At 35.5% G+C, this 57,671-nt stretch carries 51 protein-coding genes and 1 tRNA gene (2 of these 52 cut by a window edge); 39 read left to right on the forward strand and 13 right to left on the reverse strand.

Annotated features, from left to right (window positions below; all coding sequences use genetic code 11):
* From uvrC to ACFSRZ_RS07190, 3 genes are all read left to right on the forward strand, one after another.
* Nucleotides 1–293: the 3' portion of an excinuclease ABC subunit UvrC gene (gene uvrC, locus ACFSRZ_RS07180; protein WP_379665861.1), read on the forward strand. 1,504 nt of this gene lie to the left of the window's left edge; 293 of the gene's 1,797 nt are visible here — the last part of the coding sequence; the start codon falls outside the window, past its left edge; the stop codon is at nucleotides 291–293.
* Nucleotides 294–323: 30 nt separating this feature from the next.
* Nucleotides 324–2,504, forward strand: a complete 2,181-nt coding sequence (locus ACFSRZ_RS07185) for a patatin-like phospholipase family protein (RefSeq protein ID WP_379665862.1) — start codon at nucleotides 324–326, stop codon at nucleotides 2,502–2,504.
* Nucleotides 2,505–2,603: 99 nt separating this feature from the next.
* The gene (locus ACFSRZ_RS07190) at nucleotides 2,604–2,954 is read left to right on the forward strand and encodes a toxin-antitoxin system YwqK family antitoxin (RefSeq protein ID WP_379665863.1); all 351 of its coding nucleotides are present in this window, start codon (nucleotides 2,604–2,606) and stop codon (nucleotides 2,952–2,954) included.
* A gap of 79 nt (nucleotides 2,955–3,033) precedes the next feature.
* Here the strand turns inward: ACFSRZ_RS07190 and ACFSRZ_RS07195 are convergent, their stop codons facing one another.
* Together ACFSRZ_RS07195 and ACFSRZ_RS07200 are read right to left on the reverse strand one after the other, a co-directional pair.
* A complete protein-coding gene (locus ACFSRZ_RS07195; RefSeq protein WP_379665864.1) occupies nucleotides 3,034–4,560 on the reverse strand; it encodes an Rne/Rng family ribonuclease in 1,527 nt (508 codons plus the stop codon).
* 299 nt (nucleotides 4,561–4,859) lie between these two features.
* Nucleotides 4,860–5,150, reverse strand: coding sequence for an HU family DNA-binding protein (locus tag ACFSRZ_RS07200; protein WP_379665865.1), 291 nt, complete (start codon nucleotides 5,148–5,150; stop codon nucleotides 4,860–4,862).
* 133 nt (nucleotides 5,151–5,283) lie between these two features.
* Here ACFSRZ_RS07200 and mutY point away from each other — a divergent pair, with 133 nt between their 5' ends.
* From mutY to ACFSRZ_RS07225, 5 genes are all read left to right on the forward strand, one after another.
* On the forward strand, nucleotides 5,284–6,339 hold the full coding sequence (gene mutY, locus ACFSRZ_RS07205; RefSeq protein ID WP_379665866.1) for an A/G-specific adenine glycosylase: 1,056 nt from the start codon (nucleotides 5,284–5,286) through the stop codon (nucleotides 6,337–6,339).
* A gap of 30 nt (nucleotides 6,340–6,369) precedes the next feature.
* Complete coding sequence (locus tag ACFSRZ_RS07210) at nucleotides 6,370–6,804, forward strand: single-stranded DNA-binding protein (RefSeq protein WP_379665867.1); 435 nt, start codon at nucleotides 6,370–6,372, stop codon at nucleotides 6,802–6,804.
* A gap of 20 nt (nucleotides 6,805–6,824) precedes the next feature.
* Complete coding sequence (gene gldE / locus ACFSRZ_RS07215; RefSeq protein WP_379665868.1) at nucleotides 6,825–8,129, forward strand: gliding motility-associated protein GldE; 1,305 nt, start codon at nucleotides 6,825–6,827, stop codon at nucleotides 8,127–8,129.
* Nucleotides 8,122–8,676 carry a gliding motility lipoprotein GldD gene (gldD, locus tag ACFSRZ_RS07220; RefSeq protein ID WP_379665869.1) on the forward strand — a complete coding sequence of 185 codons (555 nt, stop codon included), beginning with the start codon at nucleotides 8,122–8,124 and terminating at the stop codon, nucleotides 8,674–8,676. The genes gldE and gldD overlap by 8 nt, the downstream gene beginning before the upstream one ends.
* Before the next feature lie 96 nt (nucleotides 8,677–8,772).
* A complete protein-coding gene (locus tag ACFSRZ_RS07225) occupies nucleotides 8,773–10,341 on the forward strand; it encodes a hypothetical protein (RefSeq protein ID WP_379665870.1) in 1,569 nt (522 codons plus the stop codon).
* A gap of 32 nt (nucleotides 10,342–10,373) precedes the next feature.
* Here the strand turns inward: ACFSRZ_RS07225 and ACFSRZ_RS07230 are convergent, their stop codons facing one another.
* Together ACFSRZ_RS07230 and ACFSRZ_RS07235 are read right to left on the reverse strand one after the other, a co-directional pair.
* Complete coding sequence (locus ACFSRZ_RS07230) at nucleotides 10,374–11,408, reverse strand: COX15/CtaA family protein (protein ID WP_379665871.1); 1,035 nt, start codon at nucleotides 11,406–11,408, stop codon at nucleotides 10,374–10,376.
* A gap of 89 nt (nucleotides 11,409–11,497) precedes the next feature.
* Nucleotides 11,498–11,818, reverse strand: coding sequence for a cation transporter (locus ACFSRZ_RS07235; RefSeq protein WP_379665872.1), 321 nt, complete (start codon nucleotides 11,816–11,818; stop codon nucleotides 11,498–11,500).
* A 145-nt stretch (nucleotides 11,819–11,963) separates the two neighbouring features.
* Here ACFSRZ_RS07235 and ACFSRZ_RS07240 point away from each other — a divergent pair, with 145 nt between their 5' ends.
* Complete coding sequence (locus ACFSRZ_RS07240) at nucleotides 11,964–12,836, forward strand: DMT family transporter (protein ID WP_379665873.1); 873 nt, start codon at nucleotides 11,964–11,966, stop codon at nucleotides 12,834–12,836.
* 52 nt (nucleotides 12,837–12,888) lie between these two features.
* Here ACFSRZ_RS07240 and ACFSRZ_RS07245 read toward each other — a convergent pair whose 3' ends face one another.
* Together ACFSRZ_RS07245 and ACFSRZ_RS07250 are read right to left on the reverse strand one after the other, a co-directional pair.
* Nucleotides 12,889–14,937, reverse strand: coding sequence for a M16 family metallopeptidase (locus ACFSRZ_RS07245; protein ID WP_379665874.1), 2,049 nt, complete (start codon nucleotides 14,935–14,937; stop codon nucleotides 12,889–12,891).
* A gap of 19 nt (nucleotides 14,938–14,956) precedes the next feature.
* A complete protein-coding gene (locus tag ACFSRZ_RS07250) occupies nucleotides 14,957–16,270 on the reverse strand; it encodes a M16 family metallopeptidase (RefSeq protein WP_379665875.1) in 1,314 nt (437 codons plus the stop codon).
* 268 nt (nucleotides 16,271–16,538) lie between these two features.
* On the opposite strand from ACFSRZ_RS07250, the gene rplU reads away from it, so the two are divergent.
* The 14 genes from rplU (at nucleotide 16,539) to ACFSRZ_RS07320 (ending at nucleotide 27,694) form a co-directional block, all read left to right on the forward strand.
* Complete coding sequence (gene rplU / locus ACFSRZ_RS07255) at nucleotides 16,539–17,060, forward strand: 50S ribosomal protein L21 (RefSeq protein ID WP_379665876.1); 522 nt, start codon at nucleotides 16,539–16,541, stop codon at nucleotides 17,058–17,060.
* A 26-nt stretch (nucleotides 17,061–17,086) separates the two neighbouring features.
* Nucleotides 17,087–17,347 (forward strand): 50S ribosomal protein L27, encoded by a 261-nt coding sequence (rpmA, locus tag ACFSRZ_RS07260; protein WP_379665877.1) that lies wholly within the window; start codon nucleotides 17,087–17,089, stop codon nucleotides 17,345–17,347.
* 78 nt (nucleotides 17,348–17,425) lie between these two features.
* The gene (locus ACFSRZ_RS07265) at nucleotides 17,426–18,664 is read left to right on the forward strand and encodes a 3-deoxy-D-manno-octulosonic acid transferase (protein WP_379665878.1); all 1,239 of its coding nucleotides are present in this window, start codon (nucleotides 17,426–17,428) and stop codon (nucleotides 18,662–18,664) included.
* Nucleotides 18,664–19,221 carry a YeeE/YedE family protein gene (locus tag ACFSRZ_RS07270; RefSeq protein WP_379665879.1) on the forward strand — a complete coding sequence of 186 codons (558 nt, stop codon included), beginning with the start codon at nucleotides 18,664–18,666 and terminating at the stop codon, nucleotides 19,219–19,221. Before ACFSRZ_RS07265 ends, ACFSRZ_RS07270 begins: the two co-directional genes overlap by 1 nt.
* 3 nt (nucleotides 19,222–19,224) lie before the next feature.
* Nucleotides 19,225–19,638 carry a YeeE/YedE family protein gene (locus tag ACFSRZ_RS07275; RefSeq protein WP_379665880.1) on the forward strand — a complete coding sequence of 138 codons (414 nt, stop codon included), beginning with the start codon at nucleotides 19,225–19,227 and terminating at the stop codon, nucleotides 19,636–19,638.
* Nucleotide 19,639: 1 nt separating this feature from the next.
* A complete protein-coding gene (locus tag ACFSRZ_RS07280; protein WP_379665881.1) occupies nucleotides 19,640–20,074 on the forward strand; it encodes a hypothetical protein in 435 nt (144 codons plus the stop codon).
* Nucleotides 20,052–21,047 (forward strand): GTP 3',8-cyclase MoaA, encoded by a 996-nt coding sequence (moaA, locus tag ACFSRZ_RS07285; RefSeq protein WP_379665882.1) that lies wholly within the window; start codon nucleotides 20,052–20,054, stop codon nucleotides 21,045–21,047. The genes ACFSRZ_RS07280 and moaA overlap by 23 nt, the downstream gene beginning before the upstream one ends.
* Nucleotides 21,047–22,237 (forward strand): molybdopterin molybdotransferase MoeA, encoded by a 1,191-nt coding sequence (locus tag ACFSRZ_RS07290; RefSeq protein ID WP_379665883.1) that lies wholly within the window; start codon nucleotides 21,047–21,049, stop codon nucleotides 22,235–22,237. Before moaA ends, ACFSRZ_RS07290 begins: the two co-directional genes overlap by 1 nt.
* A gap of 46 nt (nucleotides 22,238–22,283) precedes the next feature.
* Nucleotides 22,284–22,727, forward strand: coding sequence for a hypothetical protein (locus ACFSRZ_RS07295; protein WP_379665884.1), 444 nt, complete (start codon nucleotides 22,284–22,286; stop codon nucleotides 22,725–22,727).
* A gap of 8 nt (nucleotides 22,728–22,735) precedes the next feature.
* Complete coding sequence (gene moaC / locus ACFSRZ_RS07300) at nucleotides 22,736–23,212, forward strand: cyclic pyranopterin monophosphate synthase MoaC (RefSeq protein ID WP_379665885.1); 477 nt, start codon at nucleotides 22,736–22,738, stop codon at nucleotides 23,210–23,212.
* A gap of 30 nt (nucleotides 23,213–23,242) precedes the next feature.
* Nucleotides 23,243–24,367 carry a molybdenum cofactor guanylyltransferase gene (locus ACFSRZ_RS07305; protein WP_379665886.1) on the forward strand — a complete coding sequence of 375 codons (1,125 nt, stop codon included), beginning with the start codon at nucleotides 23,243–23,245 and terminating at the stop codon, nucleotides 24,365–24,367.
* Nucleotides 24,368–24,381: 14 nt separating this feature from the next.
* A complete protein-coding gene (locus ACFSRZ_RS07310) occupies nucleotides 24,382–25,455 on the forward strand; it encodes a ThiF family adenylyltransferase (protein WP_379665887.1) in 1,074 nt (357 codons plus the stop codon).
* Between the two features lie 2 nt (nucleotides 25,456–25,457).
* Nucleotides 25,458–27,221, forward strand: coding sequence for a MutS-related protein (locus ACFSRZ_RS07315; RefSeq protein WP_379665888.1), 1,764 nt, complete (start codon nucleotides 25,458–25,460; stop codon nucleotides 27,219–27,221).
* Between the two features lie 26 nt (nucleotides 27,222–27,247).
* Nucleotides 27,248–27,694, forward strand: a complete 447-nt coding sequence (locus ACFSRZ_RS07320) for a hypothetical protein (RefSeq protein WP_379665889.1) — start codon at nucleotides 27,248–27,250, stop codon at nucleotides 27,692–27,694.
* 39 nt (nucleotides 27,695–27,733) lie between these two features.
* Here ACFSRZ_RS07320 and ACFSRZ_RS07325 read toward each other — a convergent pair whose 3' ends face one another.
* On the reverse strand, nucleotides 27,734–28,156 hold the full coding sequence (locus ACFSRZ_RS07325; RefSeq protein WP_379665890.1) for a molybdenum cofactor biosynthesis protein MoaE: 423 nt from the start codon (nucleotides 28,154–28,156) through the stop codon (nucleotides 27,734–27,736).
* Nucleotides 28,157–28,274: 118 nt separating this feature from the next.
* On the opposite strand from ACFSRZ_RS07325, the gene ACFSRZ_RS07330 reads away from it, so the two are divergent.
* On the forward strand, nucleotides 28,275–28,550 hold the full coding sequence (locus ACFSRZ_RS07330) for a DUF3817 domain-containing protein (RefSeq protein ID WP_379665891.1): 276 nt from the start codon (nucleotides 28,275–28,277) through the stop codon (nucleotides 28,548–28,550).
* Here the strand turns inward: ACFSRZ_RS07330 and ACFSRZ_RS07335 are convergent.
* The 3 genes from ACFSRZ_RS07335 to ACFSRZ_RS07345 all read right to left on the reverse strand — a co-directional run bounded on the left by ACFSRZ_RS07335 (nucleotide 28,547) and on the right by ACFSRZ_RS07345 (nucleotide 31,984).
* Complete coding sequence (locus ACFSRZ_RS07335; protein WP_379665892.1) at nucleotides 28,547–28,789, reverse strand: MoaD/ThiS family protein; 243 nt, start codon at nucleotides 28,787–28,789, stop codon at nucleotides 28,547–28,549. The two genes, ACFSRZ_RS07330 and ACFSRZ_RS07335, sit on opposite strands and share 4 nt — an antisense overlap.
* A gap of 26 nt (nucleotides 28,790–28,815) precedes the next feature.
* Nucleotides 28,816–31,284, reverse strand: coding sequence for a DUF5686 and carboxypeptidase regulatory-like domain-containing protein (locus ACFSRZ_RS07340; RefSeq protein WP_379665893.1), 2,469 nt, complete (start codon nucleotides 31,282–31,284; stop codon nucleotides 28,816–28,818).
* 172 nt (nucleotides 31,285–31,456) lie between these two features.
* Nucleotides 31,457–31,984, reverse strand: coding sequence for a hypothetical protein (locus tag ACFSRZ_RS07345; RefSeq protein ID WP_379665894.1), 528 nt, complete (start codon nucleotides 31,982–31,984; stop codon nucleotides 31,457–31,459).
* Nucleotides 31,985–32,274: 290 nt separating this feature from the next.
* Between ACFSRZ_RS07345 and ACFSRZ_RS07350 the strand changes: the two genes are divergently transcribed.
* From ACFSRZ_RS07350 to ACFSRZ_RS07405, 12 genes are all read left to right on the forward strand, one after another.
* Nucleotides 32,275–33,168, forward strand: coding sequence for a LysR family transcriptional regulator (locus tag ACFSRZ_RS07350; protein ID WP_379665895.1), 894 nt, complete (start codon nucleotides 32,275–32,277; stop codon nucleotides 33,166–33,168).
* Between the two features lie 74 nt (nucleotides 33,169–33,242).
* A complete protein-coding gene (gene queG / locus ACFSRZ_RS07355; RefSeq protein ID WP_379665896.1) occupies nucleotides 33,243–34,169 on the forward strand; it encodes a tRNA epoxyqueuosine(34) reductase QueG in 927 nt (308 codons plus the stop codon).
* A gap of 63 nt (nucleotides 34,170–34,232) precedes the next feature.
* Nucleotides 34,233–36,509: an NADP-dependent malic enzyme gene (locus ACFSRZ_RS07360; protein WP_379665897.1), complete on the forward strand. Its 2,277-nt coding sequence runs from the start codon at nucleotides 34,233–34,235 to the stop codon at nucleotides 36,507–36,509.
* A gap of 30 nt (nucleotides 36,510–36,539) precedes the next feature.
* Nucleotides 36,540–37,121 carry a Holliday junction branch migration protein RuvA gene (gene ruvA, locus ACFSRZ_RS07365; RefSeq protein ID WP_379665898.1) on the forward strand — a complete coding sequence of 194 codons (582 nt, stop codon included), beginning with the start codon at nucleotides 36,540–36,542 and terminating at the stop codon, nucleotides 37,119–37,121.
* A 4-nt stretch (nucleotides 37,122–37,125) separates the two neighbouring features.
* Complete coding sequence (sov, locus tag ACFSRZ_RS07370) at nucleotides 37,126–44,232, forward strand: T9SS outer membrane translocon Sov/SprA (protein ID WP_379665899.1); 7,107 nt, start codon at nucleotides 37,126–37,128, stop codon at nucleotides 44,230–44,232.
* A gap of 21 nt (nucleotides 44,233–44,253) precedes the next feature.
* Nucleotides 44,254–44,637 carry a glycine cleavage system protein GcvH gene (gene gcvH / locus ACFSRZ_RS07375; protein ID WP_379665900.1) on the forward strand — a complete coding sequence of 128 codons (384 nt, stop codon included), beginning with the start codon at nucleotides 44,254–44,256 and terminating at the stop codon, nucleotides 44,635–44,637.
* Nucleotides 44,603–44,989, forward strand: a complete 387-nt coding sequence (locus ACFSRZ_RS07380; RefSeq protein ID WP_379665901.1) for a VanZ family protein — start codon at nucleotides 44,603–44,605, stop codon at nucleotides 44,987–44,989. The genes gcvH and ACFSRZ_RS07380 overlap by 35 nt, the downstream gene beginning before the upstream one ends.
* A 64-nt stretch (nucleotides 44,990–45,053) precedes the next feature.
* The gene (locus ACFSRZ_RS07385; RefSeq protein ID WP_379665902.1) at nucleotides 45,054–45,773 is read left to right on the forward strand and encodes an energy transducer TonB; all 720 of its coding nucleotides are present in this window, start codon (nucleotides 45,054–45,056) and stop codon (nucleotides 45,771–45,773) included.
* Nucleotides 45,774–45,874: 101 nt separating this feature from the next.
* Nucleotides 45,875–46,591 carry an energy transducer TonB gene (locus ACFSRZ_RS07390; RefSeq protein ID WP_379665903.1) on the forward strand — a complete coding sequence of 239 codons (717 nt, stop codon included), beginning with the start codon at nucleotides 45,875–45,877 and terminating at the stop codon, nucleotides 46,589–46,591.
* A 98-nt stretch (nucleotides 46,592–46,689) separates the two neighbouring features.
* Nucleotides 46,690–47,433: an energy transducer TonB gene (locus tag ACFSRZ_RS07395; protein WP_379665904.1), complete on the forward strand. Its 744-nt coding sequence runs from the start codon at nucleotides 46,690–46,692 to the stop codon at nucleotides 47,431–47,433.
* 114 nt (nucleotides 47,434–47,547) lie between these two features.
* On the forward strand, nucleotides 47,548–48,126 hold the full coding sequence (locus ACFSRZ_RS07400) for an acyltransferase (RefSeq protein WP_379665905.1): 579 nt from the start codon (nucleotides 47,548–47,550) through the stop codon (nucleotides 48,124–48,126).
* 2 nt (nucleotides 48,127–48,128) lie between these two features.
* Nucleotides 48,129–50,183: a gliding motility protein RemB gene (locus tag ACFSRZ_RS07405; protein WP_379665906.1), complete on the forward strand. Its 2,055-nt coding sequence runs from the start codon at nucleotides 48,129–48,131 to the stop codon at nucleotides 50,181–50,183.
* 230 nt (nucleotides 50,184–50,413) lie between these two features.
* On the opposite strand, the gene ACFSRZ_RS07410 is transcribed toward ACFSRZ_RS07405, so the two are convergent.
* A complete protein-coding gene (locus ACFSRZ_RS07410) occupies nucleotides 50,414–52,030 on the reverse strand; it encodes a tetratricopeptide repeat protein (RefSeq protein WP_379665907.1) in 1,617 nt (538 codons plus the stop codon).
* A 517-nt stretch (nucleotides 52,031–52,547) separates the two neighbouring features.
* On the opposite strand from ACFSRZ_RS07410, the gene ACFSRZ_RS07415 reads away from it, so the two are divergent.
* The gene (locus ACFSRZ_RS07415; protein ID WP_379665908.1) at nucleotides 52,548–53,576 is read left to right on the forward strand and encodes a M57 family metalloprotease; all 1,029 of its coding nucleotides are present in this window, start codon (nucleotides 52,548–52,550) and stop codon (nucleotides 53,574–53,576) included.
* A 549-nt stretch (nucleotides 53,577–54,125) separates the two neighbouring features.
* Nucleotides 54,126–54,320: a hypothetical protein gene (locus ACFSRZ_RS07420; RefSeq protein ID WP_379665909.1), complete on the forward strand. Its 195-nt coding sequence runs from the start codon at nucleotides 54,126–54,128 to the stop codon at nucleotides 54,318–54,320.
* 216 nt (nucleotides 54,321–54,536) lie between these two features.
* Here the strand turns inward: ACFSRZ_RS07420 and ACFSRZ_RS07425 are convergent, their stop codons facing one another.
* A complete protein-coding gene (locus ACFSRZ_RS07425; RefSeq protein WP_379665910.1) occupies nucleotides 54,537–54,839 on the reverse strand; it encodes a GIY-YIG nuclease family protein in 303 nt (100 codons plus the stop codon).
* 27 nt (nucleotides 54,840–54,866) lie between these two features.
* Nucleotides 54,867–54,940 (reverse strand) — tRNA-Asn (locus ACFSRZ_RS07430).
* Between the two features lie 184 nt (nucleotides 54,941–55,124).
* Here ACFSRZ_RS07430 and ACFSRZ_RS07435 point away from each other — a divergent pair.
* Nucleotides 55,125–57,671: the 5' portion of a 2-oxoglutarate dehydrogenase E1 component gene (locus ACFSRZ_RS07435; protein ID WP_379665911.1), read on the forward strand. The gene runs 183 nt beyond the window's last position; the window shows 2,547 of its 2,730 coding nt (coding positions 1–2,547); it begins with the start codon at nucleotides 55,125–55,127; the stop codon falls past the right edge of the window.

The raw sequence follows: 57,671 nt of genomic DNA on the forward strand, positions 1-57,671 counted from the left end.
CTATTCCGATGTATTTAGATAAGAAATCGGAGACCCTAAAGATCATTCAGCATTTACGAAATGAAGCGCATCGTTTTGGAATCACGTTTCACCGCAACAAGAGAAGTAAGAGTGCTATACAATCTGAGTTAGAGCAAATTCCGGATGTAGGCAAACAAACCATAACGTCTTTGTTACGTAAATTTAAATCAGCCAAGCGTGTGAAAAGCGCTACCTTTGAAGAACTGAAAGAAGTGGTTGGCGAATCGAGAGCCCAAAAGATATTTCAGTATTATAACACTGCTAAAAAGTAATCCTGCCTTGCAGGATGAATGAAAAAAGAAATGAAGAAAATATTTTTGATCATCCTGTTTATACCCTTGCTAAGCTTAGCGCAAAAGAAGCAGCCTAAAGTAGGTTTGGTTCTAAGTGGCGGTGGAGCAAAGGGATTGGCACACGTTGGTGTTTTAAAAGAGATTGATAAGGCAGGTTTACAGATCGATTATATTGGAGGAACCAGTATGGGAGCAATCATAGGAGGTTTGTACTCGGCAGGATATTCAGGAGTACAAATAGAAAGGATTGTAGACTCCATCAATCTAGAAAATGTATTGCAAGATGTGCTTCCCAGAAGCGCTAAGCCCTTTTTTGATAAAGAATTTGGAGAAAAACATGCCATTACTCTACCATTTACCAAAAAGGGAATAGGATTGCCCAGAGCCGTTTCTAAAGGGCAAAATGTATTGGATCTATTCAACTATGTATTATCACATGTAGATACGATCACTGATTTTAAAAAATTACCCATTCCTTTCTTTTGTGTTGCCACTGATGCAGAAACCGGACAAATGGTAATGCTGGAAAAAGGATCTTTACCTTTAGCATTACGTGCCAGTGGATCATTCCCAACCTTATTGAATCCGGTTGATATGGATGGACATTTGTTGTTGGATGGAGGAATTGCCAATAACTTTCCTTCAGATATCATGAAAGAGAAAGGGCTGGATATTATCATCGGAGTTGATGTGCAAAGTGAGTTGATCAAAAGAGATGAATTAAACTCTGTGGTGAAGATTTTGAATCAGATCGTGAGCTATGACATTTACGAACAGAGTAAAAAAGGAGAAGAAGATTGTGATGTATATATCAAACCGGATATTTCTGAATTTACTGTAGTAGATTTTAATAAGAGTGCCGGTATTATGTCTGAAGGAGACAAAGCAGGAAAAAAATATCGAAAGGTTTTCGATAGTATTGCTAAGCTACAGAAGCAAAAGAAAGATAGGTCTTTGATAAAAATGGTAGACGAACCTTTTGTAATCAAAGAAATAAAAGTTTTTGGTGCAGAGAATTACACACCTGCTTTTGTAAGAGGTAAACTAAAGATTAGGGTTGGAGATAAGATCAACAGAAAAGAGTTAACCCGACGTATTAACTTTTTAGCAACTACAGATAATTATGATAGAATCAATTACGAGATCAAGGGTGGAAAGTTGCATTTCTATGTGATAGAAAAGAAACAAAAGACCAGTATAAGTTTGGGAGCTCATTACGATGAATTATATCAATCGGCTTTACTGGCAACCTTTATCCATAAACGATTGTTAATCAAGAACGATGAGCTTTCTGTTGATATGATCTTAGGAGATCGAATCCGATACAACCTCAATTACTTTGTAGACAATGGTTTTTATACCAGTTACGGACTAAAGTCTAGATACAACCATTTTAAAACCAATACGAGATTCAATACAGAAGACAATCCTACAATCAATAAAATAGAACTGAATTACACAGATTTTACCAATGAGGTATTTATTCAAACAACCTTTAGTAGGAAGTTTGCTTTAGGGTTTGGAGCAGAGATCAAGAATTTACAGATCACAACCGAAACCCTCACAGGACAAAATGATAGTCAGGTGGTCTTTGATAATAGCAATTACGTAAACTTTTCTACCTATTTGAAGTTAGATACCTATGATAAGAAATCGTTCCCTACAAAAGGATTCTATGCTGATGTAGGAGGAAAATGGTATGCCTGGTCTTCTGACCATTTAGATAATTTTAAATCATTTATGCAATTAGGAGGACGTGTAGGCTTTGCAACTACCTTCTTTGATAAACTTACCTTCCAATATACCAATGATGCCGGATTTACTTTTGAAAACCCGGAATCCACAGTGTTTGATTATTATTTAGGAGGATACAATCAAAATTACATCAACACCTTCCGACCTTTTTATGGATATGAATTTGCACAGATATCCGGAAAATCATTCTTGCGTTCTGAGTTCTCGTTCAGGTATCGAGTGGGGCAAAACCATTATGCTACTTTTTTAGCTAATTACGGTAGAGTTGATGAGAATGTGTTTAGTGATGGTCGTGATCTTTTTGAAGATGTACTCTCCGGATATGCTATAGGGTATAGTCTAGACACCCGTTTAGGACCAATAGAGTTAAAATACAGTTGGTCTCCCGAAAACAAAGAGAAATATTGGCTTTTCAATTTAGGCTTCTGGTTCTAATGTTAACTTAATGTTAAGTGAATGTTAATCGAAAGTTTGTTTAACGTAAATTTTTGGTTATATTTGTAATATAATTGTTAACTAAAACCCGAATAAGACATGAAAAAGTTATTAGCTATTGCTTGTTTATTAGCAGTTTCGTTAGTGCAAGCACAAGACAAAGAGCCAACATATGAAGCAGTGGGAGACTTAGTGAAAGCAACTTACTACTATGAAGATGGTACGGTTCATAAACAAGGGTTTTTCAAAGATCTTAAGTTAACAGGACAATGGACAGAGTTTGATAAGCAAGGAAATAAGATTGCTGTAGGTTATTATAAAGGCGGAAAGAAAGTTGGAACTTGGTTTCAGTGGAAGAAGAATATCTTACGTCAGATTAACTATGAAAACAATGTAATTGCTTCCGTTAGTACCTGGAAAGAAGACACCAAGGTAGCTGTTAACAAATGATATAGCAAAACACAAACGTTTAAAAAAGAAAAACCCGCATTGGAAACAATGCGGGTTTTATTTTTGATATACAAATGCCTTACTTACGTACTTTAAACTTGTACTGTAAATATCTGTAAGCATCTCTAGGTATAACTTGAATCCACTTTTTGTGTTTTAGGTACCATCTAAAACGAATTGATGATATTCCTTTGGTAAGATAGGAAGCAACAAAAGGATGCACGTTCAATTCAACCTTTTTATTCTTTGGATTAGAAACTAATCGCTCTAATTCTGCTTCAATCTTATCTACAATGACAATAGGAGCTTCTACTTCTCCATTGGCATTAGGATTTGGTTCTGTTGTTTTTATACTTAATTCAGGTCTGACTCTTTGACGGGTAATTTGTACCAACCCAAATTTACTAGGCGGTAGTATTTTATGTTTGGTTCTGTCAAAGGCCATTTGTTCTTTCAAATGCTGATACAATTTGTTCCTGTTTTCAGGACTGTGCATGTCTATAAAGTCAACAACAATAATTCCTCCCATATCTCTTAATTGCAACTGTCTGGCAATTTCTGTGGCAGCAATTAGGTTAACTTCTAATGCAGTTTCTTCTTGTGATCCGGCTTTGTTAGAACGGTTACCACTATTTACATCAATAACGTGTAAGGCTTCTGTGTGTTCAATTACCAAATAAGCTCCTTTACTCATGGAAACTGTTTTTCCGAAGGATGTCTTTATTTGACGTTCTATTCCATATTTCTCGAAAATAGGAACTTTAGATCTGTGAAGTCTTACAATGTTTTCCTTTTCAGGATAGATCTCTTGTAAATACTCTTTAATTTCTAGTTTAAGAGTTTCATCGTTGGTAACAATATTTGTAAAAGAATCGTTCATCACATCTCTCAAAATAGAAGATGCTCTGTTTAATTCACTTAAGATCTTTGTTGGAGTGTTAGTGTTTGCTATATGTTTACATAGGCTTTTCCATCGTCCTAGTGAATTTTGTAAATCTTTGTCAAGTTCTGCTACTTTTTTTCCTTCTGCAACAGTTCTTAAAATAACACCAAAACCTTTGGGTTTGATGCTTTTAGCTAATCTTTTTAATCGATCCTTTTCCTTTGGGTCTGCAATCTTTTGCGATACAGAAATTCGATCAGAAAAAGGAACCAGTACCAAATACCTCCCTGCTATTGAAAGTTCTGAGCTTAATCTGGGGCCTTTGGTGGAAATGGGCTCTTTTACAATTTGTACTAATAAATTTTGACCTGATTTTAGTACATCATTAATACTTCCGTCTTTATTGATGTCTTTTTCAAAACGAAAGTTTTTTAAAGTAAATTCTTTGTACCTACCTGTGCTTACTTTCTTAATAAACTTGTTTAGAGATTGAACTTGTGCACCTAGATCGTGATAATGTAAAAATCCGTCTTTCGGATATCCAACATTCACAAAGGCTGCATTTAAGCCCGGCAACACTTTTCCTATTTTGGCTAAAAATATATCGCCAACAGAAAATTTGTTGTCACTTGTCTCTTTGTTGAGTTCTATAAGTTTTCCATCTTTTAGTAAGGCAAAATCAATATCAGATGAATTCGAACGAATAATTAATTCTGTTTTCATACTGAAATGGTTTTATACCATACAGCTACGTTGCTGTACGATGGATTAAATTGTACAGGTATTTTTAATACCATGCGAGGCTTCTGCTTTCTGCAGAATAAACACCTCTATTTCAATGAACGTTTTTTGGCTAGTCGCTAAAAAGAAAAAGTAAGGGTCAGACCTTACTTTTTCTTATGTCTGTTAGCTCTAGCTCTTTTCTTGCGTTTGTGTGTAGAGATTTTCGATCTCTTTCTTTTTTTACCACTTGGCATAACTGTCTAATGTTTTTTAAATCTTACGATTTAGGTTCGTATTAATTACTTTACAACCACTTTGTTTTTTACTCCTTCAGTAAAAGTCTTAGCTGGTTTAAAAGCTGGAATATTGTGAGCTGGGATCTTAATAGTAGTGTTTTTAGAAATATTTCTTCCTGTTTTCTCCGCTCTAGTTTTGATGATAAAACTACCAAAACCTCTTAAATATACGTTATCGCCATTTTCTAAAGCATCTTTAACCTCTGACATAAATGCCTCAACGGTTGCTAATACATCTGCTTTTTCAATTCCTGATTTGTCCGAGATTTTCGATACAATATCTGCTTTCGTCATGTTACTATATTTTAAGTTATTATTTTCTAAAAAATGCGGTGGCAAATATATGATAATTAATCGATTCCGTAAAAGGAATCGAATAAATTTATGTCAATTTTAAGACGTAAGTTTGCTTTTGTAAAAAATTTCAATGAATTTTTCTAACACATTAATTTACTGGTACTTACAAAACAATCGAGAGCTCCCTTGGCGTAAAACCAAAGACCCTTATTTGGTTTGGCTTTCAGAAATTATGTTGCAGCAAACCCGAATTGCTCAAGGATTGAGTTATTATCTCAAGTTTTCAGAGGCATTTCCTAAGGTAGAAAACTTGGCAAACGCAGAAGAATCTACCGTTCTTAAAATGTGGCAAGGATTGGGGTATTATTCAAGAGCTAGAAACCTCCATTTTACCGCAAAATATATAACACAAGATCTTCAAGGAGTTTTTCCGTCAACATATAAAGAATTACTCAAATTAAAAGGAGTAGGAGATTATACAGCATCGGCAATTGCATCTATTTGTTTTGATGAACCTACAGCTGTTGTAGATGGAAATGTATATAGAGTTCTGGCACGATACTTTGGAATACATACACCTATTAATAGTACTAAAGGGATAAAAGAGTTCAAAGCCTTAGCACAATCTATGATTGATGTAGAACAACCGGGAACATTTAATCAAGCGATTATGGATTTTGGATCCTTACAATGCAAACCCCAAAACCCCAATTGTGAAGAATGTCCAATAAACAATAGTTGTGTCGCCAATGAAAAAGGACTTACAAAGATCTTACCTATTAAGGAGAAGAAAATAAAGATCAAAAATAGATTCTTTAATTATTTAGTTTTTGTAACGGAAGACGGAACAACAGAACTGGAAGAACGTAAAGGGAAAGGAATTTGGCAAGGAATGTATCAGTTTCCATTGATAGAAACAGCAAAGGAAGTAGCAGAAAGCACATTAATTACAATGGAGGCTTTTCAACAAAAAGTTCCTTCAAAAAGTAAAATCCAACTATATAATAAGGATGCTATTGTTCACAAACTTTCGCATCAACATTTGCACACACGTTTTTGGATCATCAAACTAAAAGAAAATACAAAGGCTACTATTCATTGGTACGACATAGAGAAATATCCGGTTCCGGTTTTGATCTCAAATTTTATAGAAGACTTTAATAAAAAATCACACAATTTTTTTTAGTACATTTGATATGATAATCAATTCCAAGCTATGTCAGGAACAATCAATAAAGTTATTTTAATCGGCCATTTAGGTGATGAGGTAAAGATGAATTATTTCGAAGGAGGAAATTCTATCGGAAGATTTCCTATTGCTACCAATGAAACCTATACAAATAGACAAACGGGAGAAAGAGTTAGTACCACAGAATGGCACAATATTGTTGTGAGAAACAAGCTTGCTGAAACATGTGAAAAATACCTTTCTAAAGGAGATAAGGTATATTGTGAAGGGCGTATCAAAACCCGTCAGTGGGAGCAAGACGGACAAAAACGTTACACGACAGAAATACATGTAACAAATATGACCTTTTTATCTTCCAAAAATGAAGCAGGAGCTCCAACTCCTTCTAATACAACACATCAATCTCAAGCGACAGAAGGATCTAAATCTGTTATTGAAGAAGATGATGATTTACCATTTTAAGTCGAACCAAACTCTAGAAATTGGACCCTGATCCTGAACCTTTATTTATTCTTTTAGCAATTCCTGAAACAATGGAAATCATAGAAATGGTTGTTCTGTTGTTGTTATTGATTACTTCCGCTCTCATCTCAGGAACTGAAGTTGCCTTTTTCTCACTGTCTCAAACAGATTTGGATAAACTATCGGAAGAATCCAAAGGAGAAAGTTTGATCGTAAAACTGTTAGAGAAGCCAAAAAAGTTACTGGCAACCATTCTTATCACAAATAACTTTATCAATATTCTTATTGTATTGCTGTTTGCAGATCTAGATTTTTTCGGTCATATAGAAAATACAACCTTAAGGTTCTTTATAGAAGTAGTTATGGTTACTTCTCTCATCTTGCTATTTGGAGAAGTATTGCCCAAAGTGTATGCCTCTAGAAGATCATTACGATTTTCCGGATTTATGTCGAGACCGATAAAAGTGTTGAACGTATTGTTTACACCTTTAAGTTATTTGTTAACCAATTTAACTGGAGTTATCGAGAAGCGTTTGGGTAATGGCAATTCAAACTTTTCAGTAGAAACCCTATCGCAAGCATTAGAGCTTACTTCTGACGATGCTACAACCAAAGACGAGCAAAAGATACTAGAAGGTATTGTGAGCTTTGGAAGCACAGAAACAGTGCAGATTATGAAGCCTAGAATAGATATTTTTGCACTCTCTGATGATGAACCTTATGAAGAGGTTCTGAAAAAGATTTTAAAGAATGGATATTCTAGAAACCCCGTCTATCACGACTCTATAGATAATATCATAGGAGTGTTGTATGCAAAAGATCTGCTTGCGCATTTAAATAAGAAAAGTTTTAAGTGGCAAAAGCTATTAAGAGAGCCGTTCTTTGTTCCTGAAAACAAAAAGCTAGACGATTTATTGGATGATTTCAGAGAAAAGAAGAATCACCTTGCTATTGTGGTAGATGAATATGGAGGAACTAGTGGAATTGTAACACTGGAAGATGTAATAGAAGAAATTGTTGGGGATATCAATGATGAATTTGATGATGATGATCTTGCTTATTCTAAGATTGATGCAAACAATTACATTTTTGACGGAAAAATTACCATCAAAGATTTTTGTAAAATCCTGGATGATGAAGATGAAGAAAAGTTTGAAGAAGAAAAAGGAGAGTCTGAAACTATTGCAGGTTTCATTTTAGAAGTATCAGGAAAATTTCCTAAGATAGGTGAGAAAATAAAGTTTGATAATTATACGTTTACCATTGAAGCTTTAGATAGAAAACGAATCAAACAATTAAAAGTGACAAGGCACAGCAATGCGTAATATTGGTATTATTATTTTATTCTTTTTATTCGCTTCATGCGATAATGAAACACTTCCAAAACCTAAAGGGTTTCTTAGCTTAAAGTATCAAAAAGCAAGCTACGAACCATTAAAACTTAAGCGACCATTTTCCTTCGAAGTACCTCAAAATTCTATTGTAAAGGATGAGCCAAAAAACTGGTTAAAAATCCAATATCCAAATCTAAAAGCATCTCTAGATGTTACCTATAGAACCATAGATGGAAATCTGAGAGAGCTGCTGGTAGAATCAGAAAGGTTAGTTTTTAAACATGCCGTCAAAGCAGAACAGATTTCTTCAAACGATTATACCGATGCTAAAAAAAGGGTTTTTGGAACCCTTTATGAAATTACAGGAAATGCAGCTTCTCAAATACAGTTTCATATAACAGATAGCACAAAACACTTTATCAAAGGAGCATTGTACTTCAGAACAAAACCCAATTACGACTCTGTACTTCCTGCTGTTGCCCATATTAAAAAAGACGTTCTCAAGCTTATGGAAACGTTGCAGTGGAAAGAAGAATAGCTCTGTGTTCTAAAAATCAGGTATTTATACGCTCTATTATCTCTTCTTATTGATGTAAGTTAGTCTGTTGTATTGTCAACTATTAAACTAACCATCATGAAAAACTATATCTTAAAATTAGGAGTTCTCTTTCTGGGAATTTCTTTGGTCTACTCCTGTGAACCGGGAATAGCCATAAACGACAACAGTACCTCAGATTTTGGATACACACTCTATGTAGATTCTTTGGCTAATAAGAATGCACCATCACTACAATCTTTTGTTCATGCTGTAAATGGTGAAGAGTGGTTACTCTTTGCAGGAAGAACCAATCAGTCTGAAGACAATGGAGGATTGCATGACATGACAGGAAATTATACAGATACTTCTTTTCCTCCACCATCCTATAACGATAGCATTTTTGTGTACAATGTAAGTACAGACACAAGAACAGCAATCTCTTTGGATGATATGAAGGCAACATTAAAAAGTAAGTATCCTAATAACTACAAAGCAATACAGGGGTTTGAAAGTGTTTTTAGAAATTCAAATCCACTGGTAAGGCAAGATGGAGATTATTTGTATGTAGTGGGAGGTTATGGACCTCAAAACTTTCAAAAGACTGCTGCAAAAGGGTACAACTTTATCAGTTACGACCACGTAGGAAAGATACACGTGCCATCATTAGTAAACCTTGTAAAAGGAGATTATGCAAATGTTGATGCATCAAAACTATTTTCATTTGGAAGAAACAAGCAACTGGCAGTTACCGGGGCAGAGCTTTTAAAAGTAGGAATTAACTTTTATGCAGTTACCGGGCATTGTTTTGGAAACAACTGTTCTGGTTTCCAAAAGTACCAAGATGCAGCCTATCCTTTTACCATTTCAAAAGACACCTTACATCAATTAACCATTAGTCTTGGAAATCCTATTACGGATGTGATTGACCCAACTGCTACCATTGCAGATGATCTTTCAAACTTCAGAAGAAGAGACCAGCCTATAGTTCCTGCGATATACAAGAGTCCGGCAAACCAAAAAATTCAAGAAGGAATAGCCATTTATGCCGGGGTTTTTAAAGCTGGAAACGACAATAACTTGCAAGCTTGGAACGATGCTATCTACATTCATCCAAGTTGGGCAAATAACGAAGGAAGATTGTTTACACAAGACAAAGCGTACAATCAGAATAATTACAATGTATATGCATGTCCGTCATTTGTATTGTATGATTCTGCATCCGACATATCTCATACGTACTTGTTGGGAGGTATTGGAGATGGAAAATTCTCAGAGAACGGATTCTTGTCCGGGTTTACTAACACGGCTGTTCGTATAGAAACCAACATAGGACAATATCCTATAAGCAGTAGCCATGAGTTGATTCAACCCGATAATTTATTCAACAAGAGTAGTCAAAACAAAGCACCGTTTTATGGAGCGGAGGCCATACTTTTTGCCAACAGCTCATTACCTCTTACAAAAGCTTGGTATACCGACGCCAATGGAAAGTGGCAACAAGAAGAAACAGAGATCATTGATTTAGCAAATGCCGGTGACGGAGATATTGTTATAGGACATGTGTACGGAGGAATTGAAGCATTTCATGCCAATCCTGCAACTTTTGGACCTAGAAAATCAAGAGCGTCCAATGTGATTTTTAAAGTAATATTGAAAAAGAATTAAGCTTATATTCCCTTGTGGTAGAGTATGAATTCTTAGGAGTTCTGCTCTGCCACTTTTATTTTCCTACTCTGTAACCACAGATAGAACTGTACCCCAAATAACAATGCTCCTGATAATAAATGAACAGCTTGAGTTCCAATAGGGAAGTCTGCATAGTACATTAAGATTCCGGTAATGGTTTCTATGAACAATAGTGCTAGAATCCAGTTTACCAATTTGTACCCTAAGTTTTTCACCTGATTTAAATAGAACATTCCTAAGTTTACAAGTACAATGGCAATGGTAAAGGAACGATGGAAGTAAAATTTAAAACTAGGATTCATCAAACTATACTCTTTGTTTTCAAAACCAAATAACTTCACCTGCTCATCAATAAACTGGCGAACTTGTGTTCCCATTACAATTTGAATCAAAGAAAATACCACAGAAATGATCAATAGTCTGTTAAAGGCGGTGTTGTAATTATATGTTTTGTCCTTTTCGGTAAGAATGAATCGTAATTGTAATAACAATGCAATGATAACCAGTCCAACCGCCATGTGTATTGTAATAATTATAGGTGTTAGATTAGTATCAACAACAGTTTTTCCTAGCCAAGCTTCAAAGGCAAATAAAAGAAAGACTCCAATGGAGAGGAGTGTAATAGCCTTCTTTTCTTTCCAGAAAGAAAAAGAACCAATGAGCATTAATAGCAATGGAATTCCTGCAAGAACAGATGTTAAACGATTGATATATTCTGTCCAAGTGTGAAACTTGTTGAACTTCGCATAGTCGTGTTTGGTATATTTTTCCCAGTTGTCATTATTGAACTCAGAAGTAGTTGTCACAGCTTTTTCAGCAACATACAATGCTTCATCTTTGATAATGATCATTCCTTTCTCAAAAGAAGTATTCGGTTTCCAGGTAATCTGATCTTCTGATGTTGGAGGGATATAATAACCAAAACATTTAGGCCAATCCGGGCATCCCATTCCAGACCCTGTCATTCGAACAACAGACCCGGCCAAGAAGATAAGATAGATAGCTATTAAAGTGATTTTAACGAAAAGAGGAAACCGTTTTTTCATCTCTGGAAAATTTATGCAAAGATAACTCAAAAACAACGAAAAAAGGCTCCTGAAAACAGAAGCCTTTACTTTATAATGGGTTTAAATAATTACTTTTTAGAAGCGGCCTCTGTTGCTTCAGAAGCAGTATACAAATCTCCTCCGGCAATTCCTCCGATAAAAGAGATCAAATCTTCTTTCGAAGTTCTGTTTTTGTCAAATTCAATTGTAGCTAAGCTATCTGTAAATACAACTTTTGCAGAAGCTACACCTTCTTTTTTAGAAAGCTTTGATTGAATTGTTTTAGCACAACCAATCTCACAGGTCATTCCTGAAATATTCAAAGAAACAGTTTGCAGGTCAGCAGCAAGCACTTCTGTTTTCTCATTTGTTACTTCCTTTTTTTCAGCTTCTTTTTTGCAAGAGCTCATTGTAAAAGTTACAACCAGCATTGCGATTATAATATGGCGAATTTTCATAATTGCTTTTTGTTATACTTTGATCGTACAAATTTATGTAATAAATGATTGATTTTAGAAGAATTATCGGACTTTTGCATTGATTTTAACATCAACTATGAGTAACCAACAGAGAAAGTGGCTCTATCTGATTATACTAGCAATAGTTTGGGGTAGTTCGTTTATCTTAATTAAGAAATCCCTTATAGGTTTAACTCCCATTCAGCTGGGATCGTTAAGAATGATTATCACAGCGGTATTTTTGCTGTTAATAGGGTTTAACAGTTTAAAGTTGATTCAGAAAAAACACTGGATATATATATTTTACACTGCTGTTTTGGGAACTTTCTTTCCTTCTTTTCTGTTTGCTTTTGCCATTACAAAGATCGATAGTTCTATTTCTGCGATCTTAAACTCTTTGACGCCTTTTAATACATTCATTGTTGGAGCCATTGTCTTTGGTTTTGCTTTCAAGAAAAAGCAATTGGTCGGGATTTTGATCGGATTGGTTGGAACAACCATCCTTATTTTAAAAGGAGCACATTTAAACCCGGATCAAAATTACTGGTATGCTTCATTGGTGGTAATTTCATCTGTAGGATATGCCTTCAATGTGAATATTGTTAAAAAGCACTTACACGATCTCAATGCTTTGGCTATTACAACCGGGAATTTCTTGTTGCTTATTATTCCTGCGTTGTTAGTGTTGTATTTTACAGATTTCCATGTAGATTTTGAATGGAATGATGAGTCTATGTCAGCTTTAGGATATATTACAATTCTGTCTGTTGTAGGAACCGGAATTGCCAAAGTGATGTTTAATAAGTTGGTGCAGATCTCTTCACCGGTTTTTTCGGCTTCTGTTACCTATTTGATTCCAATTGTAGCGGTAATGTGGGGAATTATAGATGGAGAACAACTGAGCTTTCTACAATTGCTAGGAGGTGCCATTATTATGTTTGGAGTATACTTGGTAAACAAAGCCAAATAAAAAAGCTGCTCACAAATGTGAACAGCTTTCATATATACTTAAAAGTAAGATCTTATTCGAAATCTTTATCAGAAACTCCTTCGTTGATCTTTACTTCTTTTAACTCAAAGTTCAATGTGAATCTTCCCATTCCTTGTTCAAACTTATGAGGAATTAGAATTCCGTTCACAGCTTTGTAATCAGAATAGTTTGATGGAACTTGAACATCTCCTTGAGGACCTTTTACAGTTCTCATAGATTTTATCTTCAATCCTGTTTTTACATCATAGAAGATCTCAGCATCCTTGAATTTGATGATGTACATATTGTTTCCATCAATAGACTCGATTCTGTCTAACTTACCGGCTTTATAAGCAATATCTTCAAAAGGTAATGCTTTAGCCTTTGCAGTTTCTAACTCTTCACCAGATAATTCTTGTCTTCTTCCTTGTTGAACTGAATATCCTTTTTCTCCGTTAAATACTTGTTTTTGGAATACTTGTCCACCAAAAGTGATCACGTTAGACTCTTTGTTTGGTCCTGCGATCTTTCTAGTTAACTCCAATTCATTTCCTTGAATAGTGGCTTTGTAAACAAACATCATTGTTTTAACAGCGTCTACTTTTTCAGCACCACCAATAGCAGCAACATACTTGTCAACTACTTTTGCAGCAGTTAACCCTGCAGGAATTGGTAAGCTTAATTCAGGCTTTTCAGTTGGGTTTCCGTATTTGTCAAAGTACTTGATCTTATAAACCGGATTTTTCTCCAAGTTCTTTAAAACATCAATTGCTTTTCCTGTGATAACAATTCTTGCTTTATCTCCTCTAAAATATTTGATAGCAGCGTCCTGAACATCATCCAAAGTAACAGAGTTGATCTTAGCTAAATACGTTTCGTAGAAATCATCCGGAAGATCATACAACTCTTTGTTTAAAGCAAAAGAGGCTGCCGTAGATGGATTTTGAGCATTGATCACAAAACTTCCGATATATTGCTCTTTCGCATTTTTTAATTCTTCTTCAGATACTTTTTGGTAACGAATTTTGTTGATTTCTTTCATCAACTCAACAACAGAACTGTCAGTAACCATGTTACGAACACTTGCAGTAGCCGAAAAACGACCTTTGTATCTGCTTTGAGAAACACTAGAGTAAGAACCATAAGTATACCCTTTGTCTTCACGTAAATTTTGGAACAATCTTGCAGTTCCTCCACCACCAAGAATTTGGTTGGCTAACAAAGCAGCAAAATAATCGTCATCACCTAAAGTAAGATCAATCGTGTTGATTACAGCAATCTCAGACTGCACAGCATTAGGCATGTTGATGAAGTCGATCTCAGTAGTTTCTACATTTTTAACTTCCGGTAATGTATATGAAGGAATTGTTCCTGGGTTCCAATCGCTAAATAATTTCTTTACCAGCTTCTTGATTTCTTTTGGCTTAATATCTCCAATAACAACTAAATAAGCATTGTTAGGTCTGTAATAAGTATTGTACTCTTTCTTAACATCATCAAGAGTAATGTTGTTGATAGTTTCTTTGGTAACAAACTCTCCGTTTGGATGGTTCTTTCCGTAAGTAAGTACGCTCTCAACTCTTCTGGCAGCACCTGTAACACTTTTTTCTCCAGATTTGATATTGTCTAAAGTAACTTTAACCTCTTTGTCAAACTCTTCTTGAGTGAATTGAGAGTTCTTTACACCATCAGCCATCAAACCTAATACTTCCGGAAAATATCTCTTTAATGAAGAAGCAGATGCTCCGTCACTAGAAAAAGAAACATTAGCTCCTAAGAAATCTACACGCTCGTTAAAATCATCTTTAGAGATGTTAGAAGTACCTCTTCCTAACAAGCTTCCCATCATTGAGTTTACACCCGTTTTGTTTCCTTCTAAATGAGGATAATTGTCAATAGATAAGCTGGCAGCAGCTCTAGGTAATTTGTGGTTTTCAACCATAATTACCGTCAATCCATTCTTCAATTTAAATTTTTGAGCCTTCCCAAGTTTTACCTGTGGAGCAGGTCCCGGCTTTGGCATTTTTGATCGATCAATTTGAGCATTTACAGCAAAAGACACTGCTAAAATCGCTACGATTGATAATATTTTTGTTTTCATAATTCTCATGTCTTTCGTGTTATTTCTTTTCCGGTAAATATTCTAAAACTAATCTTTGATTTGGATTCAGATACTTTTTCGCTACTTCTCTGATATCTTCTCTTGTAATGGATCTGTAGATGTTGATCTCTGTATTGATCAGATTAGTATCTCCATATAACACATTGTAACGAGCTAATGAATTTGCAATTCCTTGAACGCTAGAATTGGAACTAACAAATCTATTCTCGAACTGGTTTTGTAATTTTTGATAATCTTTTTCAGAGATCAAATCCGTTTGAAGTTTTTTAACCTCTACATCCATCTCTTTTAAAAGGTCATGAATTTTATTATCACCTTGTGGTAAAGCAAATAGTGCATATACCCCGTAATCTTCTTGACTCAAGTTTACTGCTTGAACAGCCAATGCTTTCTTTTGCTGATCAACTAATTTCTTGAACAATACAGAACTTCTACCTCCACTTAAATACGTAGAGATCATATCTAAAACTCTAGAATCTCTTGTTTTCATAGAAGGAGTTCTGTAAGCAGCTACGATAGCAGGAATCTGAATGTTAGGATCTGTAGCCTTTGCAGAAATGGTTTTAGTAATTGGATCTTCCTTTGGGAAGTTTCTGGCAATATCTTTTCCTTTAGGAATTGGCCCAAAATAATCTTGGATCATTTTCTTAACAGACTTCTTGTCGATATCTCCGGCAACCACCAATGTTGCATTGTTTGGCACATAGAATTTCTTGTTAAAAGCTAAGAACTCATCTAATGTAGCAGCATCTAAGTGCTCCATTTTACCAATGGTAGTTCCTTTGTAAGGGTGCTTTTTAAACATGTGGATTTTTATGTTCTCTAACAAACGAGAATAAGGTTGGTTATCAACACGAAGTCTTTTCTCTTCTTTTACAACTTCGTTTTGGGTGTCAACACCATCTTGACCAATAATAGGGTGTAATAATCTTTCAGACTCCAACCATAAACCTAACTCTACTTTGTTTGAAGGGAAAACTTCGTAGTAGTAAGTTCTGTCGTCTGTTGTATTGGCATTGTTATTTCCTCCGTTTGAAGAAACTATTTTGAACCATGCTCCTTTTTCAATGTTCTTTGTTCCTTCAAATAAAAGATGCTCAAAAAAGTGAGCCATTCCTGTTCTGTTAGGTTGTTCGTCTTTGGCTCCCACGTGATACATCACAGAAGTAACCACAACTGGTGCAGAGTTGTCTTGATGCAAGATCACGTGCATCCCGTTGTCTAAATCATATTCTTCAAACTCTACTTGTTGAGCGTTAGAAGAAAATGCTAATAAAAACACTGAGGCCAGTGTTAAAATACGTTTTTTCATTGATTATAGTTTAGTTTAAAAAAAGTGATAGTTTGACGCAATGACCTCTGTTTTGTTACAGAGGTTATAGAGGTGCAAAAAACTATTTCTCAAAAATAATAACTATTGCGGATATGTTTCAAGAAAGCTGATGTTTTTCTTAAGACTATAAAACCTTGTTTTTTTGGGGAGTATGTGTTGTTTTCTTTTAAAAAAAGAGTATATTTGCACCCGCATTTTCGGGATCGAAGATGCAAGTTTTAACAAAAAGCTAATATAAACATAGACTATGTACGCAATTGTAGAGATAGCAGGGCAGCAGTTTAAAGTAGCAAAAGACCAAAAGGTTTACGTACACCGTTTACAAGAAAAAGAAGGTTCTAAAGTAACTTTCGATAAAGTAATGCTTGTAGAAGATGGTGGTAATGTAACTATTGGCGCCCCAGCTATAGAAGGAGCCGCAGTAACGGCTAAGATCCTAGGTCACTTAAAAGGTGAGAAAGTAATCGTTTTCAAAAAGAAAAGAAGAAAAGGTTACAAAAAGAAAAATGGACACCGTCAGTATTTAAGCGAAATTCAAATTGAGAGTATCGCCGCATCAGGTGCCAAGAAAGCAACAGCTAAAAAAGCAGCTGCTCCTAAAAAGGAAGAAAAAGCAGTAGAAGCTCCAAAAGCTGAGGTAAAAGAAACAGCATCTAACGATTTAAGTTCAATGACTGTTGCTGAATTAAAAGCTTTAGCTAAAGAACAAGGTATCAAAGGATACACTTCTTTAAAGAAAGCAGAATTAATTGAAGCATTAAGTAAATAAGAATTCATTTTTAAAACCATAACGCCATGGCACATAAAAAAGGAGTTGGTAGTTCGAAGAACGGTAGAGAATCAGAATCGAAACGACTTGGAGTAAAGATTTTTGGAGGACAAGCTGCAATTGCAGGTAATATTATTGTTCGTCAAAGAGGAACACAACATAACCCAGGAGAAAACGTATATATGGGAAAAGATCATACTTTACACGCTAAAGTTGATGGAGTTGTTGAGTTCAAAAAGAAAAAAGACAACAAATCTTATGTTTCTATAGTTCCTTTTGAAGCTTAAGAAACAAAGAATGATATAGAAAACGCCCAAACATTGTTTGGGCGTTTTTTTATGCGCTATTTTGTACTTTTACACGATATGAATCCACTGTATAATCTTACTGCTCATATTACCTTTTATCTTCTTAAGATTTATGGGCTTTTCAATCCTAAGATGAAATTGTTTATCAAAGGAAGAAAAGAAACGTTCCGTAAACTTTCTGTATTGAAAAAAGAAGATAGAGTGGTGTGGTTTCACGCAGCTTCATTAGGTGAGTTTGAACAAGCAAGACCCATTATTGAGGAAGTAAAAGAGAAATACCCTAAACACAAGATTGTAGTTACTTTTTTCTCTCCTTCAGGGTACGAGATCCGTAAAGAGTATCCGTTGGCAGATGTCATCTGTTATTTGCCTTTTGATACCAGAGGACGCGTTAAAAGATTCATCAATTTAACTCACCCTGAATTGGCTATCATTATCAAATATGAGTTTTGGCCTAACTTGTTACATCAATTGAAACAGCAATCAATACCAACTATTTTGGTTTCGGGAATCTTTAGAAAAGACCAAAACTTTTTCAAATCTTCCGGAGGATGGATGCGAAAAGCATTGCATACTTTCAATCACTTCTTTGTTCAAGATGTATCGTCTAAAGAACTATTAGAATCTATCGAGTTAGAAAATGTAACAGTTAGTGGAGATACGCGTTTTGACCGAGTGGTAAAGATCTTAGAACAAGACAACCAATTGGATTTTATTGAAGAGTTCAAGAATAACCGCTATACTTTAGTGGCAGGAAGTACTTGGCCAGAAGGAGAAGAGTTCTTGGTAAACTATATCAATGATTCGAGCGACGAAAAATTTATCATTGCTCCGCATAATATGAATGCCAAAGCAATTGAAAAACTGCAAGCTTCAATTCAAAAGACAACAGTTTTATTTTCTGAAAAAGAACAAAAGAACCTTGCAGATTTCGACGTTTTTATCATAGATACCATCGGCTTATTAACCAAAATATATTCTTATGCGGATGCCGTATACGTTGGAGGAGCTTTTAAAACAGGACTTCACAATATTTTAGAACCTGCCACATTTGGAGTTCCGGTAGTTATTGGAACGGAATACGGTAAGTTTAAAGAAGCGAAGGATTTGGTAGCGTTAAAAGGATGCATTTCTGTGACAAACCAACAAGAGTTTTCGAGTATCTTTAAACAGTTGAAAGAAGATCAAGCTTTCCGACAAGGCACAGGAGAGATCAATCAACAATACATTCAAGAAAATAAAGGAGCTACTAAAAAGATTATGAATTATATCAACGAGCAAATAAACAACAACTAATGGAAATTATAACACAACCTTGGCCTTGGTACGTTGCAGGACCTGCAATTGCCTTTGTGCTGTTTTTACTGTTCTATTTTGGAAGAAGCTTTGGCGTTTCAACCAATTTAGAAACTTTCTGTACCATAGGAGGAGCAGGAAGATTTGTAGATTATTTTAAAACTGATTGGAAAGCCAGAACATGGAGTTTGGTTTTTGTTGTAGGAATTGTGATCGGAGGGTTTATCTCTCACGAATTTTTAATGCCTAGCGAAGCAATCGACCTAAACCCGGAAACCGTTAAAGAATTGGCTGAACTCGGATTTGCCAATGCAGGAAATCAATACCTGCCGCCTGAGATCTTTAGTACAGAGAATCTATTGTCTTTGAAAGGAATCGGAATTTTGATCGTAGCCGGGATTTTTATCGGCTTCGGAACTCGTTATGCAGGAGGATGTACATCCGGACATGCAATTACCGGATTGAGTAGCTTGCAATTACCATCATTGGTGGCAACCATTGGTTTTTTTGCAGGAGGATTGTTAATGGTTTGGTTTTTATTCCCTTTAATTTTTTAAGCTATGAAGAATATCAAATTTTTAATTATCGGGATCGTATTCGGAATCATATTAAGCAAATCAGAAGTGGTTTCTTGGTATCGAATTTATGAGATGTTTAAGTTTCAATCATTCCATATGTACGGAGTTATTGGATCAGCAGTAATTATTGGGATTATCTTGGTGCAATTGTTCAAAAAAGAGGCCATTAAAGATTTTCAAGGAAACCCAATTAAAGTAAAAGAGAAGAAGAAAGGACATATAAGAACCTTGGTAGGAGGAAGTATATTTGGTTTAGGTTGGGCGCTGGTTGGTGCTTGCCCGGGACCTATTTTTGTATTGATCGGTCATGGAGCCATAACAATACTAATTGTACTTTTAGGAGCAGTTCTAGGAGCATTTATCTACGGAGTTCTCAGTAAAAAACTACCAAGCTAAATTGGAAAAACACTATCGATATTCAGACGAAGCCTATGAGCAGAAATTTGAAGAAGGGAAATTCCCTCCACTCTATTTCTCGCACGAAGCTCACTTAAGATTGGCTTATATCCATCTAAAAAAATATGGATTAGATCGTTCTATCGAGAATATGTGTAAGCAGATCTATGATTTTGCGATCAAATACGGAGCAACAATGAAGTTTAACGCAACTGTAACATATGCTTCGTTGCAGATCATGTATTATTATATGAAAGAAGGGAAGAGTGATGACTTTCCGGGTTTGATGGAAGAATATCCTAACCTGTTGAAAGATTTTAAAGGAGAGATTCAAAAATACTATAGTTGGGATGTGTTTCGTTCGCCGGAAGCCAAGGCGAAAATTCACGAACCCGACTTGAAACCATTTGCATATGCAGCAGCAATTGATCGATAATTTTGGAAGGCAGATCAGCTATGTCCGTTTGGCGGTTACAGACCGTTGTAATTTACGTTGTCAATATTGTATGCCGGCACACGGAATCGAAATAGCACCAAGAGAAGGGTTGCTTACTTTCAAAGAAATGTATCGAATCATACGAGTACTCACAGAATTAGGAGTTACCAAAGTTCGATTGACAGGAGGAGAACCTTTTGTTAGAAAAGACTTTATCAAGTTTTTAGAAATGCTATCGTTTAACGACCTGTTGGAAACCATCAATATTACAACCAACGGCGCGATGATCGCCAAGCATATCAAAACATTAGAGCGAATGGAAAAAGTGCAAAACATCAATTTGAGTATTGATAGTTTGCAAAAAGAGAAGTTCCATCAAATCACAAGAAGAGATGTGTTCCCTGAAGTGTACGAGACTTTTGAAGCTTTAGAAAAAAGTAGCTTGAATTTGAAGTTGAATGTAGTGGTGCAAGCTGGATTCAATACCGATGAGATCGTAGATTTTGTAGCCTTAACAAAAGACAAAGATGTTGCTGTTCGCTTTATAGAAGAAATGCCTTTTAATGGAAAAGGACAAAGAGATATTCAAGAGAACTGGAACTACAACAAGATCTTAGAAGAGATCAAAACAAAGTTTGATGTACAATTACTGAATTCAGAAAAGTCATCAACCTCAAAGAACTTTAGCATAGAAGGGCACAAAGGAAGTGTAGGGATAATACCTGCATTTACGAGAACTATTTGTGGCGATTGCAATCGAATTAGAATCACACCAACAGGAACCTTTAAAAACTGCCTGTTTGATGATGGAGTTTTTAATCTTAGAGACTTTATAAGAAACGGAGCCGGTAATCAGGATTTAAAAGAGCTGTTCTTATCATTGGTAAAAGACAAGCCGGAAAACGGATTTGTAGCAGAAGCCAATCGCTCGAAAGGAAATGTATCAGAAAGTATGTCAACAATTGGAGGATAATGATCACAGTAGAAAAAGCTTTACAAACGATTTTAGAGAATGCGAGAGGTTTTGAAGTGGAAGAAGTTCCTTTTTTAGAATCTGTAGGTCGTGTGTTGAAAGAAGATATTGTTGCCGATCGAGATTTCCCGCCTTTCAATCGTGTTGCGATGGATGGAATTGCCATCAATCATCGTTTTTTCGAATATGGAGTGCGCGATTTTAAGATCGAAGGAGTTCAACCAGCCGGTAGCCCACAAGAAAAGATGGAGAATGCTGCTCATTGTTATGAAGTGATGACAGGAGCTGTTTTACCGGAAAACACAGATACAGTGATTCGTTATGAAGATCTAGAGATCGATACTTTGATGGCCAAAGTAGTATTGGATGAAGTAGAACAAGGAAAGAATATTCATAAGCAAGGGAGCGACAGACAACAAGGAGCTGTTTTAATACCAAAGAACAGAATCATCACAGCTGCAGAGATTGGCGTATTGGCTACTGTTGGAAAATCGATGGTAACCGTTTCCAAGGTGCCAAAAGTGATGATTGTTTCTACCGGAGATGAATTGGTAGAGGTCGATCAGATACCAGAGGCACATCAAATACGTAGAAGCAATGCTTTTACCCTGGTTTCTTTGCTAGAGAAATTACAGATCAAAGCCGAGACTTCTCATATTACAGACGATAAAGAACAGTTAAAGGAGAAAATAGGAGAGTATTTAAAAAAGTATGATGCTTTGTTGTTTAGCGGAGCTGTGAGCAAAGGAAAATTCGATTTTCTTCCTGAAGTTTTAGAAGAATTAGGAGTTGAAAAACTATTTCATCGAGTTGCACAGCGTCCCGGGAAACCTTTTTGGTACGGAATTGCAGAAGGAAAATCTGTCTTTGCATTTCCAGGAAATCCGGTTTCTACTTATGTAAACTGTTTGGCGTATTTTTATCCTTGGTTTGCAAAGTCAGCTGGATTTGAGCTCAAAGAAGAAACAGTGATTTTGGGAGAAGATGTTGCATTTAAACCCAATTTAACCTATTTCTTACAAGTGAAAATTGAGATTAGGTATGGGCATTTGGTAGCAACTCCAATCAGAGGGAACGGATCCGGAGATTTAGCAAGCTTAACACAGGCAGACGGATTTATTCAATTGCCACAAGGTCAAACTGAATTTAAAAAAGGAGAAACACACTCGTTTATAAGATATCGATACTAATTGTTAGTTCGAGTGTGGTTGTATCGAAAACCAATATATAACTGCTATGAATAATGAAGAGATAAAGAGAATAATTGATCAGATAGATTCTGAAAGTAAAGATGCTTACATAGGAATTTTTTATGAGGATAATCTAGACCCAAGTTATATTAAAGGAAATAGAAGTGGATTTATAAAATTGGCTGCAGAATGTTTAAAAATAGCTCATAATTTTGGGGTATTTATGACTAATAAAAATGAATTGGGAGCATCTGAATTTAAAAAAGACGATTGGTTTGACCAAAGTTCTCATATAAACCTTGAATGGGTTAAACCGACATATAAATTCAGAGAAGAGATATTAGAAGAGAAAGAAGAAAATGAGGAAAATAGTAGTGCGTTAAGAGAGAAGATAAATAATTTTATAGCAATCTCTATACTTTTTCTGATTCTAATATCTATTCCTGCAGGATTATATCAATTGATAAAGTGGTTAATACAACTTTTTTGAATTAAAAAATGAATAAATTTTCACACATCAACAATAAGAACCAACCCAAAATGGTAGATGTTTCTGAAAAGAACATTACCAAACGTGTTGCCATTGCTAAGGCAAGTATGTTTTTAGGGAGAGAAGTGATTTCTCACTTTCAGAATGAAGAACTGGTAACCAAAAAAGGACCTGTATTCCAAACAGCAATTGTTGCCGGAATTCAAGCAGTAAAAAAAACATCAGAAATCATTCCCATGTGTCACCCTTTGCTAATCAATGGTGTTGATGTAAATATCGACATCATAGATGATGAGCATATTGAAGTTTTATGTAAGGTTACTATCGAAGGAAAGACCGGAGTAGAAATGGAAGCCTTAACAGGGGCCTCGGCTACTTGCTTGACCATCTATGATATGTGTAAATCCATTTCGCAACAGATGGTGATCAAAGAAGTAAAATTAGTAGAAAAAACAGGAGGTAAGTCGGATATTAAAAACCAATGATTCACCTCTGAACCTTTGCAACTTTGTATTATGAAAAAACACCAAAAACATACAAACCTAAGTAGAAGAAACAATGGAATCTACGCTCCAAATGAATTATCTATTTTAGGAGCAAAATGCAGTATCATTTCAGATATTGTTCATCAGGTTTCTGAAAGCTTATCACAATATAAATTAGCCTATTTTGATGCATCACATGCTAAAGATGTAGAAGAAAATATACTGTCTGATTTTACCTTTCATCACGAAGGAAATTTGAGTATCACAACTTCAGGCCCAATTAATAAATATGTACAGCGAATTCAATTTTCGCAATTCGATTATGTTTTCATCAACGGGAATCATTATGCCGGAGAAAAGCAAGTGATCTTGTTAGATCCGGAAAAAGAAGCTTCCATCAACAAACGAATCGATCAGATCACAGATGTTCAGTTCTTTGTGAAATTAACAGATGATATAGAACCTTTCTCATCCTTAAAAGAGAAGTTTCCAAATTGGGAAGAAATTCCACAATACGGAATCAATGACATAATAAAGATCACAGAACATATTTCAAAACTGGTCTCAGAAATCATTCCTTCTATCAAAGGATTGGTATTAACCGGAGGAAAAAGTACCCGAATGGGACAAGATAAATCTCAACTCGAATATCACGGGAAACCGCAAAAAGAGTTTGTGCGAGACTTATTAATGAGCAAAGAGATGGAAGCCTTTTACTCTGTAAGAGATTTCTCGACTCCGCTCGAAATGACATCAGGAAACTCAGAAGAGATCCCAGATGCGTTTTTCAATTTAGGCCCTTTTGGAGGAATCTGCTCTGCTTTTCAAAAAGACCCAAACTCAGCATGGTTTGTCTTGGCAACAGATCTACCTTTTGTAAACGATGAACTTATAGAGTTACTGTTGAATAAAAGAAATCCGGCCAAGGTTGCAACAGCCGTTATAGGAAAAGGAAAGCAATTTCCGGAGCCGTTAATTACTATATACGAACCAAAGGCCTATCCTGTGTTACTACAATATTTAGCACAAGGGTATTCATGTCCAAGAAAGATGTTGATCAATTCTGATGTAGAACTGGTAGAAGTTGAGAACGACTTCATCAGAAATATCAATACTCCTGAAGAATATGATGCAGCTAAAGAAGAACTAGCATAAATAAGTTACTATTGATGTCAGATATCGGCAAACAAGACCTGTTCAAACGCCAAACCACCTTGCCTGAAATAGGTGAAGAAGGTCAGCAAAAACTACAAGAAGCAAAAATCTTAGTTGTAGGCTGTGGAGGTTTGGGAAGTCCTATTGCTGTGTACTTGGCCTCAAGCGGAATTGGAAAATTACACTTGATCGATTTTGATCAGGTAGATATAACCAACCTACACCGTCAGGTATTTTATACGTTGGAAGATGTAGGTGCGTACAAATCGGAAGCATTGGCAAAGTTCATTCAGCAAAGAGCTCCGTTTACCCAAGTAACATTTTCAAGACAAGCTTTAACTAAGACCAATGTATTGGATGTTATTTCCGAATACGATATCATTGTAGACGGAACGGATAGTTTACCTACAAAATACTTGCTAAACGACGCTTGTGTTCTCAAAGGGAAACCTTTGGTGTATGGTTCGCTATATAAGTTTGATGGCTATGTAAGTGTGTTCAATCTGGAAGCTTCATCGGCTCATTTACGAGATGCCTTTCCTACAATGAACACAGATGTGCCTAATTGTGAAGAAGCAGGGACATTGAACGCTATTGTGGGGATAATTGCTACAGCTCAGGTGAATGAAGTGTTGAAGATCGTTACAGGAACAGGAGAACCTTTGAACAACGAATTGTTGATCTACAACGCTTTGCAAAACTCGCAGTTAAAAATGAAATTACAATCTAGGATTTCAAAAGAAGAGGTAACAAAGATCTTTGATAAAGAAACCTATTATGATGCTTCTTGTGACGTACAAAACCCAGATTGGTTGATCTCTCCTGAAGAACTGAAAGAAACCTTGTCGGACACTGAGCAAAGTCGAAGTGTCAAGTTAATTGCAGTTTTACCAAATCTAGCACTTCCGTTTGAAGTTCATCAAACCGTTTCGCTTACAGAAATAGAAACTTTCGAAATTGACTCTGATACAACCTATGTGATGATCTGTCAACGAGGAATGACCAGCTATAAAGCAACAAAACAATTAAGAGAAAAATACCCTGAAGCTGATGTTTTGAGCTTGACAGGAGGAATTAGCAATTTTTAAGAATGAATCCTGTAGAATTTTACACACAAGCAAAAGCTACTTTTGAGACTGAATTGGTTCAATTAAAGAAAAGACTAGCACTGTTTTCAACAATTCGGTTAGCTGTTTTTCTATTAACTGGCTTAGGCATTTACCTTACCATGGCTACCCCTTTAAATTCGGCTATAGTTTTTATAGTAGGCGCTGTTGTTTTTGGTTTTTTGATTGTCAAGCATTCAGATTTGGTAAAAAAAAGAGATGTCATTCTTCAAAAAATTGAGATCAACAGAATAGAACTAACAGTATTTGAAGGAAAATTTATTTCTCGTGAAGTAGGGTTTGATTTTATAGATTCCAACCACGCATTTAGTCACGATATAGATCTTTTCGGAGAGCGATCTTTTTTCAATTATATCAATAGAACCGTTACAGAAAGTGGAAAACAAGAACTGGCTAATACCCTTAGCTCAAATGAAATCGATTCTATAGAAAAGAAGCAAGAAGCTATAACTGAGTTAGCCAAAAAAGTAGAATGGAGGCAACACTTTTCGGCACTTGCAGGGTTGGTTCGTGTTGGTCAATCATCTAAGTTGATAGCTGATTATATTCTTAACTACAAAACAGTTTTTTCAAAGAACCTAAGTAAACTTCCTTTGTTGTTTTCAATACTTTCTACTTTGATCATAGGGCTGGTAGCATTTCAAGTGATTGCCTTCAATATCTTAGTTCTTTGGTTTTTTATAGGTTTAGGAATTGCAATTTTCTTTTTAAAGAAAACACAAAAGATCTATACAGATTCAAACAAAGCCAAAGATACTTTTGATCAGTATTATCAGCTCTTACAAGAGATAGAGAAGGTTGAATTTTCTTCGGAAGTATTACAAGAAAAACGACAAAAGATTCAAACAGAAAAACAAAAAGCTTCTGAGATTTTTGAGCGTTTTGCTAAAATATTAAACAGGTACGATCATCGAAACAACATTTTTGTAGCACTTTTAGGAAATGCCCTCTTTTTATGGGATTTGAAAAATGCCTGTGATGTAGAGAAATGGATTGGCGACTATAAAAATGTAGTACAAGAATGGTTTGAAGTTGTAGCTTTCTTTGATGCACAAAACTCACTGGCTAACTATTGCTTTAACCACCCTGAGTATAACTTTCCAAAGATCAGTCAAGATATAATCATCAAAGCCACTTCATTAGGACATCCTTTATTGAAGCCGGAAAGCAGAGTTGATAATGATTTTGAGATCGATCAAGAGAAATTTTATATTATCACTGGGGCTAATATGGCGGGGAAAAGTACTTTCTTAAGAACAATAGGAATATCCATTGTGATGGCAAATGTTGGGTTGCCAGTTTGTGCCGAATCTTTTGAGTACAAACCCATCAAATTGATCACCAGTATGAGAACAACGGATTCTCTGGCGGACAATGAATCGTATTTTTATTCAGAATTAAAACGATTGAAATTCATTGTCGATCTGATGAAAGACGATGAATATTTTATCATTTTGGATGAAATCCTAAAAGGAACAAACAGCAAGGACAAAGCTTCTGGATCTAAAAAGTTTGTAGAGAAATTAGTTAGCTTTAGTTCTACAGGAATCATAGCCACTCATGATGTAAGCTTGTGTGAGTTAGAAAAAGAATATTCTCAAATAGAGAATTACTTTTTTGAAGCAGAAATCAAAGAAGACGAGTTGTTTTTCGATTATATTTTAAAGCAAGGAATCTGCAAGAATATGAACGCGTCTTTCCTATTGAAAAAAATGGAAATTATTTAATTATAATTAGGAGAAAATATGGTGTTTTGAAAAAGCAAAAGAAGGATAAGAAGAAAAAAATTAACAGATATCTATTGATAGGGACTTTGGGTTTTTTTGTTTTAATTTTCATTTTTATATACTATAATGGTAAAGCAAGAGAGCAGAAATTAAAAGATAAAGGTTTTGATAGCGTTGCAATAGTAGAAAAACTAAAACTCAATGCGTCTAAAGGGACAACAGGTACAGAGGATATAGTGTATTTTTACTTTGTTAAAGGCGATACCGTATTTCATAAGATTTCAAGTCTTCATTCAGGAACTATCAAACGACTGAAGATTAAATTAAATGATGCTTTCTTACTTCGAATAGTAAAAGATGATTATAGTATTAAGAAAGTGAATTACAAAGTTAGAATTGATACGTTTATTGATAAAAGGAAATATCATATTCATAGATATAATACATTAATCCATAAGAATAAAATAGAGTAATTGAAATATTAACTCATTGTCAAATTTTCACATTGAATTTTACGGGTGGGCATTTACCCAAACCTCACCATCAGAAAAATGCTCTTTTTTCCAAATAGGAACTGTTTCTTTTAAAGTATCTATCGCAAACTGACAGGCTGCAAAAGCCGCTTTTCTATGTGGAGCAGATGCTGTAATGATTACAGGAACATCTCCAATTTGTAATAATCCTTCTGCGTGATGAATGGCAATTTTCTTGATCTCAAATTGTTCTAAGGCTTGATCTGCAATTTTCTGCATTTCTTTAATCGCCATCGGTTTGTATGTGGAAAAATCAAGTTGTGTTACCTCTTTGTTTTGAGTGCTATTGCGCACTGTTCCTACAAAGGCAGCGATGCCTCCACAAGAGTCGTCGGTAACAAAATCATAACACTCGTTTAAGTTTAATTTTTCTGCCGTAATTTTTATAGAAGTATTGCTCATTTGAGTACAAAAATAGTGATTTGAGCCGTATCTTTGTAGACGAATTTATGTCACCTCGAGCAGAGTCGAGAAGTCTTAGGTCTCGACTCTGCTCGACTAGACAATTTTAAAAACTTTTATGAAAAACTTTTTCAGAATTATCAGCTTTTTAGAAGGAACCTCTTACCTACTTTTATTATTTGTTGCCACTCCCATTAAATACTTATTAGACGATCCTCAATATGTGAAAATGTTGGGTATGCCACACGGGTTGTTATTTGTAGCTTACATTGTAATTGCCTACTTGATCAAAGACCAAATGCAATGGAACGGAAAAACTTTTGGAGTTGTTCTTTTAGCATCAATTCTTCCTTTCGGAACTTTTTATGTAGATAAAAAGTATTTGAGAGATTAACCTCCGCTTACCGGTGGGATAACAGCTACAGTATCATTTTCATGTAACTGCGTATCATCATTTGCATAACTTTCGTTTACGGCAATAGCGTATGAATTCAGTTGTGTGAGTTTTGGATATTGACGTTGCAATGTATCCTTAAAATCAGCTACAGAAGCATTTTTATTAAGCTCAAGATCTAATGTGTTTTCTCCGGTGAGATCTGTAGAAATACCAAAAAGAAGTACCTTCAATTTCATACCATCAAAGATACTTCTTTTCTAGTTTAGTCAAACAATGTAATTCCAAATAAGAACCCGTCGTTTTTAATTCCGTTAAAGTTAGAGCGTACATAATCTACACGTAAGAAACGCCATTTTCCAAATCCGATATTGTCTATTCCAACAGAATATTCAGAATAAGGTTTTCTTCCTCCGGTAAATAACCCTTTGGCTCCAGCTACTAAGTGGAAATTCAATTTGTTGATCAATGGAATCTTTCCAAGTAAGAAACCTTTGAAGTTATGCTGAATATGTGCCTCGGCATACTTATCATTTGTACTTAAGGTATAATAGTCTAACAATCCAAAGCTATTGGTATAGCTGCTTGGCGCTAAATTCAATTGATGTCCGTTTGCATGTAAATAATCCATAAAAGGAATGTCTTTTTGTTTTAAGAAAATTCCGGAACGCACATTGTATTGAAAGTCTCCCACGTTTCCTAAAGAAACAAACTGTCTCAATCGAGCTAAGAATAGATCAGAATTGTACTCAGAATTATCTGATCCAAACGTCTTACGATATGCCAAAGATAAAGTTGGATAATTAGGGTTTCCAACACCAAACTTACTATTTGGGTACATCAAGTATTTTTGACCAAAAACAAAAGAAGCTCCCAAGTTAAAAGTCCAAATACGATGCTGATTAAAAGGAGCAGTAAAATCTGTTGGATCTATTGGGTTGTTTGATTGAAAAGCTACATCATCTCTACCAAACAATACATAATTTGTTGTGTTAAACAAAGGCTTTCTGTCTGCATACTCAATAGATGAACTCATGTAAATACCATTACCAACTTCTTGAGAATATCCGATTCTTCCATAGGTTTTTTCATAGATCTTAAGATAGTTCTGTTCTCTCAATAATGAATAAACGGTATTGTTGATCTTGGAGATTGGATTTCTTCCGTTGAATTGAGGAGTTGCAATACCTCCGGAAACGCTTACTCTCTGTCTTTCAAAATTGTTCCACTTTTTATTGAAATAGAAAATAGGTCTGATCTCTTTATCTGAGAGCCCGTAATTAATATTCACTCCGGCATTCCACCATTTTCCTTTATCGTTTTGCCTTTTAAAATAGCTCAAACGAGTAGATAAATTCCAACCTTGTACCGTGTTGTATGATATGTCATCCAAAAAACCACTGTAGCTGAAAGACCATTTTTCATGAGAGTTCCTATATGAATACCCTGTAATAGGAGATGTAATTGTAAACTTGTTGTTTACACCATCAATAGAATCTAAATATTTTTCTGACTTACGGTAAGCTTTAATGCTGTCTTTTAAAGTATAGTCTTTTACTTCTTCAACAGTTAAGGGTACCGGACGTAAAGTGCTCCAATAAGCTGTGTCTTTTTCGGTAGCATCCTTTTCAAAAGAAAGGATCACATTGGTAAATGTACTATCGTCAAAACCAGGGTTGAAATCATAATTAGAATAAGCGGAAGAAAATCGTCCATCAACATTAAAACCAAAGAATCCAAATTGAAAATCGATAGTTTGAGAGATCAATACCCAAGCCTTATTTGACTCAGCATAATTGTAATCTTGTTTAAACCTCAAATCACCGATCATAGGAATTCCAATTTGTTTCCCGGAAGTAATCAGGTCTACACCATAAATAGCCCATTCATCTTCTACAATATAGATATGGCCTTTAAAAATACGATCGCCATCACGTTTTGGTGTCACCGAAATCTTGTTGATCAATGTTCCGTTCTTATCATAAAAAGTACCAACGAGTTTGTATCTGTAATACCCAAAAGCACCGTTTGAAATTGGAGAAACCAATTTATTTTCAGCAACATTTACAGCATTGTCATAAAAGTTGATGGTGGCATCTTCAGCTCTGTTAAAACTGATTCCGTTATCAGACCCACTTACTTTAGAAGCAATGATCTTTTCCTTAAAGTTTCGAGGCCTTTTTTGAAAAGCGATCTCAGAGATAGTTTCCGATAAATAAATGATTCCACTCCTTGTAGAATCCAATCCACCTCCCATATCTCCAAGTTTTTGCCCTAAGATTTTTTCAGGAGCATTCTTTACTCGGAATAATCCTCTCGAATAGAACTTAGCGGTATACTCTGCTAACTTGTCTGTGTTTTTGTCTTTTGCCGCAATAGCGCTTCTAATAATAGCATTTGCAGGGTTTTCAGAAGTAGAAATTTTCACTTCATCCAACTCAACTTGTTCTTCTTCTAAGCTGGCATTTAATGTATAAGGAAAACTTTGAATGTTGGCTGTTTTTCGAATGGTTTTGTAACCTAAAAATTGGAAAACAACAACGTATTTCCCGGGTCTTTTTATGTCTAATTCATAATCTCCATTGTCGTTAGATGTTGTTCCGGTAATGGTTTTATCCAAATAGATACTTACAAAGGAAAGTGGCTTTCCGTCTGTGTCTGTAACTTTACCTTTGATCTGTGCAAAACTTCCAATGGTAATCGTAAAAATAACTAGAGTAATAATTCTTTTCATATAATAGTTTATTAGTTGAGTCGACAAACATAGAGTTTGTATTTAGACGACCTTCTTTAAGTTTTGTTAAACAAGTTACAATAAAGTCTTAAAAATGTAATGACGCCATTTTATAACAAAAGGTTGTTTTTCAGTATAAAAAAACCTCGCTATCAGCGAGGTTTTGTATTTGTTAAAAATCGTAGACCGGAAAGTTGGGGTCGGCTTTGAAGCAATCAATATCTGTAGGATAAAACATATATAAGTAATAGGTTCCATTTGATTCACAGCAGAATGGTACAGCTTCACAATGCTCATTTGCCAAAGCTTGAAGATAGGCTGCCATTTGTGGAGTCAAACAAAGAGGATCGGCCGGTGGAAATGGAGGAGGAACAGGAATATCACGAATAGTATTGATTCCTGCTATTCGCAATGCTTCTTCACTGTAATTAGCTCCGTCAACAGCAGAGTAAACACTAAGCCCTCTAAATGTTGCTGTTTTGATCATATTGTATTCTTCATCAGAAAGATAAGTAGCTCTTGTTCCAGAGATCTTACCGTTTTCATCCAGATATGCAGGGTACACCAAGTGGGTGCTACCTTGTTCTGTTTGCCTGTTAAACTGTGATTGATCTATCGAAGCAGGTTCGCTTAAGATAGACTCTTCTGTACTACAGCTAAAGATTAGAAGCGCAAAAAGCGCAAAAATTAATTTTCTCATTTTAGTTTGGTTTAAGTTATTTTCGATTTGGTTGACGTATCGAAAAATGACGTCTTAGTTGCATATGAACTTTATCTCGATGGCCGTTCTTTCGGGGTAAAAAAACTTAGCGATCATTGTTTTTTTTGTGTAGAAATAATAAAGACATACAGGAGGTTTTTTTCATGATGTGATATTGTTTGGACTGTAAAAATCAACCATAAAATTTTATATCTTTCTATGGAATTATTTCTTTATAGGTATGAGTTGATACCTATTTTGAAACCTTCTAACCCTCTAAAAATAAAACTATGGATATACGACAACTAGAGTACTTTCTTGTGGTTGCCGAAGAGCTGAATTTCAGGAAGGCCTCAGAACGACTCTATATTTCTCAGCCGCCTTTAACCAGATGTGTAAAACGACTTGAAGAAGAATTAGGAGTAGAGCTGTTTGTTCGTGAAAAAAAGAGAATCAAATTGTCAAAATCAGGAGCCTTATTCTATCAAAAGTGTAAGAATATCCTAATCAATATGGAAAAAGCAAAAGAGTCAATAAGGCAGGTTGAAGAAGGATATACAGGCTTGTTGAGAATTGGGTTTACTATTTTTGGGATGTCGAAACTGGCAGTTGATTGTATTCGAGAATTCGCACAGAAATATCCAAAAGTGAAACTCGTCTTGGATGAAATTCCGGGAACCTACAATGCCAAGGAAAGTCTGATTGAAGGAGAAAACGATATTATTTTCACCTATGGGTTAAAAAATGACATTCGTTTGGTTTCTAAGATTATTGAGAGAGATGAGATCGTATATGCGATACCCAACAACAACCCTATTTCATCTTCTGAATCTCTATCTATTAAAGAGATGAAAGATGAAGATTTTATAATTTTCCCAAGACATGTAGATTCGCTGTGGTATGATGTTTTTTTAGAAAAATGCTTTGATGAAGGCTTTACACCTAGAATTGTTCAGCATATAGAATCTATGTGGAGAAGGATCAACTTGGTGTCTATGGGATTGGGAATCGCCTTTACAGGGAATAACTTTGTTGATATTGGAGTTGAAAATGTGAGTTATGTTCCCTCGTGTGAAAAAGAAAAAATAGAACTCCCTATTACATTGTCTTATAAAAAGGAAGATGAAAATATGTTGATAAAGAAGTTTTTAGACGTAATGAAGCGTTTTGATACCCACTCTTGAGCTTAATGAAGTGTTGGGAATTATGAGAATAGCGATTTGTTTTTTCTGTATTTTTGAATCCATAATTCTATCCATTGAACAAGCAAACTCAATATTCACAATTCATCAAAAAGGAAGCTAGTCGTTTAGGCTTTCTGGATTGCGGTATTGCCAAAGCAGAGTTTTTAGAGAAAGAAGCTCCTAGGTTAGAATCTTGGTTGCAGAATGATTACCATGGAAAAATGTACTACATGGAAAATCATTTTGACAAAAGATTAGATCCAAGACTCTTGGTTGAAGGAGCCAAATCTGTGATCTCTTTAAGTTATAATTATTATCCTGAAGAAGAACAAAGAAAAGATTCATATCAGATATCAAAATATGCCTACGGTGAAGACTATCACCATGTGATCAAAGGAAAGCTAAGAGAATTGCTGTATTCAATTCAGCAAGAAATAGGAGAAATAAGCGGAAGAGCTTTTGTAGACTCGGCACCGGTGTTGGAAAGAGCTTGGGCAGAAAAAGCAGGTTTGGGCTGGAATGGGAAACATACACTTTTGATTCAAAAGCAACAAGGATCCTTTTTCTTCTTAGCAGAATTGATCATTGACTTGGAATTAGAATATGATCATCCTTTTCCTACCGATCACTGTGGTGAGTGTACTCGTTGTATAGATGCCTGTCCAACACAAGCGATTTTACCCAATTCAACCATTGATGGAAGTAAGTGCATTTCCTATTTTACCATAGAATTGAAAGACAATTTGCCAACCGAGTTTAAAGATTCCTTTGAAGATTGGATGTTTGGGTGCGATGTATGCCAAGATGTATGTCCGTGGAATCGTTTTTCAAAACCCCATTCAGAACCTTTGTTTCAACCTAAAAAAGAACTCTTGGATATGACAAAAAAAGAATGGGAGGAGATCACAGAAGAAACCTTTAGAAAGGTCTTTAAAAAGTCGGCAGTAAAGCGAACAAAATTTGCCGGATTTACAAGAAACATCCAGTTTTTAAAAGATTGAAACTAAGCCTTTATCTTTTATCGAAAAGCCTATATTTGTAAGTCACAAACAAATGACTAAATCATGAGTGATTCGAGGAAGAGAAGAGAAGCACTATTATACCACGCAAAGCCAAAACCAGGTAAAATTGCAGTTGTTCCAACTAAGAAATATGCAACACAGCACGACCTTTCTTTGGCGTATTCTCCGGGAGTTGCGGAGCCTTGTTTAGAGATAGCAAAAGACAAAAAAAACGTTTATAAATACACAGCAAAAAGTAACCTTGTTGCTGTAATCTCCAACGGAACAGCCGTTTTAGGATTAGGAGACATCGGACCTGAAGCTTCTAAACCTGTTATGGAAGGGAAAGGATTACTGTTCAAGATCTTTGCAGACATCGATGTATTTGACATCGAAGTAGATGCTACAGATGTAGACAAATTTGTAGAAACAGTAAAGGCAATTTCTCCAACTTTTGGAGGAATCAACTTAGAAGATATTAAAGCACCGGAAGCTTTTGAGATCGAAAGAAGATTAAAAGAGGAATTGGATATTCCTGTAATGCATGACGATCAGCACGGAACAGCAATTATTTCTGCCGCAGCATTAAAAAATGCGATGGAGATCACAGAAAAAGACATTGCTAAGTGTCAATTTGTTGTCAACGGAGCCGGAGCAGCTGCTATTTCTTGTACTCGTTTGTATCTAAGATTAGGAGCAAAGAAAGAAAATATTGTGATGTGCGACAGTAAAGGTGTGATTCGAAAAGATAGAGACAACCTTACTGAAGAAAAAGCAGAATTTGCAACAGACAAAGACCTGAACACTTTAGAAGAAGCTATGCAAAATGCAGATGTATTCATTGGCTTGTCTAAAGGAAATGTGGTAACACCGGAAATGCTATTGTCTATGGCAAAGAACCCTATTGTATTTGCTATGGCAAACCCTGAGCCGGAGATCGCTTATGATCTTGCTTGCGCAACAAGAGATGATATTGTGATGGCTACCGGAAGATCAGACCATCCTAATCAGGTGAATAACGTATTAGGGTTCCCATTCATTTTCCGTGGAGCGTTGGATGTAAGAGCCACCAAGATTAACGAAGAAATGAAGATGGCAGCAGTACATGCTTTAGCTGATCTAGCTAAGAAATCTGTGCCGGAACAAGTAAATATTGTATACGATGAGGTAAGTCTTTCGTTTGGAAAAGACTATATCATTCCTAAGCCTTTTGACCCAAGATTGATCTATGAAATTCCACCGGCAATTGCAAAAGCAGCTATCGAATCAGGAGTTGCATCAGAGCCAATTGAAGATTGGGATCGCTATCGTGAAGAGTTGATGGATCGCTCTGGAAGTGGTAGTAAAGAGATTAGATTGCTTCACAACAGAGCCAAAAGAAACCCAAAGAGTGTTGTATTTGCAGAAGCAGACCAATTGGATGTGTTGAAAGCAGCTCAGAGAGTTCATGAAGAGAGAATTGGAAAACCAATCTTGTTAGGAAGAAAAGAGGTAATTCTAGAGATGAAAGAAGAGCTAGGATTTACGGCAGATGTTCCAATCATCGATCCAAAAACAGACGAAGAAAAAGAAAGAAGAAATCGTTTTGCAGATAAGTACTGGGAAACAAGACAGCGCAAAGGGATTACTATATTACAAGCCAGAAAGTTGATGCGTGAACGCAATTACTTTGCGGCGATGATGGTAAACGAAGGAGAAGCAGATGCTTTGATTACCGGATATGCAAGACCTTATCCTACAGTTGTAAAACCAATGATAGAACTAATAGGAAAAGACAGAGGCGTAACCAGAATTGCAGCAACCAACTTGATGTTGACCAAAAGAGGACCGATGTTCTTGGCAGATACTACCATTAATATCAACCCATCAGCAAAAGATTTGGCTAAGATCTCTCAAATGACCTATAAGATTGCCAAAATGTTTGGAATGAAACCAAATATTGCAATGCTGTCATTCTCAAACTTTGGGTCTTCTAATGCAGAGAGTTCTAGAAAGATACAGGATGCGGTTTCCTATATCCACAGACATTTCCCACATGTAAATGTTGATGGTGAATTGCAAGCAGATTTTGCGTTGAATCCAAGTATGCTGGCAAAAGAATTTCCTTTTTCTAAGTTAAACGGAAAAAAAGTAAACATACTGATCTTCCCAAATCTGGAATCAGCTAACATTACCTATAAATTGTTGAAACAAATTGACGGATCAGAATCTATAGGACCAATCATCTTAGGATTCAAAAAACCGGTACACGTTTTACAGTTAGGAGCTAGTGTAGATGAAATGGTAAATATGGCGGCTGTAGCAGTAGTGGATGCTCAACAAAAACAAAGACAAAAATAATTTCTTACATTAGGAATCTGATTCAATAAGATGATTACACAAATTAGGGGGAGGCTAGTAGAGAAAAATCCAACATTCGTTGTGGTTGATTGCTCTGGAGTTGGTTATTTATTGCACATATCATTACAAACCTATTCTTCATTATCCGATGAAGAAGCAATTCATTTATATACACATCTTTCTATAAGAGAAGATGCTCATACCCTATATGGTTTTCTTACGAAAACTGAACGTGAAGTTTTCCGATTATTGATCTCTGTTTCCGGTGTAGGACCTAGTATTGCAAGAACCATGTTGTCATCTATGTCGTCTGAAGAAATTCAGAATGCCATTGCTTCAGAAAATGTAGCATTGATCCAATCTGTAAAAGGAATTGGAGCAAAGACTGCACAGCGTGTTATTGTAGACTTGAGAGATAAGATCTTAAAAACATTTGATATCGATGAAGTTTCTGTTAAAACAAACAATACCAATAAAGAAGAAGCGTTATCTGCATTAGAAGTTTTAGGGTTCAACAGAAAACAATCTGAAAAAGTCGTTTCATCTATTTTGAAAGATTCCCCCGACGAAAGCGTTGAATTGCTAATTAAAAAAGCGTTAAAGAGTTTATAGTCAATTGATTAAGTTATATAAATACATCTTGTGTTTTTTGTTTGTTGTGGGAGCAATACATCTTACTGCTGCACAGAACAATACGCAAAAGAAAGATTCTGTTCCTTCCAAGAAGGATACATTGAATCTAAGATATAATTTCAAACACGGTCAAACGGGGAATTTATTGCTAAAATATCCTTCAAAATTTGAAGTCATTTACGACAAAAGCCTCGATCGATATGTGATAGTTGAAAAGGTAGGAGATTACTACATCAAGACACCAATTTTTATGACTCGAGATGAGTACAAAAAATATCGCTTGCAAAGAGATATGTTAGAGTACTTTAAGAGTAAGATCAGTGCTAGAAACAGTAAGAATGCCGCAGCAAAAAAAGACCTGCTTCCTACGTATTATGTGAACTCTAAATTCTTTGAATCGATATTTGGAGGAAATCAAATTAAGATCACACCAACAGGAAGTATCAATTTAAAGTTGGGCTTCATCTATCAAAATACAGATAACCCACAACTATCAGAACAAAACAGAAGTAGTTTTACATTTGACTTCGATCAGCAGATCAATGCCGGAATTACGGCTCAGATCGGTGAACGATTAAAATTAACAGCCAATTACGATACACAATCTACATTTGATTTTCAAAACCTTATCAAATTAGAATACACGCCTACAGAAGACGATATTCTTCAGGGGATTGAAGCCGGTAACGTAACCATGCCTATTAAAAACTCTTTGATCAACGGTTCTCAGAGTCTATTTGGTGTAAAGACTAAGTTGCAATTTGGAAAAACGAACATTACGGCAGTTTTCTCACAGCAAAACTCAGAAAGTACAACGGTAACAGCAGAAGCAGGAGCCTCTATTGAAGAGTTTGAATTGAGAGCAACCGATTATGATAACGACAGGCACTTCTTCTTATCGCAATACTTTAGAGAAAACTATGCAAGATCATTGAGACAATATCCTTTGATCAGTAGCCCAATCAATATTACCAGAATTGAAATTTGGATTACCAACCGAAATGCTTCTGTAGAAGATTTTAGAAGTATTGTTGCTTTTGCTGATATTGGTGAGACGGGAGCAAGTAATTTGGTAAACTCCAATATCACTCAAACCAATACCATTGCGGTAAACGGTGTAAATATTCCAACCAATCAATCGAATAATATCTCATCAGTATTAACAGCTACCAGTGGGATTCGTGATATTTCTACAGTAGACAATACGCTGTTAACCACATTTAATATGCAGCAAGGTACAGACTATAGCTTGTTGCAAAACGCAAGAAAATTACAACCCAACGAATATACCTTACACCCACAACTAGGATTTATCTCTTTAAACAGAAGATTAAATGATGGTGAGATCTTAGCAGTGGCATATGAATATACCGTTGTTGGAGCTACCGAAAATGGACAGCCGGGAGAAGCTTCTTATAAAGTTGGGGAATTCTCAAATGATGGAATTCAAGCACCGGCAAACTTAGCGGTGAAATTATTGAGAAGTGAAATTTTAACAACGAGCAGACCTGATGGATCTGGTGGAATTGAACCATTTCCAACCTGGAATCTGATGATGAAAAACGTATATGCTTTAGGAGCTTATCCGTTAGAACCTAATGGATTTCGATTTGAGATCCAGTATCGTGATGATCAAACAGGAATTCCGTCCAATACCTTGCAAAATGCTCAAACACCGGGAATTTCTAATGAACCTTTACTACAAGTTTTTGATCTGGATAAACTAGATCAAACTCAGTTTCAAACACCCGATGGGTATTTTGATTATGTAGAAGGAATTACTGTAAATTCTCAAAACGGATATGTGATCTTTCCCGATCCTCAGCCTTTTGGAAACGGATTAGAATCATCTTTAACAGTACAATCAGATATCGATCAATTTGTATTTGATGAGCTGTATCTAGATACAAAGATCAATGTAAAAAACAACAACCAGAACAAAGATAAATTCCTCTTAAAAGGATATTTCAAATCTCAAAACGGAGGAGGAATTCCATTAAACGCATATAACGTACCACAAGGTTCGGTAACAGTAACAGCCGGAGGAAGACAGCTGGTAGAGGGAATTGATTTTGTGGTAGACTATATAGCCGGTAGAGTACAGATCTTAGATCCGGGATTACAATCTTCAGGAATTCCAATTCAGGTTTCTACAGAAAATAACTCCGTGTTCAATCAACAAAGAAAAACCTTCATGGGAGTTGATGTAGAACATAAATTCAATGAAAACTTTATCGTAGGAGGAACGGTTTTAAATGTGAACGAAAGACCGTTAACTCCGAAAGTGAATTTTGGTTCGGAACCGATCAACAATACAATGTTGGGATTAAATCTAGATTTCTCAACAGAAATGCCACTCTTTACCAAACTGGCCAATAAGTTACCTTTTGTAGATACAGATATCCCGTCTAATTTATCGGTTAGAGCAGACATGGCATATTTGATCCCGGGATCACCTAGTGGGATTGATGTAACAGGAGCTGCAACAGCTTATATTGATGATTTTGAAGCTTCACAAATTCCTATCAGCTTACTTACACCATTGCAATGGTATACAGCAAGTACACCACAGAGATCCGGAGCAAACTTAAACGGTTTGGCAAGTGATCTTTCCTACAATAACTTAAGAGCTAGAATGGCATGGTATAATATTGACCCGATCTTCTACGGAGCAGGAAATACACCTGGAAATATTGATGCCGATGCCTTGTCTAGAGATGAAACTCGTCAAGTAAACTTTAGTGAGTTGTTTCCAAATCAAGAATTGGATGTTACGCAACAAACCTTAGTAAGAACATTAGATTTAGCGTATTTTCCAAACGAAAGAGGACAATACAACTTTGATACAAACAATGTAAACCCAGACGGAACATTTAACAATCCGGAAGATCGTTGGGGAGGAATCATGAGGCCGCTAACCACTAACAATTTTGAGCAGGCCAATGTAGAATATATCCAATTCTGGATGATGGATCCTTATTTGAATTATTCGATTACTAATGAAGAAGGATTACCAACCGGAGTTAATCCACAAGACCCAACCAATCAAGTAGGAGATCTTTATTTCAACTTAGGAAACATCTCTGAAGATATCTTAAAGGATAATAGGAAACTATACGAAAACGGATTACCTGCAGATGGATCAACCTTAAATACAACTCCAACTATTTGGGGTAAAGTTCCTACAAACCCATCAATCATTTATGCTTTTGATGAGAATGATGCAGCCAGAGCCAATCAAGATATCGGACTGGATGGTTTAACAGATGATGAAGAGCGTTTGATGTTTCCTGCACTGGCAAGTTTAGCAGATCCGGCTTCTGATAACTATAGATACTACAGAGGGGCTGAGTTAGATGCGATAGATGCATCAATCATTACCCGATACAAATTGTTCAACAATACACAAGGTAACTCGCCAACACTTAACCAATCAACAGAATCTTTCCCAACATCAGCAACAACTTATCCTGATGTAGAGGACATCAACAGAGATCAAACTATGAATACTGTTGAGAGTTATTATGAATATAAGGTGTCTTTAAATAGAAATGACCTGATAGTTGGGCAAAACTTTATTGTAGATCAAAAAGAAACTCAAGTAACTCTAGATAACGGTCAGGTTCAAACAGCACGTTGGTATCAGTTTAGAATTCCAATTAGAGGAGGAACACCTATTAACAATATTTCAGACCTAAACAGTATCCGATTTATTAGAATGTTTATCACTAGAGCCAAAATGCCTTTGGTATTACGTTTTGGTGAATTAGACCTTGTACGTGGAGATTGGAGACGTTATACAAGAACATTGGATCCTGCGGTAAACCCTGATCAAGAATTAACGCAAACCGAATTAAACGATTTTGAAGTTGGAGTTGTAAATATTGAACAAAACGAAGGAAGATATGTATTGCCTCCGGGAATCATTAGAGAGCGTTTGCAAGGAAGTACAACTATACAACAACAAAACGAGCAATCGGTTTCTTTAAAAGTAAACAACCTTCCTCAAAACAAGATAAGAGCGATCTATAAAAATATCAGTGTAGATCTTCGTAGATATAAAGAGTTAAAGATGTTTCTTCACGCAGAACCAATAATGGTAGGAGGGGTAAGCGACGATGAAATGACAGCCATCATTCGTTTAGGAACAGACTTGAATGATAACTTCTATCAATTAGAAGTTCCATTAAAAATATCACCTAACGGAAGCTTAGCACCTTTAGATGTTTGGCCAGAAGCCAATAATTTAAATGCTATGCTAGAGCAATTAGGAAAATTAAAGTTAGACAGAGATGTTGCCAATGCTCCAATAAATGAATTATATCCGGCAGCAGGTGGAGATCCATCTCAACTAGTATTAAGAGTAAAAGGAAACCCTACGTTAGCTCAAATCAGAACTATTATGTTGGGGGTAAGAAATAATGCCAACCTAGACAAGAGTGCAGAGATCTGGTTTAACGAATTACGTGCTTCAGGATTCGACAACGAAGGTGGTTGGGCAGCTGTGGTTAGCGCTGATGCAAACTTTGCAGATGTAGCCAATGTTTCTATGACAGGTAGAATGCAAACTGTTGGATTTGGAAATGTTGAAGATAGAGTGAGTCAGCGTTCTTTAGACGAAAGCAAACAATACGATATTTCTACAAGTATCAACTTAGGAAAAATGATGCCTAAAAAATGGGGAATCGAATTACCGATGAACTATAGCATTGGAGAGCAGTTTATCGACCCTAAGTTTGATCCGCAATACCAAGATGTTGAGTTAAAAGATGTAGAGGCTGCAAACCTAAATACAGGAACACCAAGAGGAACAGATGTTGCCAGAGATTATACCAAAAGAAGAAGTATCAGCTTTATCAATGTGAAGAAAAGACGTAATCCTGAATCTTCTAAAAAACCTAAATTCTACGATGTAGAAAACCTAACAGTTTCCTATGCGTTTAACGAGGAGGTACACAGAGACTATAATATAGAAAGAGCCGTAAATAAAAATGTAGTTGCCTCTGCTTCGTATAACTTTAATTTCAAACCTAAGTTCTTTGAACCATTCAAAAAGACCAAACTTTTAAGAAGTAGATACTTGAAATTGATAAAGGATATCAACTTTAATCCGATTCCAAAGAACATTGCGATTAACTCAAGGATTAATAGAACCTTTAATGAACAACAATCGAGAAACTTGGTAGCAGGATTATCGCCACAACCTAAATTAACGCAAAGACGTTTCTTGTTTGATTGGGATTATACGATTGGCTTTGATTTTACAAAATCATTAAATGTAACGTTCAATGCAACCAATAGCTTTATTTATGATGCTTTTGGAAATAATGAAGACTTAGAAATATTTGACAACTTCTTTAATGTTGGAAGACCTACAAACTACCATCAAAAGTTAAATGCAACCTATAAGTTACCGATCAATAAGATTCCTTATTTGAACTTTGTAACGGCAGATTATTCTTATGCGGCAGATTTCGATTGGAGTGTTTCTTCTCAGGACGAACAGTTAAGACAACAGATCGGGAATTTAATTCAGAATGCAAACACGCATAATATCTCCGGAACATTTAACATGGCCAGATTGTATAGAGATACCAAACTGGAAAGACTGTTTGTAAAGAAAAAGAGCTCAAGAAGAACCAATCCGGGATTACCGGGAGCTCCTAAATTACCAAACCAGGTAAACTCAAAAGGTAGAGATAAGAGAACGTTTGGACAAAAGTTCTTAAAAGGATTCTATGATGTATTAACTTCTGTAAAAACAGCCAAGATCAGTTATACAGAAAACAATGGTCAAGCATTACCGGGATATGAACCGGAAGCTGGGTTCTTAGGAAGAGATAGTTTTAATGGAGGCTTATCACCTACTTTAGGATTTGTTTTTGGAAGTCAGATCGATATTAGAAATAGAGCATTAAATAGTGGTTGGTTGGTAGCACCAAGAGGCGCTGGAGATGACTATTTTGATAAGACCTACAGCAGAACACACAGAAACAATTTAGACTATAGCTTCTCATTAAAACCGGTAAATGATTTTAGTATTGAGATTACCGGAAATAAGATTAGAACAAGAAACCTAACTCAGCAGTTAGATATTATTGAAGATGCAAGTAGTGAAAACGGAATTATCAATCCGAATATCCCTGCATTTGTAAACGGAAACTTTAGTACCAGTTATTCAATGTTCTCAACCGCATTTAAGGATGGAGATCAATTATTCCAAGAATTAAGAGCCAATAGAGATCGTATCGCAGCAAGATTGGTTTCAGAAAATCCGGGATCTAACCTGGCAAATTACGGACTCAATAGTCAGCAAGTATTATTGCCGGCTTTTTTAGCTGCCTATTCAGGGAAAGACGCAGGCAAGGTGAAATTAGGACCTTTTAGAGATATTCCTATTCCTAACTGGACACTTCGTTATACAGGATTTATGAAGTATAAGTGGTTTAAAAAGAACTTTAGCAGTTTTAGTGTTACCCATGGATATCGCTCTTCTTATACTGTAACTAATTTTACAAGTAATTTACAATACGATGCCTCAGAACCTTTTGGAGGAATTAATCCACTGAGTGATACTTACAATCCTGAAATTCTAATTTCATCGGCAACACTAATTGATGAGTTCAATCCTTTAGTAAAAGTAGAGATGAAGATGAAAAATTCGTTCTCATTTAAAGGAGAGGTAAAAAGAGACCGTACGCTAACCATGAACTTTAACAACAGTACCTTAACAGACATCAAAGGAACCGAGTATATCGTAGGGTTAGGTTATGTGTTTAAAGATGTAAAAATGAAAACATCTTTCACCGGAAAGAAGCAAACATTAAAAGGTGATATTAATGTAAGAGCAGACCTTTCGTTACGAGATAATTTAACCTTAATTCGATCAGTTGATATTGATAACAATCAAATCAGTGGAGGGCAAAAATTATTTTCACTAAAATTGTCAGCAGATTATATATTAAGTAGTAATTTAACGGCGTCGTTTTATTACAACCATCAAACGTCTAGGTATGCAATTTCAACAACGTTTCCTAGACAGTCAATAAACGCAGGATTTAATTTTATTTATAATTTAGGAGGAAACTAATTTAAAAAACAATTTATACCAATGAACATTCCATCAGATTTAAAATACACCAAAGACCATGAGTGGGTAAAAATTGAAGGAGATATTGCAACCGTAGGAATTACTGATTTTGCTCAAGGAGAATTAGGAGATATCGTTTATGTAGATGTAGACACTTTGGATGACCAAGTAGCCAAAGACGAAGTATTTGGTTCTGTAGAAGCTGTAAAAACAGTTTCAGATCTATTTATGCCACTTACTGGAGAAGTATCTGAGTTTAACGAAAAACTAGAAGACGAGCCGGAAATCGTAAATTCAGACCCTTATGGTGAAGGATGGATGATCAAGATATCTATCATGGCAGATCAATCAGAAATAGAAGGCTTGTTAGATGCTGAAGCATATAAAGAACTTATTGCTGGATAAAGCAATCTACATTGCCTTTACCATTACAATTTCAATAGCTATTTTAAGCTTTATTAAAGTCCCTTCAGAGGGACTTTATGTTTCATCGTCAGATAAAGTTTCTCATTCCATAGCATACTTTTTTTTAACCCTTTCTTGGTTGTATACTATTTTAAAAAAAGACCATTTTTACTCCTGGGTTAAATATACCATTGCAGGATGCTTTATTTACGGCACAGTTATTGAGGTAATTCAAGGTGCTGTGACAACCTATAGGACAGCAAGTTACCTAGATATGGTGGCCAATTCTGTAGGGATTTTATTAGCGATTTTAGCATTTCATATGTTCGAAAAAAAAATTCGTCTTATTTAATGTTAAATATTGTAAATCATATAATAATTTAGTTAAATTAGCGAACTATTAAAAACTTTCAGAGATGGAAATTAAGAAAAACCCAAAGTCAAACCTAGAGAACTACAGTAAGCTGTTCATGCAAATAGGTTTGGTTTTAGCACTTTTTGTTACGTATGTAGCCATTGAAAAGAAAACATTTGACCGCCAGTTTGGAGATTTTGGTGATGTTGTGATGAATGCAGATCTAGAAGAAGAAATTCCAATTACTGAACGTATAGAACCAGAAATTCCTAAAACACCACCACCACCAACTCCAGAAAAGATTGAAGTTGTAGAAGACGAAAAAGAAGTTGAAGAAACTGTGATTGAAACTACAGAAACAGATGAAACAGAAGCTGTAGAAGTAGAAGAAATCGAAGAGGTGGAAGAAGCAGAAGAAGTTGTCGAGGATGTACCTTTTACAATTATTGAAGACGTACCAGTTTTTCCAGGTTGTAAAGGAACTAAAGCGCAATTAAAAGCATGTTTCAACAAGAAAATGCAAAAGCACTTTGCTAAGAAGTTCGACTCTGATCTTCCAAACGAATTAGGATTATCTCCAGGAAAGAAGAGATTGATCATGCTTTTCAAGATCGATAGAAGTGGAAATATTGTAGATATCAGAGCAAAAGCTCCACATCCAAGATTACAAAAAGAGGCAATTAGAATTATCAAGTTATTGCCAAAGATGACTCCTGGTAAACAAAGAGGTAAGCCAGTAGGAGTTAAGTACACTTTACCAATGAGAATCGATGTAGAATAATACATATCGAAATATTAAATGTTAAACCCGACTATAATAGTCGGGTTTTTTATTGGCATGTTATTTGCAATTTTTTAGTTGAACTATTAAAAATTTAAAAAATGCAAGTAAAAAAGAATCCCAAATTCAATTTAGAAAATTACAGTAAGTTGTTCATGCAACTAGGATTGGTATTAGCACTCTTTTTAGTGTATGTTGTTATTGAAAAGAAAACTTTTGAAAGGCAATTCGGAGAATTTGCCGATGTGAACATGACGGCCATAGAAGAGCCGGATACCCCAATTACAAAACGACTGGAACCAAAAGTTCAAAAGCCAAAACCTCAGATTCCGGATGTAACCGTAATTGTACCCGATGATGAAGATGTTGTAGAAGATATTATTGAACCCAATGAAATTGATGAAGATGATGCTATTATTGTAGATCATATTGATGAGGTAGATGAACCGGAGGATATTGTAGAAGATGTTCCTTTCTTTGCTATAGAAGATGTACCCGTTTTTCCCGGATGTAAAGGAGATAATGAAGCATTAAAAGATTGCTTTAATAAGATGATGCAAAAGCACTTTGGTAAAAAGTTTGACTCTGATCTTCCTAACGAATTAGGATTGGCTCCAGGGAAGAAAAGAATCATCATGCTTTTTAAGATCGATAAAAATGGAAATATTGTAGATATCAGAGCAAAAGCACCGCATCCAAGATTGCAAAAAGAAGCAGTTAGAATTATCAAATTATTGCCTAAAATGATTCCTGGTAAACAAAGAGGAAAAGCTGTGGGAGTAAAATATACATTACCAATGCGAGTAGATGTAGAGTAAGTTTTTACAAGATAAAAGCAAAAGCCTAACGATTCTGTTAGGCTTTTTTGTTGGCACATTATTTGTTTTCAATAAGTTAACCATTAAAAACAAAAGCTATGATACCACACAAAAAAAATCCACGAAAACAATTAGAAAAGTATTCTTTGATCTTTATGCAAATATCATTGATATTGGTCTTATTTGTTACACATTTACTCATTGAAAACATCATTGCAGAGAAAGTAACAAAACCACACCCTCCATTGCCCGATGATATCTTTACGATGCATCCAGAGCCTTTCGATTTTGTAAAATACAAAGAACCGCCTAAGAAAGTAGCTCAGGCACCCGTTCACCAGCCAAAACCTCTAGACAAAATAAAAAAGGGAGACCCTCCTAAAAAAGCACTTCCGGTTTTGGAGCCAACGATACAGCCTACTCCGGTAACCGGAAGTTCTAAAAAAGAAGAAAAAAAAGCTGTAAAAGAAGAACCCAAACCAATCAACAAAATCCATAGTTATAAAATGGTTGTGCCTCTGTTTAAAGGATGCAAAGACGTGAGCTTAGAGGAGAACCGTGCCTGTTTTGAGAGAAAGATGAAAAAATTTGTCAATAAAAAATTTGATACAGGTTTAGGAGAAGAGCTAGGATTATTACCGGGGAATTACAAAATCTTTGCCCAATTCATTATTGACGAACAAGGAAATGTTGTTGATATAAAAGTAAGGGCGCCGCATCAAAAACTGCATAAGGAAGTACAAAGAATGGTAGGAAAACTACCACAATTTACACCGGGTAAAGTTGGAGATAAGAATGTTCAAGTACGGTATTTACTTCCCATTAGTTTTAAAGTAGATTAAAAAAGCAGCTTTCGAGCTGCTTTTTTTTATAAGAATATGAGGGAACTCCTAGAAGCAGGTTTCAATAAATGTTGTATTTTCACAGCATAACAAAATAAGTAACGAAAAATTCAGATGAAAGAATACTTTGCGCACGAAACAGCGGTTATTGATGAAGGATGTGAAATAGGAGCGGGAACAAAAATTTGGCATTTTAGTCATGTTATGCCCAATTGTACCATAGGAGAGAAATGCAACATCGGACAAAATGTTGTGATATCTCCAGATGTTGTTTTAGGAAAGAATGTAAAGGTTCAGAACAATGTTTCTATCTATACAGGTGTTGTTTGTGAAGACGATGTTTTCTTAGGACCTTCTATGGTTTTTACCAATGTGATCAATCCTAGAAGTGCTGTAAACAGAAGAGGAGAATACTCGAAAACAGTTGTTAAAAAAGGAGCCAGTATTGGAGCCAACGCTACAATTGTTTGTGGAAACGACATTGGAGAGTTTGCTTTTATTGGAGCTGGAGCTGTTGTTGTTAAAGAAGTTGCTCCTTATGCGTTGGTTGTAGGAAACCCTTCTAAGCAAATAGGTTGGATTAGTGAATATGGACACCGTTTGAATTTTGACGAAGCAGGTTTTGCTAGCTGTCCGGAAAGCAATGAGAAATACCAACTTGCAAATGGTAACGTTACTAAAATAGATTCGTGAAAATGAGAAAGCTTTTCTTTTTCTTTTTTTTAATTCCATTCATCGGATTTTCTCAAGTAAAGAAATATCCGGTTTTTGATGAATGTAAAGGGGAAACACTAGAGTTGGTCAAGGATTGTTTCTTTAAAATGACCAAAGAAACATTTTATAATAAATTTCAGGAGCCTCCCATTATTCAAAATGAAAGCTTCAAAGGAATAATTAATGCCACCTTTATTGTAACCAACACAGGAGAGTTTAAACTCATCTATGTGAATTCTCCTTATAAAGAACTCAAAGAAGAAGTAGATAGAGTTTTTAAATCCTTTCCGCGTATTCAACCGGCACAGTACAACAATCATAATATAGAAATGCAGTTTGTCTTCCCGTTGGTTTTTCCATTAGAAGACGATCCGGAACCTGTGATCATTGATAGCTATGAACCTCAAAAAGAAGATTTGAATGAAGTCGTAAAAAAGCAATCATTCAAAGATGTTGAATTCCCGATTCATACTAGCCAATTGAATATTCCTTTTACGCATCAGCGTTATGTAGACTATGAATATGCAATGCACAAAAAAGGAAAGCATACAGCATCAAAACCGTATTTGTTCAATGATGTGAATCAATTGATCAATCTAGATTCAACCAAAACTCAATTTCTAAAACCTGAAGTACAAACATGGGTTGGTAGAAAACTGTGGAACGAACACTTATTATCGGTACAAGAAGAAGATTATTGGTTTACCATGGATTTCTTGTTGGACCTTCAATTTGGAAAAGACGACTCTGATGTTTCATTTACCTACAACAATTCAAGAATCTTACGAGTAAACGGAGGTTTTGGAAAGAATTTTTCGTTTTCGGCAACCATATATGAAAGTCAAGCCAGATTTGCAGACTATATCAATCAATATATCGAAAACCCTTCATTGAATTTCAGGCCAGCTTTTTCTGAAGGACTTGTTCCTGGAAGAGGAAAAGCAAAACGATTTAAAGAAGATGCATTTGACTATCCGGTAGCAGAAGGATATTTGTCTTATACACCCAATAAGTTTTTACAATTTCAGTTTGGACATGGAAAGAACTTTATCGGGGATGGATATCGATCGTTCTTTTTATCAGACGTATCGTCACCTTCCTTGTATTTGAAAGGAAAAGTAAACTTTTGGAAGTTTGAGTACACCAACCTTTGGATTTGGGGGAGAGACCTAAGATTTCCTGCGGTAGTTGATAATGAGCATGCCCGAAAATATATTGCACTGCATTATTTGAGTATCAATATTACAGAACGATTCAACTTAGGACTGTTTGAGGCAGCTATTTCTACAGGAGAAAACGGAATGGATGCTGCTTTTTTCAACCCATTGATTTTTTACCGTTCTGTTGAGTTCAACAGAGGAGAAGATTCTGGAAACGCCATGGTAGGATTGTCGGCACGATACAAAGCTTCTGATCAAATATCACTCTATTCACAATTGGTAATTGATGAATTCTCAGTAGGGAATTTAACCAATTTAGGAGATTGGAGAAATAAGTTTGCTTTGCAATTAGGAGCCAAATACTTTGATGCTTTTGAAGTAGAAGATCTATTCTTACAAGGAGAATTCAACTATGCAAGACCTTACACCTTTGCGCATAGAAACGCAACCTTGAACTATGGAAATTACAACCAGCCATTAGGGCATTTATGGGGTGCTAATTTTTGGGAACTTGTAGGAATTGCCAGATACAAAAAAGACCGTTGGAGCGGAAGCGCTAAGTTGGTGATTGGTAAGAAAGGATTTGATTTTGCTGATGAAGCTGTAAGTTACGGAGGTAATATTTTTCAGTCTTATGACATCAGACTTGGCGACACAGGAAACTCATTAGCTCAAGGAAATTCGGCTACTGTCTTTAATTTAGACTTACAAGGAAACTATTTGTTGAATCCATCTAACAACTTAAGCTTATTTGCTGGGTTTAGTTATAGAAACTTATCTATTGATACCAATACCAATGGTTTTTCTAACGGAAGCAATATTTGGTTTAGAGCCGGAATACGAGCAGACTTGTTCAATTGGTATTTTGATTTTTAAAAAGGAACCCCCAATACTTTTCGTATTGAGAGTTGCCTAACTAAATTGCTTCACCCCTTCTAGAAGCAATAGAGCCTTTTATGAGTTGTTGTAAAACTATCTTAATTAACCCGGGGGATAAAAGGCTTTAAAATTTCTTGATGCAATGTTATAGCCAATGAGTTTTTTCTCCAAAAAACATGGGGTTACAAAAGAGGTTACATAAGGGTTTGTGTTTGTTTGTGAGTGAGTTATAAAGAGTTTAGATAGTTGTTAAGTGTAATAGAAGAATCTATTCCTATCTTTTTACGAATTCTATTCCTCATTGTTTTTACAGCGAAGTCTGATGTACCTCGAACTTCTGCAATCTCTTTTCTGGATAATCCCATTTTGATAAAGGAGCATACTTCGATTTCTGTTTTTGTTAGATTAGGGTGTTTGGCCTTTAAGGATTTTAAAAACTCAAAGTTTATTTTTTCAATATTCTCTTTTATTAATAATAATTTAGTGTCATCAGCTTTCGATGCTTTTAAATCAGCAATAACACTCTGTAGATTTCCGCCTTCTTCTCTTGATATTTTTTGAAGATTCGAAGCAATCTTTTCTTTTGATCTGATGTGTTTCATAGTCTCATTCAAGAGCTCCTGAATTTCTTCTGTTTTAGTGGCGACTTTTTTATTGAGTAGGATATTTTGATAAGCCTGTTCTCTTATACGTTGCCTGTTAACCCAATAAGCAATACCAATAAGAAGAACAATGAAAGATAATGAGGCAACTACCCACCAAAACCTGCTATTGGCTTTTTGCTTGATCTTTTGCTCATCAAGAGTTTTTTGTTGTGCGAAATGAATACTGTCGAGTGCCTTTTGATTTTTGTAAGCCATTCTGGTTTCTATTTCTACCAACTTTCTATAGTGTTTTTTATTATCAATTTTCTTTTGAAGTCCTTTGTAATTCAAATAGTTGTAATAAGCATTTTTATAATCTTTCAATTGTACGTAGGCATTACTGATACCTAAATAACGGTACATCAAACGAGAGCTATCCTTTAATTTTAAGTTATAGTCTATGGCCTGTTTGAAATAAGGAATGGCTTTTTGGGGTTTGCCGCTTTTTCGATAATAGCTTCCGTAGGCAGCTGTGATTTTTTCTAAAGAGGAAATGTTTTGTGTTTTTTTAAAACCTTCTTCCGCTTTTTTTAAATAAGGAAGTCCGTTTTTGTAGTCTTTTTTTAAAGAATAGATTCGGTAAATACTCCAGCTCGAATTTGCAATTCCTCCTGTATAGTTGATCTTCTTAGAAAGTTGCAAAGCTTGAAGAAAATAATCTTTGGCTTTATCATATTCTCCTAAAACATGATAGTATATGCCATAAGAAGCCAATGTTCTCACTAGAGACTTTTCGTCTTTACACTCTTTTGCTATTTTATAAGATTCATCAATAAACTCCAGCGACTTTTTGTAGTTTTTTTGAATACGCCAAAAAACACCCAAATCCCTATAGGACTTTGATAACTCACAAGAATCTTTTAGTTCTTTACGCTCTTGAATATTTTCTAAAAGGATCTTTAAACCTTCTTCGAAATTGAGTTCCTGTCTCTTAAATGTGAAGTAGAGATCTGAAATATGTGTACGTTTTCTCTTTAACTCAATATTTTCAGGATGCTTTTGAAGCATTTTGTTGACAAGCTGGTAAGCTTTAGGAATTGTATTTCGGTAGTGAAAAGGATCTTTGTAAAAAGTGTCCATTCCATCAATAAGCGATTCGAGCTTTAAACTATCTTTTGCAAAGGAGCTCGTTTGCCCATTTACTGTAAAAGCAAAAAAAAGAAAGAAAATACATATCGTTTTTGGGGCATTTGTAAACATACTGATACAGTTTTGTATTAATTACACTAGTACGATATGAATGTCATTGAAGGTGGTAAAACTCTCTTTATGTTTAAGAGAATTTAATGCATCATATCTGCGCAAGGTACAAGAAAAAATATGGACGAAGAAATACAAACTGAAGTCAATCAATATTTGAATGGTTTTGCTGTCTATAGTGTTGATAATCCATATTTTAAGTCAAATCCCCCCTGTTTTAGGGATAAAATTTCACTAAAAACGGGTATTGTCTGTATAACATTTCTTTTGTTTCTTGTAATGACTTCGAAGTAACAATTTATTAAACCACTAAGAGATACCCCCTCATTTTGGTCTGGGACATTATAACTAAAATCTAAAGGTTTTGTGTATGTCTTGTATACTGCTATTCTCTTGATTTCAAGAAGTTAATTTTTGTAGCCGTTAATTAGAACTCAATGGGTTGGGACACCATGGTAATCACTGTATTGGTGGTATGATAACAACTATTCAAATAATTAACTAAATACAATTAAAAATGAAAAAAGTAATAAAATTTGCTGTTTTTACAATTTTAATGATGGTTTTTGTGTTCACTTCGTGTGAGTCGAATGAAGAAGTAAATCTTGAAAACCCTTCTGCAGAGAACATCATTAATATGAATAATTTAGGTAACAGGACATTAGTTACAGACCAAGATTTGTTGAACTCACTAAGAACATTAGATATTGATGTAGGAATCGTTTCAAAAGGTGATTTCCATTTGCCGGATGGAACTGTAGAGGAGAGAATCTATATAGGTAGTGATATTACATTTACACAAGAAGAACTGAATCTACTAATTGATTCTGCTTCAGGTCGCCAATACAGAACTTTCAACCTAGTTACCGGAAGTAACCAAAACATAGATATTTTAGGTTATACCGGAGGTAGTCAGGCTTTGTCATCTAAAGCACAAACTGCGTTGCAATGGGCAGTAGATAATTATAACAACTTAAATACGTCTTTACAGTTCAACCTTACTTTTGGTACAAACTACCAAGCTGCAGACATGGTTGTATATGACAATACTGTGAATAACCCTAACGGAACAGGTGGAGTTGCTGGATTCCCAACATCAGCAGGGGCGCCTCATAAATTCATTCAGATTTATGGAATTGAGCAATTCACAACCAATGTAAATGAGCATGTGATCACGCATGAGATTGGACACGCTGTAGGTTTCCGTCATTCAGATTGGTTCGACCGTTTAAGTTGTCCACCACAAGCACAAGGAAATGAAGGAACAGGTTCTGATGGAGCTGTACATATTCCGGGAACCCCAACAGGAAGAGATGTAACATCAGTAATGCAAGCATGTTTCTCAACAAGTGAAGATGGTGAGTTCAATGCAAATGACATCACTGCTTTAGAGTTTATGTATGGAACTACAACTTCCGGACCTTGTGATGGAGTGTCTGAATGGCAAAGTGGAGTAAGCTACAGCATTGGAGATCGCGTTACCTATTTTGGAAACTTATATGAGCGTGTTTCTGGAGGCTGGACCTTAATCGGACCTTGTAACTAAGGAATACTCATTATTACAATACTAGTGGAAGGAATTCATTTTCCCTTCTGCTGTAACAGGGAAATCAACCCAAAAAAGAGTTAAACATTCGTTTAACTCTTTTGCTTTTCAAGGTTATTGAATTTTGTGCGTTTGAAATTAATATGTTATAGATTATAACAATAAGAATATAAAAACAAAAAAAGCTACACAATTGTGTAGCTTTTTTAACTTTTGCTCCCCCTCTTATGCCACTATCGAACCTTTTTGATTTGATAATTAGATAGTTAAATGTTTTTAAATTCCTTCTTAAATATCGAACTAAAGTGTTTTCTCCTTCATCTCAAGTTATACTTGGGAAAGGGAGCCGAGCCCTCTTGAGTTTCGTGAGATTTAAAAAAGTTTCCTAAAGATAGGAAGGTGGTTTTTTGTGACTTTTTTTTTATAAAAAAAACAATCGTTTTTTTAGAATTTAAAAATAACTTAACTTAGCTATGTTCATGAAAATTAAATATGAAAAGCGGAAACTGAAAAGCTAATAGAGTAGGTAATTTATGAATTTATAAAATTATGAAAAAATTGTTTTTAGACTCTTTCAAAGAAAGAACAGAATCTATTATTTCTCGGAAATTGTTAAACTTAACTATTGGTGGAGCTATGAATGGCACCTGTTTGAATGGCACAAAAGGTTGTGTTGTAGACCATAACTACGTACCAGTACTACCCCCCGGACAAGAACAAGAGGATGAGGATTGTATTGTATAAGAATTCCTAGGTAATGTCCTAAACCACTTCTTTTAGATAACGTTTAAAACAATTTGCTTTTCAAGGTTATTGAATTTTGTGCGTTTGAAATTAATATGTTATAGATTATAACAATAAGAATATAAAAACAAAAAAAGCTACACAATTGTGTAGCTTTTTTAACTTTTGCTCCCCCTCTTGGGCTCGAACCAATCCCGATAATTATCGGGACTCTGATTAACAGTTATATTTTACTTTTAATTTATCTATGATTTCAGGATATTTTATAAGGTTCTTTATGTAAGTGCTACTTTTCATTTTTTTGATATGTGTTTCAATAGCCAAAGCTTGTTTTTTAGACTGACAATTAATCTTTAGGAATAATTGCCAATCATCAGCTTTTCCTGTAAATTTTGTGTTTTCTGCAGATTTGTGAAACTCCATTCTTTGTTCAAAGTTGGATGTTTGACCTGTGTAGAATCGATTTAGTTTCTTAGAGAATAGAATGTAGACGCAATCTTTCATAACAAAAAAAGCCATCAAAAATGATGGCTTTGTCTTTTTTTGCTCCCCCTCTTGGGCTCGAACCAAGGACCCTCTGATTAACAGTCAGATGCTCTAACCAACTGAGCTAAGGAGGAATTTGCAGTACCTTTTTGGTTTTGCGTGTGCAAATATATGCCTTTTCGAAAAATCACAAAAACTTTTTTTAAAAAAACATAAAAAATTTCATGTCGTTTAATTCTATAAAATCAATTCCTAATTATTGTAAATAATTGTACTTTTGTACGATTAAATAGCTTAGATACAAAGCAAAGGAATTTTATGGACAAGTTTTCGTTCTTAAACGCGGCACATACTGGCTTCATTGCCGATTTATACGACCAATATTTACAGAACCCTGATGCAGTTGAACCCAGTTGGAGAAGCTTTTTTCAAGGGTACGACCTAGCTAATGAAAATTACTCGTTAACAGACGAAGAGATATCTGCTCAAATCCCTGAAGAGGTAAGAAAAGAGTTTTTAGTAGTCGATTTGATCAACGGTTACAGAACCAGAGGTCATTTGTTTACAAGGACAAATCCGGTTAGAGAGCGAAGAAAATATGCTCCAACTCTAGAAATAGAAAACTTTGGATTATCACAAGATGATTTAGATACAACTTTCAATGCTGGAGAGATTTTAGGAATTGGACCCAAATCTCTTCGTGAGATCATTTCTCACCTAGAAAGAATCTATTGCGATTCTATTGGAGTTGAGTATATGTATCTAAGAAACCCTGAAGAGTTAAAGTGGTGGCAAGATCGATTGAACAAAAATGACAATCACCCTAACTATTCGTTAGATTCTAAGAAATACATCCTATCCAAGTTAAATCAAGCAGTTACGTTTGAGAGCTTTTTGCAAACAAAATACGTAGGGCAAAAACGTTTCTCATTAGAAGGAGGAGAGGCATTGATTCCTGGAATTAGTGTGGCCTTAAGAGATGCTGCTGAGAAATATGGAGTAAAAGAATGTGTGTTAGGAATGGCTCACCGTGGTCGTTTGAGCACTTTGGTAAACATTTTCAAAAAACCTGTTCGCGATATGTTTAGCGAATTTGAAGGAAAAGATTTTGAAGATGAAAACATAGACGGAGACGTAAAATATCACTTAGGATTAACCTTAAGCAAAACATATAGAGATGGAAATGTGATCAAAATGAATTTGGTTCCTAACCCGTCTCACTTAGAAACAGTTGATGCTGTTGCAGAAGGAATTGCCAGAGCAAAGATTGACAGAAAGTACGATGGAGATAACGGTAAGATCTTACCTATCTTAGTTCATGGAGATGCAGCTATTGCAGGTCAAGGAATTGTGTATGAGGTAACTCAGATGGCACAGTTGAATGGATACAAAACAGGAGGAACTATTCATGTAGTGGTAAACAATCAAGTTGGATTTACTACTAACTACTTAGATGCTAGATCATCTACCTACTGTACAGATGTAGCTAAAGTTACACTATCTCCGGTATTACACGTAAATGCCGATGATGCAGAAGCTGTTTGCCATGCAATGGAAATGGCTGTAGAATTTAGAACAAAATTCAAGCGAGATGTATTTATAGATCTGCTAGGATATAGAAAGTATGGACATAATGAAGGTGACGAACCTCGTTTCACACAGCCTAAATTATACAAAGCAATTGCTAAGCATAAGAATCCAAAAGATATTTATGCTGCAAAACTAATTGAAGAAGGAAGCATTGACGAAGCATATGTGAAATCGATTACTGATGATTTCAAACAAATGCTGAACGAAGAGTTTGAAAAAGCAAAGAACGATAGTACTTCTAAAGTACGTGAGTTTATGGAATCTACTTGGAGCGGATTTATCCGTCAACAACTAGAAGCCATGCTATTGCCTGTAGATACGAAATACCCTGTACAAAACTTACAAGATATTGCCAAAGTAGTTTCAACAGTTCCTGAAGGAGTTAAGTTTGTAAGAAAAGCAGAAAGAATTTTACAAGGACGTTCTAAAATGGTCTTTGAAACCAACGAATTGGATTGGGGAATGGCAGAGACTCTTGCCTATGGATCTTTAATGGAAGAAGGATATGACGTTCGTATTTCCGGGCAAGATGTAGAAAGAGGAACATTCTCTCACCGTCATGCGATTTTAAGAGATGAGATTTCGGAAGAAAGAATCAATTTGTTAAATACAAATCCAAAGAATAAAGGACAAATGAGAATTTACAACTCTTTATTGTCTGAATACGGAGTTCTTGGATTTGATTATGGATATGCAATGGCTTTCCCAAATTGTTTGACTATTTGGGAAGCGCAATTTGGAGATTTCTCTAACGGAGCACAGATCATGTTCGATCAGTACATTTCTGCTGCCGAAGATAAATGGAAGATCCAAAACGGAATCGTTGTTCTATTACCTCATGGTTATGAAGGGCAAGGATCAGAGCACTCTTCTGCAAGAATAGAGCGTTATCTTCAGTTATGTGCAGAAGATAATATGACCGTAGCAAACTGTACCACTCCGGCAAGCTTCTATCACTTGTTACGTCGCCAGATGAAACGAAACTTTAGAAAACCATTAATCGTTTTCACTCCAAAGAGTTTGTTACGTCATCCTAAGGCAATAAGTACAATTGAAGAATTAGCTGAAGGAGGTTTCCAAGAAGTAATTGATGATACAATTGCACCTAAGAATGTGAAGAAAGTAGTATTCTGTATGGGTAAATTTTACTACGATCTATTGGCAGAGAGAGAAAAATTAGAAAGAGATGATGTTGCTTTGGTTAGAGTAGAGCAATTATTCCCTTTACATGAAGAACAGTTACAGAAGGTAATTGATCGTTATCCAAATGCAGAA

Origin of the sequence: Pseudotenacibaculum haliotis (assembly GCF_042684245.1) — a bacterium.
Lineage (GTDB): Bacteria > Bacteroidota > Bacteroidia > Flavobacteriales > Flavobacteriaceae > Polaribacter > Polaribacter haliotis_A.

Bases quoted from the DNA above. Each gene is read 5' to 3' on its own strand.
- ACFSRZ_RS07185 (WP_379665862.1), top strand. From the start codon at position 324: ATGAAGAAAATATTTTTGATCATCCTGTTTATACCCTTGCTAAGCTTA.
- ACFSRZ_RS07190 (WP_379665863.1), top strand. From the start codon at position 2,604: ATGAAAAAGTTATTAGCTATTGCTTGTTTATTAGCAGTTTCGTTAGTG.
- ACFSRZ_RS07195 (WP_379665864.1), bottom strand. From the start codon at position 4,560: ATGAAAACAGAATTAATTATTCGTTCGAATTCATCTGATATTGATTTT.
- ACFSRZ_RS07200 (WP_379665865.1), bottom strand. From the start codon at position 5,150: ATGACGAAAGCAGATATTGTATCGAAAATCTCGGACAAATCAGGAATT.
- mutY (WP_379665866.1), top strand. From the start codon at position 5,284: ATGAATTTTTCTAACACATTAATTTACTGGTACTTACAAAACAATCGA.
- ACFSRZ_RS07210 (WP_379665867.1), top strand. From the start codon at position 6,370: ATGTCAGGAACAATCAATAAAGTTATTTTAATCGGCCATTTAGGTGAT.
- gldD (WP_379665869.1), top strand. From the start codon at position 8,122: ATGCGTAATATTGGTATTATTATTTTATTCTTTTTATTCGCTTCATGC.
- ACFSRZ_RS07225 (WP_379665870.1), top strand. From the start codon at position 8,773: ATGAAAAACTATATCTTAAAATTAGGAGTTCTCTTTCTGGGAATTTCT.
- ACFSRZ_RS07230 (WP_379665871.1), bottom strand. From the start codon at position 11,408: ATGAAAAAACGGTTTCCTCTTTTCGTTAAAATCACTTTAATAGCTATC.
- ACFSRZ_RS07235 (WP_379665872.1), bottom strand. From the start codon at position 11,818: ATGAGCTCTTGCAAAAAAGAAGCTGAAAAAAAGGAAGTAACAAATGAG.
- ACFSRZ_RS07240 (WP_379665873.1), top strand. From the start codon at position 11,964: ATGAGTAACCAACAGAGAAAGTGGCTCTATCTGATTATACTAGCAATA.
- ACFSRZ_RS07245 (WP_379665874.1), bottom strand. From the start codon at position 14,937: ATGAAAACAAAAATATTATCAATCGTAGCGATTTTAGCAGTGTCTTTT.
- ACFSRZ_RS07250 (WP_379665875.1), bottom strand. From the start codon at position 16,270: ATGAAAAAACGTATTTTAACACTGGCCTCAGTGTTTTTATTAGCATTT.
- rplU (WP_379665876.1), top strand. From the start codon at position 16,539: ATGTACGCAATTGTAGAGATAGCAGGGCAGCAGTTTAAAGTAGCAAAA.
- rpmA (WP_379665877.1), top strand. From the start codon at position 17,087: ATGGCACATAAAAAAGGAGTTGGTAGTTCGAAGAACGGTAGAGAATCA.
- ACFSRZ_RS07265 (WP_379665878.1), top strand. From the start codon at position 17,426: ATGAATCCACTGTATAATCTTACTGCTCATATTACCTTTTATCTTCTT.
- ACFSRZ_RS07270 (WP_379665879.1), top strand. From the start codon at position 18,664: ATGGAAATTATAACACAACCTTGGCCTTGGTACGTTGCAGGACCTGCA.
- ACFSRZ_RS07275 (WP_379665880.1), top strand. From the start codon at position 19,225: ATGAAGAATATCAAATTTTTAATTATCGGGATCGTATTCGGAATCATA.
- moaA (WP_379665882.1), top strand. From the start codon at position 20,052: ATGCAGCAGCAATTGATCGATAATTTTGGAAGGCAGATCAGCTATGTC.
- ACFSRZ_RS07290 (WP_379665883.1), top strand. From the start codon at position 21,047: ATGATCACAGTAGAAAAAGCTTTACAAACGATTTTAGAGAATGCGAGA.
- ACFSRZ_RS07295 (WP_379665884.1), top strand. From the start codon at position 22,284: ATGAATAATGAAGAGATAAAGAGAATAATTGATCAGATAGATTCTGAA.
- moaC (WP_379665885.1), top strand. From the start codon at position 22,736: ATGAATAAATTTTCACACATCAACAATAAGAACCAACCCAAAATGGTA.
- ACFSRZ_RS07305 (WP_379665886.1), top strand. From the start codon at position 23,243: ATGAAAAAACACCAAAAACATACAAACCTAAGTAGAAGAAACAATGGA.
- ACFSRZ_RS07310 (WP_379665887.1), top strand. From the start codon at position 24,382: ATGTCAGATATCGGCAAACAAGACCTGTTCAAACGCCAAACCACCTTG.
- ACFSRZ_RS07315 (WP_379665888.1), top strand. From the start codon at position 25,458: ATGAATCCTGTAGAATTTTACACACAAGCAAAAGCTACTTTTGAGACT.
- ACFSRZ_RS07325 (WP_379665890.1), bottom strand. From the start codon at position 28,156: ATGAGCAATACTTCTATAAAAATTACGGCAGAAAAATTAAACTTAAAC.
- ACFSRZ_RS07330 (WP_379665891.1), top strand. From the start codon at position 28,275: ATGAAAAACTTTTTCAGAATTATCAGCTTTTTAGAAGGAACCTCTTAC.
- ACFSRZ_RS07335 (WP_379665892.1), bottom strand. From the start codon at position 28,789: ATGAAATTGAAGGTACTTCTTTTTGGTATTTCTACAGATCTCACCGGA.
- ACFSRZ_RS07340 (WP_379665893.1), bottom strand. From the start codon at position 31,284: ATGAAAAGAATTATTACTCTAGTTATTTTTACGATTACCATTGGAAGT.
- ACFSRZ_RS07345 (WP_379665894.1), bottom strand. From the start codon at position 31,984: ATGAGAAAATTAATTTTTGCGCTTTTTGCGCTTCTAATCTTTAGCTGT.
- ACFSRZ_RS07350 (WP_379665895.1), top strand. From the start codon at position 32,275: ATGGATATACGACAACTAGAGTACTTTCTTGTGGTTGCCGAAGAGCTG.
- ACFSRZ_RS07360 (WP_379665897.1), top strand. From the start codon at position 34,233: ATGAGTGATTCGAGGAAGAGAAGAGAAGCACTATTATACCACGCAAAG.
- ruvA (WP_379665898.1), top strand. From the start codon at position 36,540: ATGATTACACAAATTAGGGGGAGGCTAGTAGAGAAAAATCCAACATTC.
- gcvH (WP_379665900.1), top strand. From the start codon at position 44,254: ATGAACATTCCATCAGATTTAAAATACACCAAAGACCATGAGTGGGTA.
- ACFSRZ_RS07380 (WP_379665901.1), top strand. From the start codon at position 44,603: ATGCTGAAGCATATAAAGAACTTATTGCTGGATAAAGCAATCTACATT.
- ACFSRZ_RS07385 (WP_379665902.1), top strand. From the start codon at position 45,054: ATGGAAATTAAGAAAAACCCAAAGTCAAACCTAGAGAACTACAGTAAG.
- ACFSRZ_RS07390 (WP_379665903.1), top strand. From the start codon at position 45,875: ATGCAAGTAAAAAAGAATCCCAAATTCAATTTAGAAAATTACAGTAAG.
- ACFSRZ_RS07395 (WP_379665904.1), top strand. From the start codon at position 46,690: ATGATACCACACAAAAAAAATCCACGAAAACAATTAGAAAAGTATTCT.
- ACFSRZ_RS07400 (WP_379665905.1), top strand. From the start codon at position 47,548: ATGAAAGAATACTTTGCGCACGAAACAGCGGTTATTGATGAAGGATGT.
- ACFSRZ_RS07405 (WP_379665906.1), top strand. From the start codon at position 48,129: ATGAGAAAGCTTTTCTTTTTCTTTTTTTTAATTCCATTCATCGGATTT.
- ACFSRZ_RS07410 (WP_379665907.1), bottom strand. From the start codon at position 52,030: ATGTTTACAAATGCCCCAAAAACGATATGTATTTTCTTTCTTTTTTTT.
- ACFSRZ_RS07415 (WP_379665908.1), top strand. From the start codon at position 52,548: ATGAAAAAAGTAATAAAATTTGCTGTTTTTACAATTTTAATGATGGTT.
- ACFSRZ_RS07420 (WP_379665909.1), top strand. From the start codon at position 54,126: ATGAAAAAATTGTTTTTAGACTCTTTCAAAGAAAGAACAGAATCTATT.
- ACFSRZ_RS07425 (WP_379665910.1), bottom strand. From the start codon at position 54,839: ATGGCTTTTTTTGTTATGAAAGATTGCGTCTACATTCTATTCTCTAAG.